60 protein-coding genes and 4 tRNA genes (1 of these 64 running past the window's edge) are annotated in these 54,389 nt (G+C 69.0%); 29 read left to right on the top strand and 35 right to left on the bottom strand.

Annotated features, from left to right (window positions below; all coding sequences use genetic code 11):
- Positions 1–811 carry the 3' end of a sensor domain-containing protein gene (locus tag ABD256_RS36025; protein ID WP_344429396.1) on the top strand. 1,979 nt of this gene lie to the left of the window's left edge, so 811 of the gene's 2,790 nt are visible here — the last part of the coding sequence; the start codon falls outside the window, past its left edge; the stop codon is at positions 809–811.
- 123 nt (positions 812–934) lie between these two features.
- Here the strand turns inward: ABD256_RS36025 and ABD256_RS36020 are convergent, their stop codons facing one another.
- From ABD256_RS36020 to ABD256_RS36005, 4 genes are all read right to left on the bottom strand, one after another.
- Entirely contained in the window at positions 935–1,054 is a 120-nt protein-coding gene (locus tag ABD256_RS36020) for a DUF397 domain-containing protein (protein ID WP_344429456.1), read from the bottom strand.
- Positions 1,055–1,079: 25 nt separating this feature from the next.
- Positions 1,080–1,967, bottom strand: coding sequence for a helix-turn-helix domain-containing protein (locus ABD256_RS36015; RefSeq protein WP_344429394.1), 888 nt, complete (start codon positions 1,965–1,967; stop codon positions 1,080–1,082).
- Positions 1,968–3,389: 1,422 nt separating this feature from the next.
- A complete protein-coding gene (locus tag ABD256_RS36010) occupies positions 3,390–3,800 on the bottom strand; it encodes an acyl-CoA thioesterase (protein ID WP_344429392.1) in 411 nt (136 codons plus the stop codon).
- A complete protein-coding gene (locus ABD256_RS36005) occupies positions 3,794–5,074 on the bottom strand; it encodes a hydroxyacid-oxoacid transhydrogenase (RefSeq protein WP_344429390.1) in 1,281 nt (426 codons plus the stop codon). Before ABD256_RS36005 ends, ABD256_RS36010 begins: the two co-directional genes overlap by 7 nt.
- 232 nt (positions 5,075–5,306) lie before the next feature.
- On the opposite strand from ABD256_RS36005, the gene ABD256_RS36000 reads away from it, so the two are divergent.
- From ABD256_RS36000 to ABD256_RS35940, 13 genes are all read left to right on the top strand, one after another.
- Positions 5,307–6,890: a thiamine pyrophosphate-binding protein gene (locus tag ABD256_RS36000; protein WP_425546578.1), complete on the top strand. Its 1,584-nt coding sequence runs from the start codon at positions 5,307–5,309 to the stop codon at positions 6,888–6,890.
- Between the two features lie 204 nt (positions 6,891–7,094).
- Positions 7,095–7,298 carry a cold-shock protein gene (locus tag ABD256_RS35995; protein ID WP_344429388.1) on the top strand — a complete coding sequence of 68 codons (204 nt, stop codon included), beginning with the start codon at positions 7,095–7,097 and terminating at the stop codon, positions 7,296–7,298.
- A 116-nt stretch (positions 7,299–7,414) separates the two neighbouring features.
- A complete protein-coding gene (locus ABD256_RS35990; RefSeq protein WP_215549358.1) occupies positions 7,415–7,696 on the top strand; it encodes a metal-sensitive transcriptional regulator in 282 nt (93 codons plus the stop codon).
- A 19-nt stretch (positions 7,697–7,715) separates the two neighbouring features.
- Positions 7,716–7,919 carry a heavy-metal-associated domain-containing protein gene (locus ABD256_RS35985; protein WP_344429385.1) on the top strand — a complete coding sequence of 68 codons (204 nt, stop codon included), beginning with the start codon at positions 7,716–7,718 and terminating at the stop codon, positions 7,917–7,919.
- 107 nt (positions 7,920–8,026) lie between these two features.
- Positions 8,027–9,217: an alpha/beta hydrolase family protein gene (locus ABD256_RS35980; RefSeq protein ID WP_344429383.1), complete on the top strand. Its 1,191-nt coding sequence runs from the start codon at positions 8,027–8,029 to the stop codon at positions 9,215–9,217.
- A gap of 109 nt (positions 9,218–9,326) precedes the next feature.
- Positions 9,327–9,698: a VOC family protein gene (locus ABD256_RS35975; protein ID WP_344429381.1), complete on the top strand. Its 372-nt coding sequence runs from the start codon at positions 9,327–9,329 to the stop codon at positions 9,696–9,698.
- A 360-nt stretch (positions 9,699–10,058) separates the two neighbouring features.
- On the top strand, positions 10,059–10,241 hold the full coding sequence (locus ABD256_RS35970; RefSeq protein WP_344429380.1) for a hypothetical protein: 183 nt from the start codon (positions 10,059–10,061) through the stop codon (positions 10,239–10,241).
- Positions 10,242–10,258: 17 nt separating this feature from the next.
- Complete coding sequence (locus ABD256_RS35965) at positions 10,259–11,377, top strand: sensor histidine kinase (RefSeq protein ID WP_344429379.1); 1,119 nt, start codon at positions 10,259–10,261, stop codon at positions 11,375–11,377.
- Positions 11,374–12,015 carry a response regulator gene (locus tag ABD256_RS35960; RefSeq protein WP_344429377.1) on the top strand — a complete coding sequence of 214 codons (642 nt, stop codon included), beginning with the start codon at positions 11,374–11,376 and terminating at the stop codon, positions 12,013–12,015. Before ABD256_RS35965 ends, ABD256_RS35960 begins: the two co-directional genes overlap by 4 nt.
- A 47-nt stretch (positions 12,016–12,062) precedes the next feature.
- On the top strand, positions 12,063–13,454 hold the full coding sequence (locus tag ABD256_RS35955) for a hypothetical protein (protein WP_344429375.1): 1,392 nt from the start codon (positions 12,063–12,065) through the stop codon (positions 13,452–13,454).
- Positions 13,454–14,437 (top strand): glutamate ABC transporter substrate-binding protein, encoded by a 984-nt coding sequence (locus ABD256_RS35950; protein ID WP_344429373.1) that lies wholly within the window; start codon positions 13,454–13,456, stop codon positions 14,435–14,437. The genes ABD256_RS35955 and ABD256_RS35950 overlap by 1 nt, the downstream gene beginning before the upstream one ends.
- A 652-nt stretch (positions 14,438–15,089) precedes the next feature.
- Positions 15,090–15,491: a PASTA domain-containing protein gene (locus ABD256_RS35945; protein WP_344429371.1), complete on the top strand. Its 402-nt coding sequence runs from the start codon at positions 15,090–15,092 to the stop codon at positions 15,489–15,491.
- 90 nt (positions 15,492–15,581) lie between these two features.
- Positions 15,582–18,359, top strand: a complete 2,778-nt coding sequence (locus ABD256_RS35940) for a serine/threonine-protein kinase (RefSeq protein WP_344429370.1) — start codon at positions 15,582–15,584, stop codon at positions 18,357–18,359.
- Positions 18,360–18,431: 72 nt separating this feature from the next.
- Here ABD256_RS35940 and ABD256_RS35935 read toward each other — a convergent pair whose 3' ends face one another.
- The 4 genes from ABD256_RS35935 to ABD256_RS35920 form a co-directional block, all read right to left on the bottom strand.
- Positions 18,432–18,989, bottom strand: a complete 558-nt coding sequence (locus ABD256_RS35935; protein WP_344429368.1) for a PaaI family thioesterase — start codon at positions 18,987–18,989, stop codon at positions 18,432–18,434.
- A 20-nt stretch (positions 18,990–19,009) separates the two neighbouring features.
- The gene (locus tag ABD256_RS35930) at positions 19,010–20,395 is read right to left on the bottom strand and encodes an MFS transporter (RefSeq protein ID WP_344429366.1); all 1,386 of its coding nucleotides are present in this window, start codon (positions 20,393–20,395) and stop codon (positions 19,010–19,012) included.
- Between the two features lie 187 nt (positions 20,396–20,582).
- Entirely contained in the window at positions 20,583–20,762 is a 180-nt protein-coding gene (locus ABD256_RS35925) for a DUF397 domain-containing protein (RefSeq protein WP_344429364.1), read from the bottom strand.
- Positions 20,759–21,628 carry a helix-turn-helix domain-containing protein gene (locus tag ABD256_RS35920; RefSeq protein WP_344429363.1) on the bottom strand — a complete coding sequence of 290 codons (870 nt, stop codon included), beginning with the start codon at positions 21,626–21,628 and terminating at the stop codon, positions 20,759–20,761. The genes ABD256_RS35925 and ABD256_RS35920 overlap by 4 nt, the downstream gene beginning before the upstream one ends.
- Positions 21,629–21,792: 164 nt before the next feature.
- Between ABD256_RS35920 and ABD256_RS35915 the strand changes: the two genes are divergently transcribed.
- Positions 21,793–22,023, top strand: coding sequence for a hypothetical protein (locus tag ABD256_RS35915; RefSeq protein ID WP_344429361.1), 231 nt, complete (start codon positions 21,793–21,795; stop codon positions 22,021–22,023).
- Positions 22,024–22,597: 574 nt separating this feature from the next.
- On the opposite strand, the gene ABD256_RS35910 is transcribed toward ABD256_RS35915, so the two are convergent.
- Positions 22,598–23,134 (bottom strand): hypothetical protein, encoded by a 537-nt coding sequence (locus ABD256_RS35910; protein ID WP_344429359.1) that lies wholly within the window; start codon positions 23,132–23,134, stop codon positions 22,598–22,600.
- 423 nt (positions 23,135–23,557) lie between these two features.
- On the opposite strand from ABD256_RS35910, the gene ABD256_RS35905 reads away from it, so the two are divergent.
- The gene (locus ABD256_RS35905; RefSeq protein ID WP_344429357.1) at positions 23,558–23,908 is read left to right on the top strand and encodes a hypothetical protein; all 351 of its coding nucleotides are present in this window, start codon (positions 23,558–23,560) and stop codon (positions 23,906–23,908) included.
- Positions 23,909–23,973: 65 nt separating this feature from the next.
- Here the strand turns inward: ABD256_RS35905 and ABD256_RS35900 are convergent, their stop codons facing one another.
- The 4 genes from ABD256_RS35900 to ABD256_RS35885 all read right to left on the bottom strand — a co-directional run bounded on the left by ABD256_RS35900 (position 23,974) and on the right by ABD256_RS35885 (position 26,696).
- Positions 23,974–24,435, bottom strand: coding sequence for a hypothetical protein (locus tag ABD256_RS35900; protein WP_344429356.1), 462 nt, complete (start codon positions 24,433–24,435; stop codon positions 23,974–23,976).
- A complete protein-coding gene (locus ABD256_RS35895) occupies positions 24,435–24,992 on the bottom strand; it encodes a SigE family RNA polymerase sigma factor (protein ID WP_344429354.1) in 558 nt (185 codons plus the stop codon). The genes ABD256_RS35900 and ABD256_RS35895 overlap by 1 nt, the downstream gene beginning before the upstream one ends.
- 4 nt (positions 24,993–24,996) lie before the next feature.
- On the bottom strand, positions 24,997–25,308 hold the full coding sequence (locus ABD256_RS35890) for a hypothetical protein (protein ID WP_344429352.1): 312 nt from the start codon (positions 25,306–25,308) through the stop codon (positions 24,997–24,999).
- A 173-nt stretch (positions 25,309–25,481) separates the two neighbouring features.
- Complete coding sequence (locus ABD256_RS35885; RefSeq protein ID WP_344429453.1) at positions 25,482–26,696, bottom strand: L,D-transpeptidase; 1,215 nt, start codon at positions 26,694–26,696, stop codon at positions 25,482–25,484.
- 444 nt (positions 26,697–27,140) lie between these two features.
- Between ABD256_RS35885 and ABD256_RS35880 the strand changes: the two genes are divergently transcribed.
- Positions 27,141–27,344, top strand: coding sequence for a cold-shock protein (locus tag ABD256_RS35880; protein ID WP_027941311.1), 204 nt, complete (start codon positions 27,141–27,143; stop codon positions 27,342–27,344).
- A 90-nt stretch (positions 27,345–27,434) separates the two neighbouring features.
- Here the strand turns inward: ABD256_RS35880 and ABD256_RS35875 are convergent, their stop codons facing one another.
- Complete coding sequence (locus ABD256_RS35875) at positions 27,435–27,887, bottom strand: hypothetical protein (RefSeq protein ID WP_344429342.1); 453 nt, start codon at positions 27,885–27,887, stop codon at positions 27,435–27,437.
- A gap of 466 nt (positions 27,888–28,353) precedes the next feature.
- On the opposite strand from ABD256_RS35875, the gene ABD256_RS35870 reads away from it, so the two are divergent.
- The 4 genes from ABD256_RS35870 to ABD256_RS35855 all read left to right on the top strand — a co-directional run bounded on the left by ABD256_RS35870 (position 28,354) and on the right by ABD256_RS35855 (position 29,595).
- Entirely contained in the window at positions 28,354–28,596 is a 243-nt protein-coding gene (locus ABD256_RS35870; protein ID WP_344429340.1) for a hypothetical protein, read from the top strand.
- A gap of 573 nt (positions 28,597–29,169) precedes the next feature.
- Positions 29,170–29,242 (top strand) — tRNA-Glu (locus ABD256_RS35865).
- A gap of 31 nt (positions 29,243–29,273) precedes the next feature.
- Positions 29,274–29,347 (top strand) — tRNA-Asp (locus ABD256_RS35860).
- Between the two features lie 174 nt (positions 29,348–29,521).
- A tRNA-Phe gene (locus ABD256_RS35855) sits at positions 29,522–29,595 on the top strand.
- 77 nt (positions 29,596–29,672) lie between these two features.
- On the opposite strand, the gene ABD256_RS35850 is transcribed toward ABD256_RS35855, so the two are convergent.
- From ABD256_RS35850 to ABD256_RS35810, 9 genes are all read right to left on the bottom strand, one after another.
- Complete coding sequence (locus ABD256_RS35850) at positions 29,673–31,010, bottom strand: tyrosine-type recombinase/integrase (protein ID WP_344429338.1); 1,338 nt, start codon at positions 31,008–31,010, stop codon at positions 29,673–29,675.
- Between the two features lie 14 nt (positions 31,011–31,024).
- A complete protein-coding gene (locus ABD256_RS35845; RefSeq protein WP_344429336.1) occupies positions 31,025–31,225 on the bottom strand; it encodes an excisionase family DNA-binding protein in 201 nt (66 codons plus the stop codon).
- A 15-nt stretch (positions 31,226–31,240) separates the two neighbouring features.
- On the bottom strand, positions 31,241–31,507 hold the full coding sequence (locus ABD256_RS35840; RefSeq protein WP_344429334.1) for an excisionase family DNA-binding protein: 267 nt from the start codon (positions 31,505–31,507) through the stop codon (positions 31,241–31,243).
- Positions 31,508–33,187: 1,680 nt separating this feature from the next.
- Complete coding sequence (locus ABD256_RS35835) at positions 33,188–33,499, bottom strand: hypothetical protein (protein WP_344429332.1); 312 nt, start codon at positions 33,497–33,499, stop codon at positions 33,188–33,190.
- A gap of 179 nt (positions 33,500–33,678) precedes the next feature.
- Positions 33,679–35,028, bottom strand: a complete 1,350-nt coding sequence (locus tag ABD256_RS35830) for a DUF3987 domain-containing protein (protein WP_344429330.1) — start codon at positions 35,026–35,028, stop codon at positions 33,679–33,681.
- A 68-nt stretch (positions 35,029–35,096) separates the two neighbouring features.
- Entirely contained in the window at positions 35,097–35,309 is a 213-nt protein-coding gene (locus ABD256_RS35825; RefSeq protein ID WP_344429328.1) for a hypothetical protein, read from the bottom strand.
- Positions 35,310–35,525: 216 nt separating this feature from the next.
- Positions 35,526–36,404, bottom strand: coding sequence for a sigma-70 family RNA polymerase sigma factor (locus tag ABD256_RS35820; RefSeq protein ID WP_344429326.1), 879 nt, complete (start codon positions 36,402–36,404; stop codon positions 35,526–35,528).
- Positions 36,405–36,510: 106 nt separating this feature from the next.
- Entirely contained in the window at positions 36,511–36,765 is a 255-nt protein-coding gene (locus ABD256_RS35815) for a hypothetical protein (RefSeq protein WP_344429325.1), read from the bottom strand.
- 2 nt (positions 36,766–36,767) lie between these two features.
- Positions 36,768–37,058 (bottom strand): helix-turn-helix domain-containing protein, encoded by a 291-nt coding sequence (locus ABD256_RS35810; protein WP_344429323.1) that lies wholly within the window; start codon positions 37,056–37,058, stop codon positions 36,768–36,770.
- Between the two features lie 176 nt (positions 37,059–37,234).
- Between ABD256_RS35810 and ABD256_RS35805 the strand changes: the two genes are divergently transcribed.
- Together ABD256_RS35805 and ABD256_RS35800 are read left to right on the top strand one after the other, a co-directional pair.
- Positions 37,235–37,999, top strand: a complete 765-nt coding sequence (locus ABD256_RS35805; RefSeq protein WP_344429321.1) for a GntR family transcriptional regulator — start codon at positions 37,235–37,237, stop codon at positions 37,997–37,999.
- 2 nt (positions 38,000–38,001) lie between these two features.
- The gene (locus ABD256_RS35800; RefSeq protein ID WP_344429319.1) at positions 38,002–38,496 is read left to right on the top strand and encodes an HIT family protein; all 495 of its coding nucleotides are present in this window, start codon (positions 38,002–38,004) and stop codon (positions 38,494–38,496) included.
- 268 nt (positions 38,497–38,764) lie between these two features.
- Here the strand turns inward: ABD256_RS35800 and ABD256_RS35795 are convergent, their stop codons facing one another.
- Positions 38,765–39,154: a hypothetical protein gene (locus tag ABD256_RS35795; protein ID WP_344429317.1), complete on the bottom strand. Its 390-nt coding sequence runs from the start codon at positions 39,152–39,154 to the stop codon at positions 38,765–38,767.
- A gap of 2 nt (positions 39,155–39,156) precedes the next feature.
- Complete coding sequence (locus ABD256_RS35790; protein WP_344429315.1) at positions 39,157–39,357, bottom strand: hypothetical protein; 201 nt, start codon at positions 39,355–39,357, stop codon at positions 39,157–39,159.
- A 401-nt stretch (positions 39,358–39,758) separates the two neighbouring features.
- Here ABD256_RS35790 and ABD256_RS35785 point away from each other — a divergent pair.
- Positions 39,759–39,854 (top strand) — tRNA-Phe (locus ABD256_RS35785).
- Between the two features lie 302 nt (positions 39,855–40,156).
- On the opposite strand, the gene ABD256_RS35780 is transcribed toward ABD256_RS35785, so the two are convergent.
- Genes ABD256_RS35780 through ABD256_RS35770 form a run of 3 tightly spaced genes read right to left on the bottom strand, consistent with a single transcriptional unit; the run spans position 40,157 to position 41,250 of the window.
- A complete protein-coding gene (locus ABD256_RS35780) occupies positions 40,157–40,588 on the bottom strand; it encodes a VapC50 family PIN domain-containing toxin (protein ID WP_344429313.1) in 432 nt (143 codons plus the stop codon).
- Positions 40,570–40,764, bottom strand: a complete 195-nt coding sequence (locus ABD256_RS35775) for a PIN domain-containing protein (RefSeq protein WP_344429311.1) — start codon at positions 40,762–40,764, stop codon at positions 40,570–40,572. The genes ABD256_RS35780 and ABD256_RS35775 overlap by 19 nt, the downstream gene beginning before the upstream one ends.
- A complete protein-coding gene (locus ABD256_RS35770; protein ID WP_344429309.1) occupies positions 40,765–41,250 on the bottom strand; it encodes a helix-turn-helix domain-containing protein in 486 nt (161 codons plus the stop codon).
- A 632-nt stretch (positions 41,251–41,882) separates the two neighbouring features.
- Here ABD256_RS35770 and ABD256_RS35765 point away from each other — a divergent pair.
- Positions 41,883–42,578 (top strand): class I SAM-dependent DNA methyltransferase, encoded by a 696-nt coding sequence (locus ABD256_RS35765; protein ID WP_344429307.1) that lies wholly within the window; start codon positions 41,883–41,885, stop codon positions 42,576–42,578.
- On the opposite strand, the gene ABD256_RS35760 is transcribed toward ABD256_RS35765, so the two are convergent.
- From ABD256_RS35760 to lanKC, 4 genes are all read right to left on the bottom strand, one after another.
- Positions 42,575–44,302 carry an ATP-binding cassette domain-containing protein gene (locus ABD256_RS35760; protein WP_344429305.1) on the bottom strand — a complete coding sequence of 576 codons (1,728 nt, stop codon included), beginning with the start codon at positions 44,300–44,302 and terminating at the stop codon, positions 42,575–42,577. The genes ABD256_RS35765 and ABD256_RS35760 overlap by 4 nt on opposite strands.
- A 34-nt stretch (positions 44,303–44,336) precedes the next feature.
- Entirely contained in the window at positions 44,337–46,007 is a 1,671-nt protein-coding gene (locus ABD256_RS35755) for an ABC transporter ATP-binding protein (RefSeq protein ID WP_344429303.1), read from the bottom strand.
- A gap of 193 nt (positions 46,008–46,200) precedes the next feature.
- On the bottom strand, positions 46,201–46,338 hold the full coding sequence (locus ABD256_RS35750) for a SapB/AmfS family lanthipeptide (protein WP_344429301.1): 138 nt from the start codon (positions 46,336–46,338) through the stop codon (positions 46,201–46,203).
- 34 nt (positions 46,339–46,372) lie between these two features.
- On the bottom strand, positions 46,373–48,955 hold the full coding sequence (lanKC, locus tag ABD256_RS35745) for a class III lanthionine synthetase LanKC (RefSeq protein ID WP_344429451.1): 2,583 nt from the start codon (positions 48,953–48,955) through the stop codon (positions 46,373–46,375).
- 362 nt (positions 48,956–49,317) lie between these two features.
- Here lanKC and ABD256_RS35740 point away from each other — a divergent pair, with 362 nt between their 5' ends.
- Positions 49,318–49,683, top strand: coding sequence for a hypothetical protein (locus ABD256_RS35740; protein WP_344429299.1), 366 nt, complete (start codon positions 49,318–49,320; stop codon positions 49,681–49,683).
- The gene (locus ABD256_RS35735; RefSeq protein ID WP_344429297.1) at positions 49,667–50,083 is read left to right on the top strand and encodes a hypothetical protein; all 417 of its coding nucleotides are present in this window, start codon (positions 49,667–49,669) and stop codon (positions 50,081–50,083) included. Before ABD256_RS35740 ends, ABD256_RS35735 begins: the two co-directional genes overlap by 17 nt.
- 65 nt (positions 50,084–50,148) lie before the next feature.
- Here the strand turns inward: ABD256_RS35735 and ABD256_RS35730 are convergent, their stop codons facing one another.
- The 3 genes from ABD256_RS35730 to ABD256_RS35720 are packed head-to-tail and all read right to left on the bottom strand — an operon-like array spanning position 50,149 to position 52,047.
- Positions 50,149–51,000 carry a M56 family metallopeptidase gene (locus tag ABD256_RS35730; RefSeq protein WP_344429295.1) on the bottom strand — a complete coding sequence of 284 codons (852 nt, stop codon included), beginning with the start codon at positions 50,998–51,000 and terminating at the stop codon, positions 50,149–50,151.
- Positions 50,997–51,347 carry a BlaI/MecI/CopY family transcriptional regulator gene (locus ABD256_RS35725; RefSeq protein ID WP_344429294.1) on the bottom strand — a complete coding sequence of 117 codons (351 nt, stop codon included), beginning with the start codon at positions 51,345–51,347 and terminating at the stop codon, positions 50,997–50,999. The genes ABD256_RS35730 and ABD256_RS35725 overlap by 4 nt, the downstream gene beginning before the upstream one ends.
- Positions 51,348–51,402: 55 nt before the next feature.
- Positions 51,403–52,047 carry a TetR/AcrR family transcriptional regulator gene (locus tag ABD256_RS35720; RefSeq protein WP_344429293.1) on the bottom strand — a complete coding sequence of 215 codons (645 nt, stop codon included), beginning with the start codon at positions 52,045–52,047 and terminating at the stop codon, positions 51,403–51,405.
- Between the two features lie 56 nt (positions 52,048–52,103).
- On the opposite strand from ABD256_RS35720, the gene ABD256_RS35715 reads away from it, so the two are divergent.
- Together ABD256_RS35715 and ABD256_RS35710 are read left to right on the top strand one after the other, a co-directional pair.
- Entirely contained in the window at positions 52,104–53,321 is a 1,218-nt protein-coding gene (locus ABD256_RS35715) for a multidrug effflux MFS transporter (RefSeq protein WP_344429290.1), read from the top strand.
- Between the two features lie 130 nt (positions 53,322–53,451).
- Positions 53,452–54,054, top strand: a complete 603-nt coding sequence (locus ABD256_RS35710; RefSeq protein WP_344429288.1) for a nucleotidyltransferase domain-containing protein — start codon at positions 53,452–53,454, stop codon at positions 54,052–54,054.
- The last annotated feature ends 335 nt before the right edge of the window (positions 54,055–54,389 follow it).

Genomic DNA, 54,389 nt, shown 5'->3' with positions numbered 1-54,389 from the left:
GCTGCGCGAGCGGATGCAGCGCAGGCTCCGGCTGGAGCAGGACCTCCGCGCCGGTGTCCACAATGGACAGCTTTGGCCCGCGTACCAGCCGGTGGTGGACATCGCCACGAAGCGGATCATCGCGGTCGAGGCGCTGCTGCGCTGGGACCACCCCGCGCACGGCCCGGTGTCGCCGACCGAGTTCATCTCGCTCGCCGAGGAAAGCGACCTGATCAACACGATCGGCGCGCACGTGCTCACCACGACCGTGCACGAGGTCTCCGGGTGGCGCGCGAAACACGGCGTCGAACTCGACCTCGAAGTCAACCTTTCGGTGCGCCAGCTCGAAGATCCCGGGCTCGTGCCCGCGGTCAGCGAGGTGCTCCGGATCACCGGCCTGCCCCCGAAGTCGCTGTGCCTCGAAGTCACCGAGAGCGCGCTGATGCGGGATCCCGCCGCGGCCTCCGGGGTCTTGCAGGAGCTGCGCGATCTCGGCGCCAGGCTGGCCATCGACGACTTCGGCACCGGGTACTCGTCACTCGCCCAGCTCCGCAAGCTGCCGCTCGACATGCTGAAGATCGACCAGACCTTCGTCGCCGAACTGGGCACCTCCCCGGATGCCGCCGCGATCGTCGCCAGCATCATCGCGATGGCGCACGCCGTCGACCTGACGGTGATCGCCGAAGGCGTGGAAACCTCGCGGCAGCTCGAAATACTGGCTTCGCTCGAATGCGACCAGGCGCAGGGGTACTACTTCGGGAAACCGGGCTCGGCCGCCGCGCTGCTCCGGCTCATCGGCCCGGACCAGCGCTGGGCGCCGGGATCCTGCTGACCGGGATGCGGCTGGGCGGGATGCTGCTGGCCTGAAGGGAGCCTTCAGGGCAGGGAGTTGAGGAGAGAGCACGGCGCCCCGGTGCTCATCGGATGAACCGGGGGCGCCGCAACGAATCGCGCCTCAGCGAGTGTCCGCGCCCGTTGCCACGACGAAGGCACGCCATGCGCTCGCGGGAACCCGGAGGGCACCCGCGTCACGAGCCTTGGTGTCCCGCACGCCGACCATGACGCCCAGGTTCACCTCCACGCAGCTAGTGCTTTGCTGGCTACGACTGGACTTCTTCCACTGACCGGTAACAGTCACCTTCTCGCTCCATCCTGTCGACCTCCGCGGCGATAAGGGACACCGAGTCGCTCGGGCTCAGCGCCACCTGGAACACCTTATCGGCCGCTTGCCGATATCTGGACACGTAATCGTCGTCGCTCAGGAAGAGACCGCTGATCCGAGTCTCGACCTGGACCACCGGCTGCGCCTCATCCGAATCGATGAGCACGAACGGTGTCTCCAGCCCAGGATGCCAGCCTGCGTCGAACGGAATCACTCGAATATCCACATTGGACATTTCGGCCAACTCCACCAGGTACCGGCACTGGTCGAGTATCACGTTCCGCCCGCCGATCATCTGGCGCAGCGCCGCTTCTCCGATCAGCGCAACAAAATGGACCGGATGCCGTCTGAGAATTACGTCGCGGCGCCCGATCCTGATGGCGACACGAGTTTCGATCTCCGAGACCGGAACGCCGCCCGCAGACATGATCGCCCTGGCGTAGTCGCCGGTCTGCAGCAGACCTGGGATCAACAGAGGAGCCATGTCGGTTATCACTGTCGCCGAGCGCTCGAATTCCAAGACCGCGGCGAGGTGTTGTCGTTGCTCCGGGAGGGTGACGGCGAGCCACAGCGGCCCGGCCGTGCCGCCGCGGGCCATCTCGACCAGTTCGTCGTACCGCGCCCCGCCCACGCCGAGCGTGGTGAGCATCCGGGCGATCTCGGCAACGTCAGCACCTCGCTTGCCGTTTTCGATGCGCGAGACCGTGCCGGGGTCCTTTCCCAACCGGCGGGCGAATTCGCGCAAGCCGAAGCCCGCTTCTTCGCGCAGTTCGCGGAGCGCCGCGCCGAGTGCGCGCGCTTTCGGGGTTGCTCTGTTGCCTGCCATGCAACGAACAATATGGCGGTTGACCTGCCAATTCATCCCTCGATCAGTGACTTGCGGTTCAGTTTCGCACCGGCTGTTTTGGTCACAGACAACAGCGCAACATCCGCAACAGAGGACTGGTCCCATGAGCTGGCGACGCGATATGCACGGCAACATCGAAGATCCCGACGGCACCGGCCCGGTCAACGACGAGTTCCGCCCTGTTGTCGGCGGCGTCCGGCATCGGACCGGCGAAACAGAGATTCCCCCGAACGGCGCAACGATCCGGATGCTGTGCGGATTCCTGTGGAAAGTGCACCGCACGAAGAAGTCACCGCACCTCTACGACTGCCACGCCTGCGAAGAGGAGTTCACCGAAGGCCACCTCCCGGACATGCGAGATGGACCGGAAGCGGGCGAGGGAACTTCCGGGACGCCCAGGTCACCGAAGGCGTCCTTGCGGGCATGTACTGGGCATTCACGGCTCGCGTCCCCTTCTCGTGTCCGCACTGGTGCCCCGAAGGTGCCCTTGAGGGAATCTGACGCCGCGAAGGGCACCTTCAGGGCATCAGCACCCCTCAGGCGAAGCGAACGAGGGACGAGATCGCGGCCTCAGATTCCCCGAAGGTCACCTTCAGGGACCCCCGCGGCTCCACACTCCGCTACCCAACTCACCCCGATCGACACACACATCATCACCGCGACCTCCGGGAACCCGAGCACCCCGAACTCCACCCCTCCGAAGAACCCGCGCCACCCCAACAGAGACCCCACATGCCCCGAAAGGGCCCTTGAGGGAATCTGACGCCGCGAAGGGCACCTTCACGGCATCAGCACCCCCCAGGCAAAGCGAACGAGGGGCAAGATCGCGGCGTCAGATTCCCCGAAGGTCACCTTCAGGGACCCCAGCGGCTCCACGCTCCGCTACCCAACTCCCCGGATCGACGCACACATCATCACCGCGACCTCCGGGAACCCGAACGCCCCGAACTCCACCCCTCCGAAGAACCCGCGCCACCCCAACAGAGACCCCACATGCCCCGAAAGGGCCCTTGAGGGAATCTGACGCCGCGAAGGGCACCTTCACGGCATCAGCACCCCCCAGGCAAAGCGAACGAGGGGCGAGACCGCGGCCTCAGATTCCCCGAAGGTCACCTTCAGGAACCCCGGCGGCTCCACACTCCGCTACCCAACTCACCCCGATCGACGCACACATCATCACCGCGACCTCCGGGAACCCGAGCACCCCGAACTCCACCCCTCCTAAGAACCCGTGCCACCCCAACAGAGACCCCACATGCCCCGAAAGAGCCCTTGAGCGAATCTGACACCGCGAAGGACACCTTCACGGCATCAGCACCCCCCAGGCAAAGCGAACGAGGGGCGAGATCGCGGCGTCAGATTCCCCGAAGGTCACCTTCAGGGCATTCACCCCGGAGCCGATCAGCCCGGCCGCAGGGCTTCCAGCGCTTCGCGGAGCTGCCCGCTGACCTCGACTGGGCGGCGAGAGGCCCGGTCCACGAACACGTGCACGAAATGGCCTTCCGCGATGACCTCGTCGTCCCGGTACATGCCGATCTCGTAGCGCACACTGGTCCGGCCGAGGTGCCCGACCCGCAGCCCCACCGAAAGCGTGTCCGGGAAGGAAACCGAACCGTGGTAGTTGCAGTGCGATTCGACGCACAGGCCGATCGTGTCGCCCTCGTGCATGTCGAGGCCGCCGCGCTCGATCAGCCAGGTGTTGATCACGGTGTCCATCAGTGCGTAGTGCACGACGTTGTTGACGTGCCCGTAGACGTCGTTGTCCTTCCAGCGCAACGGAACCCGCTGCCACTGCGGGTACGCGCTCACCACAGCGCCACCGAGCGGCGGAAGACGCCGGCGAGGTCCTCGGCGCCCGCTTCCCGCGGCGCGGTCGCGAGCAGGCGCTGCTGCTTGAGCGCACCCCGCACCAGTTCGTCCACATCGGACTCCGAATAACCGACGTCGCCGATGCCGTTCGGGATGCCGATGCGCCGCATCAGCGCCTTCAACGCCGCCGGGAGGTAGTCCGCGTCGGCGGGCACGTCCAGCTCCGGCGCCAGCAGGCGGGCGACCCGCAGGTGCCGTTCGGGCGCCGCGTCGAAGGTGAACCGGAACGCTTCCGGCGCGGTCAGCGAAACCGCCATCCCGTGCGGCACCATGGCTTCCTCGCCGGGGTAGCCCGCGGGGTGGAAGTCGCGCACCTGCCCCGCGATCGGGTAGGCGTTGGCGTGCGGGATGTGCACGCCCGCGTTGCCGAAGCCGAGGCCCGCGAACGTCGCGGCCAGCGCCAGATCCTCTCGCGCGCGCACGTTGCCGCCGTCCTCCACGGCCGCGGGCAGCGCTTCGCGCAACAGGTCGAGCGACTTCTCCGCGAACATGTCGGCGAGCGGGTTCGAGCCGCAGTACGGCACCCGCTGTTCGGGGCGCTTGCGGTCGAACTCGGTGTAGGGCTTCGCGGTGTAGCTTTCCGCGGCGTGGCACAGGATGTCCATTCCGCTGGCCGCCGTCACCCCGGCGGGCTGGCTCAGCGACAGCCTCGGGTCGACCACCGCCAGCGTCGGCCGGAGCCTGAGGTGGCTGATCCCGCTCTTCACCCGCAGCGACAGCACGTCCAGCACGCACACCGTGGTGCTCTCGGCGCCGGTGCCGGTGGTCGTCGGCACCGCGACGAACGGCTTCAACGGCTTTTCCGGCGCCCTGCCTCCACCGACCGGCGCGTTGACGTAGTCCATCAGCTCGCCTTCGTTGCTCATCAGCAGGTTCACCGCCTTCGCGGTGTCGATGCTGGAGCCGCCGCCGACCGCGACGAACGCGTCCCACGGGCCGGTGCCGCGCGCGTGGTCGACCGCCTTGCGCATGCTCACGTCGGTCGGTTCCACGTGCACGTCGTCGAAGACCTCGGCCGCGAGGCCGTAGGACACCAGTCCCTCGGCGATCCGCTGCGGCCAGCCGGTCGCGGCCACTCCGGGATCGGTGATGACGAGGACCCGGCGCGCGCCGAGCTGGCTCAGGTCGTAGCCGATTTCGTCGCTCGCGCCGCGGCCGTACTTCAACGCGGGCGCGCCGTAGGTGAACACGGTCTCGCGGTCAGGTGTCACGTCCACGCCCCGAGCTTAGGGGCCGCGCGACCGGAGAAGAAGATCGCGACAATCCGTCATTTCGGTCATTCCGGTGAATGATTACCGAATCCAGTCAACTCTGAGGTGCTTCTCGCTCCGCTAAGTAAGTGACCCTTCACTTGACCGGGTGATCAAGGCGCCCTTAACTTGGCCCATCAGGTATCACCGGGGTTGGACCGTCGCACAGACGGCCGTACGTATTCTCGCCGAGGCCGGCGTGCGTCGCGCGTACACGGTCCCCGGCGAGTCCTTTCTCGAGCTCTTGGACGTCCTGCAGCTCCAGCGTTCGATTTCGCTGATCACCACGCGGCACGAAGCGGGCGCGGCGTTCATGGCCGAGGCCGAGGGCAAGCTGCGCGACGTGCCCGCGCTCGTGCTCGGCAGCAAGGGCCCCGGTATCGCGAACCTCGCGATCGGCGTGCACACGGCGTACCAGGACGAGACGCCGATGATCGTGATCCTCGGCGAGACCGCGTCGAACCTGCTCAAGTACAGCGGCCCGAGCGATCCCGACCTGACCGGCATGTTCTCGTCGTTCGTGAAATGGGCCGGGAAGGCCAGGAGCGCGACCGACGTGCCGAAGCTCCTCGTCGAGGCGATCAACGCGGCCAGGACCGGGCGGCGGGGGCCCGCGGTGCTCGCGGTGCCGAGCGACTTCTGGGTGGCCCCGTTCGACCAGTCGCTCGCCGATCCCGACCTGGCGATGCGCACCGGCACCCTGCACCGCTCCGCCGACGAGGTCGCCGCGCTGCTCGCCGACTCGAAGTACCCGGTGGTGATCGCGGGCGGCAGGGCCCGCTGGGCGCGCGACGAGCTGGTGATGACCGCCGAGCACCTCGGGTTCGCCGTCTACAACGCGTTCCGCAGGCAGGACGCGTTCCCGGAGACGCACGAGCGCTACGCCGGGCACCTCGGCATCGGGATCCCGGCGCGCCAGCTCGACGCGCTCGAACGTGCCGACCTCGTGCTGTGCCTCGGCACCCGGCTCGACGAGGTGACCACCCAGAACTGGCGCTACCCGCTGCCGTCGCAGACGCTGGTGATGGTCGGCACCGGGCCCGCCGACGCGCGGCGCGGCGGGCTGACCTTCCGGGTCGCCTCGGAGGTCGAACCGTTCCTGCGCGAGCTGCGCTCGGTCGCCGCGCCGAGGACGCGCCGCAGCTCGGCGGCGAACGCGGCGGTGCACACGTTCATGACCCCGCCGGACACCCGCGACAGCGTGCTCGTGCACCCCGCCGACGTCGTACGGACCGTGCGCCGCCACGCGCCGGAGGACACCATCGTCACGAACGACGCGAGCGCGTTCGCCGGGTTCGTGCACCGCTACTGGTGCTTCACCGCCGCGCGCTCCCAGCTCGGCCCCGCGAACGGCGCGATGGGGTACGCGGTGCCCGCCGCGGTCGCCGCCAAGCTCGCCGAGCCGGAGCGCACCGTGTTCGCGATGGTCGGCGACGGCGCCGCGCTGATGACCGGGCAGGAGATCGAGACCGCGGTGCGCTACCGGGTGCCGATCATCGTGATCGTGTTCCAGAACGGCGTGTACGGCACGATGGCGATGCACCAGGCCAGGACGCACGGGCGGCTCGCCGGGGTCACCCTGCCCGCGGTCGACTTCGCGGCGTGGGCGCGCGGGCTCGGCGCCGCGGGCTACATGGTCGAAGATCCCCAGGAGCTGGAGCCGACGATCTCGCGCGCGCTGCGGCACCAGCGTCCCGTGCTGATCGACGTGCGCACCGACCCGGACGTGATCACCCCGGAGACCCGGCTGAGCGAGCTGTACCACGGCGATCGCTCCGGGTGAGGCGACACGCACCGCCCGTGGGTTGGCGGGCGCTCCCATCTGTGCTTTACTTCCAGTGGTCTCAAAGTTTTTGTGTTCGTGCTAACCCACGCTCGCAAGACGTAGCGGGCGTAGTGGTTCCCCCGGGAAGCAAACCGCCTCGTGTTGAGCCCGAGGTGCCGAAGTGGCTTCTCGTTTTGTTTGTTACACATGGAGATACTTTTTATGACGCAGGGCACTGTGAAGTGGTTCAACTCCGAGAAGGGGTTCGGCTTCATCACCCCCGACAGCGGTGGCGGCGACGTCTTCGTGCACTACTCGGAGATCCAGGGTAACGGTTTCCGTACCCTCGAGGAGAACGCGCGAGTCGAGTTCGAGATCGGCCAGGGCCAGAAGGGTCCGCAGGCGACCTCGGTCAACGTCATCTGACGAAGACTTCGAGAAGAAGCCGTCGCCCCACCGGGGCGGCGGCTTCTTTCGTGTCCGGGTACCCCTATACCCCCTTGGGGTATAGTCGAAGCTGAAGTGGAGACGAGGAGCGAGCGATGCGCGGATACACCGACGACAAGGACGCCTACGTCAAGCGGCTGCGGCGGATCGAAGGCCAGGTACGCGGGCTCGCCCGGATGATCGAGAACGACGAGTACTGCATCGACGTGCTCACCCAGATCTCGGCCGCCACCAAGGCACTGCGGTCGGTGTCGCTCGCGCTGCTCGACGAGCACCTCAAGCACTGCGTGGCCGAGGCGCTCGAAAGCGGCGGCGACGAAGCCGACGAGAAGGTGCGCGAAGCCAGTGAAGCGATCGCCCGCCTCGTCCGTTCCTGACCAGCAAGGAGTGCCCTCGATGACCGAGTCCAGCTACACCGTCACCGGAATGACCTGCGGCCACTGCGCCGGTGCCGTGCGCGAAGAGGTGGAGGCGCTCGCGGGCGTCGCCAAGGTCGACGTCGACGTCGAGTCCGGTTCCGTCGTGGTGACCAGCGAAGCGCCGCTCGCGGTCGACGACGTGCGCGCCGCCGTGGAGGAAGCAGGCTACGCGCTCGCCTGAGTGCGTTCAGCGGGCTAAACGCACTTGAGGCGATTCGGGAAAACCCCCGCCGGCCTGGGGGCTGACCCGGCTCCCGCGGCATCGGAGCGTGCCTAGCGTCGAGCGTCGTGAAACTCACGTCGCTGACGCTCGCGCTCGCACTGACCACCACCGGAACCGCCTACGCCGACGGGCTCCAGCGGCCCGTGCTGCCGCCGCCGAGCGGTCCCGCGCAGGTCGGCACCGCCTCGCTGCGGCTCGTCGACCCGGCGCGCCACGATCCGTGGAAGCCGGAGAAGCCGTACCGCGAGCTGATGGTGAGCGTCTTCTACCCGGCTCGCGACGCCGAGCGGTACCCCGTCGCGCCGCACATGCTTCCCGGCGCCGCGAAGGCGTACGACGAGTTCGCGGGACCGGGCAACGCGGGCGTGCCGACCGGTCTCGTCGACTGGGCGGCCACGAAGACGCACTCCCACGTCGGCGCGCCGGTGGACCTTCGCGGCGGGCCGCGGCCGGTGGTGCTCTACGGCGCGGGCGCCGGCGATCCGCGCACCTGGAACACGACCGCCGTCGAGGACCTGGCCAGCCGCGGCTACCTGGTGGTGACGGTGGACCACACCTACGAGGCGGCCGGGGTCGAGTTCCCCGGCGGCCGGGTCGAACGGACCGTGCTGCCGGAGCTGATCCCGCCGGAGGGCCCGCCGCCGGCGAGCCTGCTGCGGAACACGCTGACCCGCCGCGTCGGCGACCTGCGCTCGGTACTGGACCGGCTGCCCGAAATCGGCGTGCGCGTGCCGGGCCTGCTCGGCGCGATGGACCTCGGCGAGATCGGGGTCTTCGGCCACTCCGGGGGCGGGTTCGCGGCGCTGCAGACGATGCACGACGACCCGCGCGTCAAGGCCGCAGTGAACATGGACGGCCTGCTGTCCCACACCCCCGAAGACACCGGCGACGAGCTTTCGAGCGTGGCCGCCGACGGTGTCGACCGGCCGTTCCTGCTGCTCGGGCACGAACGGGGCGGGCACCACGCGCGGCCGTCGTGGAACGCGCTGTGGCAGCACTCGACCGGCTGGCGCGGCGATCTTCTGCTCCGCGATTCCAAGCACGCGTCCTTCACCGACGCCGAAGCGATCGAGCCGCAGTTGCACGGCCTGCCGGAACCGGCGTCGGAGCGGATCGGCACCGTCGACCCGGCCGCCGCGCTCGCCGCGAACCACGCCTACGTCGCGTCGTTCTTCGACCGCTTCCTGCGCGGGGTGGACGACCACCTCCTGGACGCCCCTTCCCCCGCCCACCCCGACATCGACTTCGTCTCCTGAAGGTGCCCTTGAGGGAATCTGATGCCCCGGAGGGCACCTTCAGGGCATCGAAAAGTGCGCTCGGAATACCTGACGTGATCTGTCAGGTTTGCCGCATAGCGTTCCACGCATGACATCAACCGCAACGCTCGTCATGGTCACGCTCGACTGCCCCGACCCCCGCGTCCTCGCGGAGTTCTACCACCAGGTGACCGGCTGGGAGATCGCGCACAGCGAGGTCGACTACGCCATGGTTTCCCGGGAAGGCCAGGTCCCGATCGGCTTCCAGCGCGCCGACGAGTTCGCGCCGCCGCGCTGGCCCGGCGCCGAGGTGCCCCAGCAGTTCCACCTCGACTTCGTGGTCGAGGACCTGGACGCCACCGAGAAGAAGCTGCTCGACGCGGGCGCGGGCAAGCCCGAGTTCCAGCCGGGCGGCGACAGGTGGCGCGTGCTCACCGACCCCGCCGGGCACCCGTTCTGCGTGTGCCTGCGCAGCAGCTGATCCGCGTCACTTCCCGGCGTACGGGTACCTTCCGTCCGCGCTGAACCCGCGGCACGCCGATCACACCGTCACCGTGCGCGGAGATGTCCCGGCTGCGCCGCATCCTCGACGGCAGGCCGTACCACTTCGCCGACGTCATCGAGGCCGAGCACCGCGCAACGGGGCCACGCTGATTCCCTGAAGGTGCCCCTCAGGGAATCCAACGCCGTGAGGGGCTCCTTCAGGACATCCGAGCAATCTCACCTCGAAGGCGCCCGCCCCCGCGAACATGCCCCAGCGAAAACCTCCCCCGCCATCTCCACCCCGATCTCCACCGCAGTGTGGTCCCCGGGAAGCGCCCGGGTTCCTACCGTCCCGGTCATGAAGAAGGAAGACCTGATCCGCATGGCCGCGAACAAGGCGCAGGAATCGATGTCGGGAGGCAAGATGCAGGGCAAGACGCTGATCACCCTGGTGATCGTCGGCGTGGTGGTACTGCTGGGGTTCCTCGCCTACCGGCTGATCCTGGTCGAGCTGATCACCAAGCTGAGCGATCACCACTGACCACTCCGCGAGGTGCCATGCGGAAGCTGCCGGACAACATCGCGCCGGCGTGGCTCGTGGTGCACGTACTGGGCACGCTGTTCATCGCCGCGACGCTCGCGACCGCGCGCGAGCATTCGCCGTGGGTATGGGCGGGGTACGGCGTCAGCGCGGCGTGCTGGCTCGCGTTCACCCTGCTCGAACTGAAGCGGACGCGGCTGGGGCTCGCCGCGGTGATGCTCGCGCTGACGACGCTGCTCTCCGGCGCGCTGGTCGGCTGCGCGGACGACTCGTCGGCACTGATCATCAGCATCATCTCGGTCGGCCGGTTCGCTTCGCTCATCACGCCGAGCGTGGCGGCGATCCTCGCAGTCGGCGTCACCGACATGGTGCTGGCGATGTTGCCCGCTTTCCTGGCGCAGCAACCGTTTTCGGACACCCTCATCGACTCCGGCGTGCTGCTCCTCCTGCTGCTGCTCGGCCTCAACCGGCGCCAGTACGAACTGCGCGCCTACCAGGCCGAGGAGCTGCTCACGCAGACCGAGCTCGCGCAGGAGGAACACGCCCGCGCCGCCGCGCTGGACGAGCGCAACCGCATCGCGCGCGAGATCCACGACGTGCTCGCGCACTCACTCGGCGCGCTCGGCGTCCAGCTCGAACTGGCCGAGGCACTGCTTGAGAAGTCCGATGTGGACACTGCGATGAGCACGGTGCGGCGGTCGCGGCGGCTCGCCGCGACCGGGCTCGCCGAGGCGAGGAACGCGGTGACCGCGCTGCGCCGGGACGTGCCTTCGCTGGCAGCCGCGGTGACCGGGCTCGTGGCGGCGCACCGCGCGGACCACGCGACTCCGGTCCGCTTCGACACCACCGGCACCGAGCGCGCGCTGTCCTCGGCCGCGGCCGTCTCGCTCGCCGCGATCGCGCGCGAGGCGCTGACAAACGCGGCCAAACACGCGCCAGGAGAGCCGATCGCGGTCACACTCGACTTCGACGCGAACGCGGTGCGCCTGGAAGTGCGCAACGCCGCCGCGGAAGCCGAACCCGGCGAGGGCTTCGGCTTGACCGGGATGCGCGAACGGCTCGCGCTCGCCGGTGGCACGCTGTCCTCCGGGCGGCGGAATGGCGAATGGATCGTGACGGCGGAGGTTCCGGAGTGATCAGGGTCGTGGTGGTCGACGACCAGCAGGTGATGCGCGAGGGCCTGGTGGCGCTGCTCGGCCTGCTCGACGACATCGAGGTGGTCGGCTCCGCGGGCGACGGCGCGCAGGCACTGGCGCTGCTCGCCCGGCAGCACGCGGACGTGGTGCTGATGGACCTGCGCATGCCGGTGCTCGACGGTGTCGAAGCGACCAAGCGCGTCACGCGCGACCATCCCGGCACCGCCGTGCTCGTGCTCACCACCTACGACGACGACGAGTCCATCGCGGGCGCGCTGCGGGCGGGCGCGCGCGGCTACCTCACCAAGGACGCCGGGCGGCTCGAAATCGCCTCCGCGCTGCGTTCGGCCGCGGCCGGGCAGTCGACCTTCGACGCGGGCGTGTCGGAACGGCTGGTCGCGGCGCTTTCCGGGCAGCGGCGCGCGAAACCGAAGGCGGTGCTGCCGGACGGGCTCACCGCGCGCGAGGCCGAGGTGCTCGGCCGGATCGGTGCCGGGCTGAGCAACGCCGAGATCGCCAGCGAGCTGTTCATCGGCGAGGCCACCGTGAAAACGCACATCAACAACGCCTTCGCGAAGATCGGCGTGCGCAACCGCGCCGAGGCGGTCCGCTACGCCGTGGACCACGACCTGACCTGATCGGATACCTTCGTGCCCTAGTGACTTCAGGGGTGGAGGGCTGTGCGATGACGAGCACCGCGACGCGGACGGGCTCGCCCGGCGGGACGGAATCGCCGCCGGCCGACTCTCGATCGGGCCTCGCCGGGCTGCTCGACCTCCCCGCGGCCGCGGTCCGGGGCATCGCGCGTTCGGCCGCGAAGACGCCGGGGCGGCTGTCGGTCATCGCGGTCGGGCTGGTGCTGCTGTCGCTGCTGACCGGGCTGGTCGGGACCATCGTGATCGGTGACCGCAAGGACACCATCAACGACCTGATCGACCACCGCGAACCCCTCGCCGCCGCGTCGCAGCAGGTGTACCGGTCGCTGTCGGACGCGGACGCGACGGCGGCGAGCGCGTTCCTCTCCATCGGCACCGAGCCGCCGGAGCTGCGGCAGCGCTACGACACCGACATCGCGCAGGCCGGTGCCGCGCTCGCGAAGGCGGCGTCGGACTCGGCCGGGGTCGACGACGCGGCCGCGCAGGTGGCTGTCCTGAGCCAGCAGCTTCCCGTCTACACCGGCGTCGTCGAGACGGCGCGCGCGAACAACCGGCTCGGCTACCCCGCCGGTGGCGCCTATCTGCGCGAGGCGTCGGAGCTGATGCGCTCGAAGATCCTGCCCGCCGCGCAAGATCTTTACCGCATCGACACCGAGCGGCTCGCCGAGGAGCAGGACGACGCGACCGCGGTGCCGTGGTTCACCACGCTGCTGGTGCTCGCGCTCGTCGCGGCGCTCGTGGTCACGCAGGTCTACCTCACGCGCCGCACCAACCGCGTGCTGAACATCGGGCTCGTCGTCGCGACCGGCGCGGTGGTGCTGGCGCTGCTGTGGGGCGCGGTCGCCGTCGTCGTGCAGGGCGTGCTCGTCGGCAACGGCGCCGACGACGGCTCGAAGCAGGTCGACCAGCTCGTGCGGGCCAGGATCGCGGCGCTGCAGGCGCGGACCGACGAGACGCTGACGCTCGTCGCACGCGGCGAAGGCGGCGCGTACGAGAAGGACTTCATGGTCCTCGCGAGCGCGCTCGCGAAGACCGACGGCACCGGCGGCCTGCTCGGCGAAGCCAAGGACATGACGGCGGGGCAGGATTCCGCGGCGCACGTGGAGGCCGCGATCAAGGACGCGAAGGCGTGGTTCGCCGCGCACGGCGAGGTCCGCAAGCGCGACGACACGGGTGACTACAACGGCGCGGTGACGCTGGCGATCGACCCGAAGGCCGAGGGCAGCGCGGCGGCCGCGTTCACCCGCCTCGACGGCAACCTGGTGGCGGCGATCGACGTCGGCAGGCAGGCTTTCCTGGACGCCACCCGTGGCGCCGACCGCGCGCTCACCCTGCTGGCACCGGGATTCGCCGTGCTGGCCGTGGTCGCGGCGGCCGGGGTCACGATGGGCATCCGCGAGCGGCTGAGGGAGTACCGCTGATGAGGACGCTGACGACCCGGGGCACCAGGGTCACCTTCGCCGCGCTGGCCACCGGTATCGCGCTGGTCGCGGCGGGCTGCGGGAGCGCGGGCAAGCCGATCGAACCGGCTCCCGTCGGCGCGGCGGGCAGGCCGCTGCCCGCGAACGCCGAGGTGCCCGCGAAGTCCGCGGGTGGCGGCGGAGCGGCCGACGCGAGCTGCGACACGCGCAGCACCGCGCCCACCGGCACCTCGGTCACCGCCGGCTCCACCATGGCGAAGATCAAGTCGCGCGGCCAGCTCATCGCGGGCGTGGACCAGACCACGTACCTCTTCGGCTTCCGCAACCCGACGACCGGTGAGCTCGAAGGCTTCGACATCGACATGGTCAAGCAGATCGCGAAGGCCATCTTCGGCACCGACCAGGGCACCATCCGCTACCGCGCGATCCCGTCCTCGCAACGGATCCCGGTTCTCAAGAACCACGAGGTCGACGTCGTGGTGCGGACCATGAGCATCACCTGCGACAGGTTGAAGGACATCAACTTCTCGTCGAAGTACTACGTCGCGGGGCAGCGGGTGCTGGTGAACAAGAACTCGCCCGCGAAGAAGCTCGGCGACCTCGGCGGGAAGAAGGTGTGCGCGACGAAGTCGTCGACCTCGCTGCCGCGGATCGCCGCCGAAGCGGCGAAACCGGTGCCGGTCGCGGTGGACAACTGGTCGGACTGCCTGGTGATGCTGCAACAGGGCCAGGTCGACGCGGTGTCGACCGATGACGTGATCCTCGCCGGGATGGCCGCGCAGGACCCGACGCTGCAGGTCGTCGGCGACCGGTTCAGCACCGAGAACTACGGCATTGGCATCCCGAAGGACCAGACCGACATGGTCGGGTTCGTGAACTCGGTGCTCGACACCGTGCGCGCGGGGCCGTGGCGCGACAGCTACAACTCCTGGCTCACCGGCAAGCTGCCACCGGCCGATCCGCCGCAGGGCGAGTACAAGTAACCGCCACCGGCCAGGCGCGGGCTGGTGCTGCCGGGAGGGCTTGGTCCCTGAAGGACGCCTTCAGGGAATCCGACGCCACAATCCCGCCCCTCACCACATACGACACAGCCACGCCCACGCCCTGAAGGCGCCCTTCGCGGCGTCAGATTCCCTCAAGGGCCCCTTCAGGGCACGCAACACCGCGGCCGCCACCGCACGCGACATGACGCCACTGGTGCCCCGAAGGTCAAACTTCGCGGCGTCAGGAGTCTCCGAAGGTCACCTTCGCGGCATCGATGCGCGCGTCCATTCCGGTGCGATGGGTGGCAGAAACGCGAAGCCGCCCGGGGCGCCGCCGGGACTTGGTCCCTGAAGGACGCCTTCGGGGAATCCGACGCCACAATCCCGCCCCTCACCACATACGACACAGCCATGCCCATGCCCATGCCCATGCCCTGAAAGTGCCCCACGGCACCACATTCCCCCAAGAGCACCTTCACGACACGCGACACCGCACTCCTGACGCCACAGCCAGAGCATGGCGCTGCCGATGCCCCGACCTCGGGGCGCGGAGTTCACCGGATCGCGCAAGAGGCGTAACACCGCGGCGCTCTTTCACGAGAAACCACCATCCGGCAGAGTTTCCGGATGGGGAGAGCTGAGGGCAGGCACCGTGAACAGATCTCACGTCCGCGCCACCGCCGGGGCGGTGGCCGTGCTGGCCGTCACGGGCGCGTGCACGGCGCAGGCACCGGCACCGCCGCAGGCCGAGGTGACGGTGACCGTGGCAGGGCCGCCGAGCACCCGCAACGTGGCGCGCGCATCGGCGGCGCCGGTGTCGAAACCACAGCTCATCGAGGTACCGGACGTCGCGGGGATGAACCACCAGCAGGCGCAGGACACCATCCAGGCGGCGGGCCTGCACAACCTCCGCGAGGTGGACGGGAAGGGCCTCGGCAGGCCGCTGCTCGTCGATCGCGACTGGGTGCAGGCTGGCCAGGATCCCCCGGCGGGCGCGAAGGTCGCCGCGGACACCACGATCACGCTGACCGCGACGATGTACAGCGACCACTGACCAGCACCACCCGCGAGCGCGCCGACCCGCGCCGCCCGCGTGGCCTCTAGGATCGCAGGGGTCACCCGCGGCGAGCTGGAGGAGGTAGCCGTGTCGGAGGAGTCGCGCCGTGCCCGTCACCGGGCACCCGACGAGGACCCGGACGAGGCGACCGGCGAGTTCGCGCCGATCGACCGTGCCACCGGCGACCTTTCCGATGGCCCCGGCACCGGGTGGACGCGGTCGCCCGACGTGCTCACCGGGTCCCAGCCCGCGCCGCGCCAGGACCCGCCGACGGTCATCCGGCCCGCGGTGCTGCCGCCAGCGCCCCCGCAGCCGCCCGCGGCGCAGCAACAGCAACCGCCGCCCGCCGCCACGCAGCACCAGCCACCGCCCGCCACGACCGGGAACCAGCCGCACCCGCCAACCGGGAACCGGCCGTACCCCCAGCCCGGCAACCAGCCCCACCCGCGCACCGCCACCGGGAACCAGCCCTACCCGCCGCGCCAGGTGCCCCAGTCGCCCCAGTCGCCCCAGCCGCCGCAGGGATTCCGGCAGCAGCCGTGGCAGCCCCCGCAGCCCACCAGCGTGCTGTCCGCGCCCACCCCGGAGACGCAGAGCATCCAGCCGCCCACCCCGCTGGTCAACGCGGGCCAGGACGTGCCGCTGCCCGACCCCGGCACGGAAAGCGTGCTGCCGGAGCGATCGAGCGACGGCAGGCATACCGGGACCGGCCGCGGCAGCACCGGTACCGGCCACGGCACGGGGTCCGGCACCGGCTCCGGCGCGTTCCCCGGCACCGGCCGCCGGACGTCGTCGCGCACCTCGCGGCGCGGCAGGCTCGGCGCCGGGCTCGTCGACGTCCCGCAGGTGCCCTACCGCGATCCCGCCTCGGCGGTGCTCGAAAACCCGGTGGTGTCCGAGGAAAAGCGCTTCTGCGGCAAGTGCAGCGCCAAGGTCGGTCGCGGCACCGGCACCGAACCCGGCTCGCCCGAAGGCGTCTGCGAAAACTGCGGCACCGCGTTCTCGTACGTGCCGAAGCTGCATCCCGGCGAGCTGGTCGGCGGCCAGTACGAGGTGCTCGGCGCGCTCGCGTACGGCGGCCTCGGCTGGATCTACCTCGCGCAGGACCACAACGTCAGCGACCGCTGGGTCGTCCTCAAAGGACTGATCGACTCCGGTGACGAGACCGCGCTGACCGCCGCGGCGAACGAGGTGCGCTTCCTCGCCGAGGTCGAGCACCCGAACATCGTCAAGATCCACAACTTCGTGCAGCACGCGGACGAGAAGACCGGCAACTCGGTCGGCTACATCGTGATGGAGTACGTCGGCGGCCAGTCGCTGCGCCAGCTCGCGCTCGCCCACCACCGGGCGACCGGGCGCGCGGAGCCGCTGCCGATCGGCCAGGTGATCGCCTACGGGCTGGAGATCCTGCCCGCGCTCGGCTACCTGCACAGCCAGCACCTGCTGTACTGCGATCTCAAGCCGGACAACGTGATCCAGACGCACGAGCAGCTCAAGCTGATCGACCTCGGCGCCGTGCGCCGCATGGACGACTACGAGAGCCCGCTGTTCTTCACCACCGGCTACAGCGCGCCCGAGCTCGCGAAGCGCGGCGCGTCGGTGGCGTCGGACCTCTACACCGTCGGGCGCACGCTCGCCGTGCTGAGCTTCGAGTTCTCCGGCTACACCAGCAAGTACAAGACCACCCTGCCCGGGCCCGAGGACGTGCCGCTGTTCGCGCTCTTCGGCTCCTACTACCGCTTCCTCAAGCGCGCGACGCACACCGACCCGGACCGCAGGTTCATCTCCGCCGAGGACATGGGCGACCAGCTCACCGGGGTGCTGCGCGAGATCATGGCGCTGGGCACCGGGAAACCGAGGCCAGGATCGTCCACTGTGTACGGTCCGGAGACGAACACCTTCGGCGTGGACATGGTGGTGCCGGAGCAGGGCCAGAACGTGCCGCTCCCGGACACCGGCGAGGTCGTCGCCGGGCTGCCGATCCCGCAGGCCGACACCGGCGACGCCGCCGCGGGCGTGCTCGCCACGGTCGTCTCCGCCGATCCGCGCACCGCGATCGAAGCGCTCGCGGGCGCGCCGAGGGAGTCGATCGAGGTCCGGCTGCGGATCGTGCGCGCGCGGATCGAACTCGGCGAGCTGACCGAGGCGAACCGGCAGTTGCAGGCGGCGCAGTACCTCGCCATCAAGGCCGGTTTCCCGCACGACTGGCGGATCGACTGGTACCGCGGGCTGATCGAGCTGACCGGCGGGCGCCCGCGCGTCGCGCACGTCGCCTTCGAGACCGTCTACGACGACCTCCCCGGCGAGATCGCGCCGAAGCTCGCGCTCGCGGTGAGCGCCGAGGGCATCGGCGACTACTTCGGCGCGGCGCGGTTCTACGAACTGGTCTGGCGCACCGATCATTCGTACGTGAGCGCCGCGTTCGGTCTCGCGCGCGTCTACCTCGCGCAGGGCGCGCGGGCGGGCGCGATCGAGGTGCTGGAGTCGGTGCCGAAGTCGTCGACGCACTACACCGCCGCGCAGGTGGCCGCGATCAAGATCAAGACGCGCACCGGCCATGACGCGAACGCGGTGTCCGAAGCGGATCTCGTGGACGCCTCCGGCAGGCTCGAACGGCTCACCCTCGACGCGGAGCGGCGCACCCGCCTGTCCGCCGAGGTGCTCGAAGCCGCGCACGCCTGGGTCGGGAAAGCTGGCTCGGGGCCGCGCCAGGGCAGGGTGCTCGGCTGCGCACTGTCCGAACGCGACCTCCGCTTCGGGCTGGAGCGCTGCTACCGCATGCTCGCCAGGCTCGCGGGCAGCGTGGAGCAACGCGTCGAACTCGTCGACAAGGCGAACGCGATCCGCCCGCGCACCCTCACCTGACCCGGCCCGCGCGCCGTGTTTCGGGCGCACGGTGCCGTCATGGTGGCCATCAGGGGCGAAAGCCCCGGCGCGTCAGGGGTTCACGCGGTTCGAGTCGCGCATCTTCTTCCACGCGTTGGGATCGCCGTGCGTGGTGAAGTGGTCGAACTCGACCGTGACGAACAGTGCTCGCGCCCGTACCGCGACCGGCCCGTCCTCGGCGTCGAGCCTGCCCTCCGCGCTGACGTAGATCTTGCGGCCGTCCATGCCGTCGAGCGTCGCGGTGATGAACAGCGTCGACCCGACCGGCACCGGTCGCCGGAAGTCCGTTTCGAGCCGTCCGGTCACCGCGGGAAGGCGCAGGAGGTTCCCCGCCACCGAGCCGAGCGCCTCGTCGAACGCGCAGGCCAGCAGCCCGCCGTGGGCGAGCCCCGGCGCGCCCTGGTGCGCCTCGGTGACGGTGAACTGCGACTTGACCGTCAGGCCGTCGCCGACCGTCGACTCCATGTGCAGGCCGCCGTCCTGCTCGTCACCGCAGCCGAAGCACTCCGAGAAGTGCACGCCGAGCTTCGTCCCTGGTCCCGGCGCGTCCGGGTGCGCGGCCACCGGTTCGGTGCCCTCCGGCGGCCACGCCTCGCCTGAGTTCTTCATCCCGCAACGGTAACCGGCGCTCAGCCGGTGGCAGGGACCGCCTTGGCCCGCTTGCGCTGCGCGATCCGCGAGTTCACGATGCCGCGCAGCGAAACACCCGCGGTTTCGGGCAGGAGCAGGATCGGCACCGCGGCCACCGCGGCGGCGCCCATCAGGTAGTAGGCCGGCCACAGCGTGTTGCCCGTGCCGTCGACGAGGCTGCTCACGACGTACGGCGCGGTCCCGCCGAACGCGGCGGTGGAAACGCTGTAGCCGATGGAAAAACCGCCGTACCGTTCCTGCGTCGGGAACATCGCGGGCAGCGTCGAGGCCACCACGGACAGGATCAGCACGAGCGGCACGGCGATCATCACGACACCGAGCGTCAGCTGGAGCGCGTTCTTGTCGTCACCGGCGGCGCGCATGATGCTGAACGCGGGGATCGGCAGCGCAAGGAACGACAGCACGCAGGTGATCAGGATCGGCTTGCGGCCGATCCGGTCGGACAGGCTGCCCACCGGCACGATCAGCAGCAGCACGCCGACCATGGTGGCGAGCATGATCAGCAGCGGGGTGTTCCCGCCGAACCCGACCACGTCCTTCAGGTAGGTCTCCAGATACGTGATCACCATGTAGTCGGCGATGTTGAGCAGCACCACGATCCCGATCAGGTGCAGGATCGACGACCAGTGCTTGGTCAGCAGCGTCTTGAGCGGCGCCTTCTCGACCTTCTGCTTCTTCGTCAGCTCGACGAACAGCGGGGTGTCTTCGAGCTTGGTCCGCAGGTACAGCCCGACCAGGCCGAGCGGCCCCGCGATCAGGAACGGCAGGCGCCAGCCCCAGTCGAGCATGGCCGCCTCTCCGAAAAGGACGGTGAAGAGCGTGACGAAGCCCGCGCCCATCGCGAATCCGAGCACGGTGCCGAATTCGAGCCAGCTCCCCCAGAACCCGCGCTTGCGGTCCGGCGCGTACTCGGCGATGAACGTCGCCGCGCCGCCGTACTCGCCACCGGCGGAAAAGCCCTGGATGGCGCGCAGCAGCACCAGGATCACCGCGGCGGCGGGCCCGATGGTGGCGTAGGAGGGCATCAGTCCGATGAGGAACGTGGTGCCGGACATCAGCATGATCGTCAGCGCCAGCACCTTCTGGCGGCCGATGCGGTCGCCGAGCGGGCCGAACACGAAGCTGCCGAACGGCCGCACCACGAAGGTGATGGCGAGCACCGCGAACGTCGCCAGCGCCCCTTCGGACGTGCTGGCCGCGTTGAAGAACACCTGCCCGAGGATCGCGGGCATGAAGCCGAAGACCCCGAAGTCGTACCACTCGATGCAGTTGCCCATCGCGGATCCCGCGACGGCCTTCCTGATCTGCTCGGGTGGCGCCTCCTTGGGCGCTTCCGTCTCCCCGAGCACCGCTTCTTCGGCCATCGCCGCCCTCCCAGTCCGTGCGCACACGCCCTTCGCAGTGCCTCGACCGTAGGGGAACTGTCTGTTTTGTCCAGTCCGCTGACCGCTTCCGGCCAGCCCGACTCACTCGAATGGGCTACGTTACCGCTGGTCGGAGCGGGAGTCGGAAATTCTCAACTTTTTGCGCTGGCGGCGGGTCGCGGCCGAGCTAGTTCGAGGCGCGGGCGAGGAAAGTGGCCCAGGCGGCCGAGGAGACCTGGAGCGTGCCGCTCACCGGGGCCTTGGAGTCACGGACGCCGACGACCTCGCCCGTGATGCGGATTTCAACACAGTTGTCGTTGGCGGGGCTACTGTGGCTGGTCTTGAACCAGCCGGTATCGCGGGTCATGTTGCTCGTCCCTTCACCAGATCCGCAACGAGCCTACGGGACTCGTCCGGACTCAGGGCCAATCCTTCGAGCTTGCCGAACACCCGCATCAGCGGGCCAGTGTCCTCCGGCTCGTCGAAGTAGGTGGAGGGTCCGTAGACGACCGGCAGGAAGCCGACCGGGCGCAACAACTCGCCGAAGTGCAACAGGATCAGACCGCCCGAGCGGGCCGGGTTTTGCGGTTCGGTAGCGGACAGCACTTGCACGGTGACATTGGGGTGTTCATCGATGACCCGCAGGATGTGTTCGAGCTGACGGGTCATGATCCCCGTGCCGCCGATGGGCGTGCGCAGTGCGTCGTCGGTGATGATGAACCGAATCGCCTTGGGCTGCTCCGCTTCCATGACCAGCTTCTGGCGTTCCAGCCGGAAGGTGATCCGGTTGCGGCGCTCTTCCCAGGACGACTGCCACCAGACACCGTCGGCCATCATCATCTGGGCTTCGATGTACTCCGGGATTTGAAGCAGCGCCGGGATTTCACCCACTTCGTAGCGCCAGATCTCGGACGCCATCGACTCCAGATCGGTGAACCGTTCGTAGGCGCCGGGCAACAGGTCCGTGTAGGGGCGCCTGCTCGCACGTTTGCGCGCCTCGACGCCAAGGGCGAGGAGTTCCCGCTTCTGCTTCGGTGTCGCACCAAAGAAGTCGAGCAGTTGCTCCAGCTCGTCGGCGGTGATCGTGCCTTTGCCGTCGATCACCCGGATCAGCTGGATCCGGTTCCGGCCCGTGGCAGCGGCGGCCTCGTCCAGCGTCTTGCCGGACTCGGCGCGCAGCCGCCGCAACGCCTCACCGAGGAACAGACGCGGAACGGTCGGCACTCCAGCCATCAGATCCTCCCGGAGGTTCACCCGTTTGCACTCATGGAAAGCATTACAGAACTCTTAGCATTGGGTACTGTACACAACACTGTCGGTGTTCAGCCGCACGGCCAGCGTAGTGATCGGCCACCCCGGCGCGGGCACCGCGACACGGCGAAACCACGGAGGAAGTCATGGGCCACACGATGGGGATGTCCGCGTGGGCACGGATCGAGGACAGCACCGAGATCACGTTCCTGACCTGCCACGACGGCTGCACCGAATTCACCTTCGACCGGGAGGCCGCGGGACTGGTCCTCGACACCAGCGAACGCGGCCTGCACAAACTGGCGGAGGTGGTGAACGCGGCCGTCGCCGACCGCCGCGCGAAAGCCGAGGCGGAATCAGCGGAGAAGAACCGCTGACCACCGCAGCACTACCACCCGGGACCAGGTCGCGAATACCGATGCAGCAGCGCGGGCGAGGGCCGCAAGAGCCGATTGGCGACAAAGAAGTTCACGCCTGTCAACGCAGCGATGAGAACAGGAGACAGCATGTACAAGACTATGGGTAACGTGAAGTGCAACTGCGGTTGAGGAGGATGATTTCCCGAATCCAATACCGCAACCGGATAGAGAATGATAAAACTCGAGAAAGCGCCTAGCGATCCTGCGAAGGCAGTGGAAAGTGCTGAGCGGCAGTTGTAAGCAGTTTTACACTTCAGCCACCCAGTTGAAACGCAGGATCGCGAAAAGAGGACAACTGCACCCGAAACGAGGAGGCAAAACGCGGCGAAGCCGCCCAGACTGGCCGTGACGGCCGTAGAGCCAGCATAAGAGGTCGGCAATTGGCAGCCGACGATCGGGATGATTACCGCGAGGACCACCCCCAAGACCATGGTTACCACCCCCAAGCGGGGCAATATGCCGCGTATCCTGGCGACAATCTCCAGCGGAATCCAACGGTACTCAGGAGCGGACGTATACGGCGGTTGCGTCATTACCTGACTTCCCAGGCCGACTTCTCGGACATGCCGCCGGTGTCCGTGCTGGCCCACCGGCCGCCAAGCTCCTTGATCTTGTCCACGATCGCGTTCTGCTGGGCGGAGACAGTGTTCACGAGGGATTCCACCCCGCCGACGGCAGTGAAGATCGCGTTAATGGCGGCACCGATGGCCCCGACCAGCACAACAAGGGCGGCAGGTATCCCTACGACGGAGGCGGCGCCGAGAATCGCGGCCAGCACGGCGATGGCCAGCGCAGAGAGTGTCGCCCTTACCATGAGCCAAAAAGCTTCTATGCCATTTGCCAGATCGTTCATGGAATTGCGCATCTGAATACCAAGGTCTTTTATTGCATTCAGGCCGTCAACCTGGGTCGGCACGCTGGACTTGTACGTTTCCGCCGCACGGCCCTCCCATTCGACCTGCGTGGCGAGCGCTCGCATAGTGGCGGTGTTCGCCGCCGCGACCACGTTCGCGTGCAGGCCGCGAGGGTCGACCGCCTGCTTCCAGCCGCCCCACCTGTGTCCATCCATCTGCGCAGCCCCCTCGGCCTTGCCGGTTCGACCAGTTGGCTTGGCCGCCCAGCCGAAATCGACGCAGACACGGCACGCTTCCCTCCCCGGCGACGGCCTCAGTCTTCATGATGGAGCGTAGTCGGCCGGTGTCTTTAAGTAAATGCGTCGCAGACGATGCTCCCTTGACCTCTCACCGGCGGAGAAGCATGCCGAGGGGGTCGCGCTTCATCGATCAACGCCAGGGTCGGAAAATTTCAACTTTTTGGTCTCGGTCAGCACCTGCCGCGCGGAGGGATGTCACACTGCGGCACCTGGTTACCTGATCATGCCCCTGCTGGCGCATCGCGCGCCGTCAGGTATCGACAACGCGTAACCAAGTCGAGGTGGTTTTGTCGCGCCGGCACGGGCAAGATGGTGCGGCCGGACGAGGAGGAGGCGGGCGTGGAGAAGGTGCCGACGAAGGCGAAGGCAACGGCAACGGCGATGGCGACGGCGACGGCCGACGACGAATACGACACCGTCCTGCCCGGCCTTGCCGAGGCAGTGACCCTGCTGAGCGAGGTCACCCAGCGGATGACCCCGGTGTCACCGGTGCTCGACGCCGTGCTGCGCGGCGACGTCGCGATGGACGCCACCACGCTGGAGATCGTGCGGCAGGCGAAGCGCTCGATCGCGGCCACGCCGGACGCCAAGGCGACGAGCACCGAGGAGCGGCTGCGCGCGGCGCGGCACCACTACCGGGCCGTCGACGACACCGAACTCCAGCCCCCAGGCTCCCGGCGGGCCGACTGACGCCACGACCGCGGAGCCATGGCCGCATTTCCTCCACAGTGGACTGTCCCTTGTGGAGGAAATGACTAGCGCCCCGGCGTGCGCGGGCGCGTCTCCGGTGGTGCCACCATCGACGGTGTCGAGGCCGCTGGTGGAGCGGGCGGGTGCTCAGCGGTCGACGTCCGCACCGGTCCGCGCTTTCCCTGCTGTGACGGCGAGCTTTCCGGCCTTGCCGTTCGCGACGGGTCCACCGGCGCGGGCGGCGCCGGCTTGGGCTCGCTCGACGGGGGAGGCGCCGTGACGGACGACGTGACCACGTTCGGCCCCGCGGGCTGCACCGGCGGGGCGGGGGTGCGCGACGGTGCCAGCAGCGCGACCGCCGCGATCGCGCCCGCGGTGGCCACCGACGTCGCGGCGACCGCGAATCCCTTGCGCCGCCGCCGGATCCGGCCACCACGGCCGATGATCTCCTCGGCGGAGAACCCCATCGGCGGGCCGTCGGCCGCCCCGGCGGTGCCGAGCAGTTCCTTCAGGTCCTCGTCGGGCATCAGGTCACCTCCCTTCCGGTCCCGGACAGCACGCCGCCGAAATACGGCCCCAAACGCTTGCGCAGGGTGTCGAGCCCCCGCGCGCTCTGGCTCTTCACCGTCCCGGTGGAGCAGCCGAGCGCCGCGGCGGTCTCTTCGACACTCAGATCGTTCCAGTACCGGAGCACCAGCACGGCCCGCTGTTTCGGCGGGACCGAGCCGAGCGCGTGCAGCACCAGCATCCGTTGCTCGGTACCGGTATCGCCGTCGCCGGGCAGTTCCGGCGGCACGTCCGTGAGCCGCTCACGACGGCGCCACGGCCGCCGGTGCTCGGCGAGGAACGTGCGCAGCACGACCTTGCGCGCGTAGGCGTCGAGCATGTCGCGCCGCGACAGCCGCGGCCACGCGAGGTACAGCTTGAGCAGGGATTGCTGGGTGATGTCCTCCGCGTGGTGCCAGTCGCCGCACAGCAGGTAGGCGGTGGCGCGAAGGGTGTGCGCGCGCTCGCCGAAGTACCGGGCGAACTCACCGTCCCACGGCGAGCCCCGCCCGGTACCCGGGAGGTGCTGGTCGGTCACCAGGTCAGTTGCCACCGAAGATGGCAGGGAGGTGCAGGTCGCCGGTCGGACCGGCGGGCACCTTGCCCGGCACCGCGGCAGGGCGCCGCTGGGCCGGGGCGGTGGTGGGCCTCTTGTCCGCCGGCGCCGGGCGCGTGACGGTCGGCTTGGCCTCCGGCGGCGCGGGCGCGGGCTGCGCCGGCGCGCCCGGCGCCGAGGTGGGCACCGGTGCCTGCGGCGTCGAAGGCTGCGGGGTCGCGCTCGCCACGGCCGTCCCGGCCGCGATACCGCCCGCCAGCAGCAGTGCGCCGGCCCACAAGGTGATTCGAGTGCGCAAGGAGTCTCCTAGGTCCGTGGCACCGCCGTCGTTCGGCGGCGCCTCTGCCGTTAGACATGCGCGCGGGGCCGAGGTGGGTTGCATCGATCTTCACGGGTTTCCGCCCGCCTCTCCGGACAGACGGACGGCCAGGAAGCCGTCAGTGGCTTCCTGGCCGTCCGGTGTGCTCATGCTCAGCTGTTGAGCGCCGACTTCTTGGACCAGTCCTCCCAGGAGTAGGTCCAGTCCGAGTAGTCGCCGTCCTTCGCCGAGAGCTGCTGGGTGCTGCCCTCGATCTCCACCGGGTCGCCGGGGAGCACGCCGTCGAAGTACTCCTTGGCGTTCTTCGGCGACAGGTTCAGGCAGCCGTGCGAGATGTTCTTCTTGCCCTGCGCCCAGATCGACGCGGCGAGGCCGTGGATGAACTCGCCGTTGTTGGAGATCCGGACCGCCCACGGCACGTTGACGTCGGTGTAGTTGTAGCGCGGGTTGCTCATCGAGTACGTCGGGTGCTTGGACATCACGACGTGGGTCCCGCTGTGCGTCACGCGGCCGGGATCGGAGTCGAGCCCGTAGCTCACCGGGTAGTCGGCGATCTGCTGGCCGTCCCTGACCACCTGCATGCGGTGGGACTGGGTGTTGCCCTTGACGATCTGCGAGCGGCCGATCTTGAACCCGGCCGCGACGTCCTGCTTGCCGTACACGCCCTCGCCGATCTTCACGCCGTAGAGCTTGGCGTTGACCTTCACCTGGGTGCCCGGCTTGAAGTACTCCTTCGGCCGCCAGTGCACGGAGGTGTCCCCTTCGACCCACGCCCACGAGCCCTCGGCCTTCGGCGTGGTCTCCACCGAAAGCGCCTTCTCGACCGCGGCCTTGTCGGTGACCTTGCTCCCGAAGGTGAGCGCGATCGGCATCGCGATGCCGTACTCCTGCCCGTCGCCGACGTTGAGCGAGCCCTGCATCTGGCGCTTCGGCACCACCGTGGTGAACGCGCCGGAAAGCTGCGCGGGCTTGCCGTCGGTGCCGACCGCGGTGCCCGCCCAGGTGTAGGTCTTGCCGTAGCCGAGCGGCTCGGTGGTGGCCCAGCTCTTCTTGTCCGGCGAAGGCTCGCCGCCGACCTGCTTGCCGTCCTGGTTGGTCAGCGTGACCGACTGGATGGTGCCGTCCGCGACGGTGACCTTCACCGGATCACCCGGCGCGACGCTCTGCGCGCCGCCGGCAGGCAGTGCGGTGATCTTCGCAGCCGCGGCGGGTGTCTCCTGCCCGCCCGCGTGCTGATCCTGGTTCGCGGCCGGCGCTGCCTCCGGCGCGCTCGAACCGCTGGAGCAGGCGCTCATGCCGATCGCGATGCTCAGTCCCAGACCGAGGAATGCGGTGGCCGCCCGCCGACGGCGCCTGCTGTCGTTCATTGTCACCCGTATGCCCCTTTACTCCCCTTGTCCCCACAGAATGACGCCCGGCCAGGCCCGGAAGTTGACCGGATGAAACGTGACAAAGATCACGATCATCGGGGTTGAGGTCGCTCGTCGTGCTTCCACCGCCTAGGCGTCGCGGTGCGGTCAAGAGCGTAACGGGTGGGTCCGACAGGACCTCGGCGCGGCATGCAACGTTTCGGTGACCGGCGTCCGGCCATCAGGGGGAACGGGGGTTTCTGTGGGGTTCAGATTTCGCCAGATCCCGGTAAGCTTCGTGCCAGGCCGTCGTTTTGCGTGTTCGTGGCTTCACACTCGCGGAACTTCTGACGCGAGCCAGGGAGCCGACCCGCTCTTTGCTCGACTCGTTGGAACCGCCCGGGACGGCCCGGCGTTCGCCACGGCGGTCGCCGATGCGGATCTGTAACGAGGAGTAAAGCGGTGGCGCAAGGCACTGTGAAGTGGTTCAACGCCGAGAAGGGCTTCGGCTTCATCGCCCAGGACGGCGGCGAGGGCGACGTGTTCGTGCACTACTCGGAGATCGATGGGCGCGGATTCCGCACCCTCGAAGAGAACCAGCGCGTGGAGTTCGAGGTCGGTCAGGGCCAGAAGGGGCCGCAGGCCCAGAAGGTCCGTGTCATCTGAGGTCCCACGCGGACGAAATCAAGCTCGTGTCTCGGGCCCGGCGCCAAGCGCCGGGCCCGTTTCATGTCGCGGGAAGGTCGCCGGCCACCGTCAGAGCCGGCCGGCGACCGGCTGCTCCGGCCACGCGTGGTCGAAGTGGAACTTGTCGGTGAAGTCGTCGTCCATGACGGGGGCCGCGGGCCGGGCGGGCGGGGCCTGACGACGCTGCTGCGACGCGGCCTGGCCCTCCCAGGACAGGCGCTCGAGGATCCACTCCTGCGCGAGCGCCTGCGGTGAGGTGCCGCGCTCGTGGGCGATGTCCTTGAGCTGCTCGCTGGCGATGAGGTTCATCCGAAGCTGGTAGACCTGCGCCTCGCCGAAGCGCTTGCCGGTGCCGGTGCTCTCCGGGTCGGAGTCGGGCGCGAGCGCGGCGAGGTAGCTGGTGAGTTCATGGTCTTCGACAGCGGTCTCCGCTTCCTTCGCGGCGGAGTTCCGGTGCTTGCCCGGATTCACGGCCTTGAGGTTCGTGCGGGTGCTGAAACGTCCAAGTGAGGGAAGAGGCACCCCGTCACGATAACGGTTCGGTCTCGAGCACCAAGCGTCTGTGGCGTGAGACACACGGCGTGTCGTCAAAACTCGCGAAACGCTAGGCCGTACGGCTGATTATCGCCTACCCGGCCCACATGCCACCTCACGCAGAGCAATTAACCGGCGTTCCCGGAATTGCGAGTGCGGACATGGAGAGGCCCCCGCGCCAGGGGGAGGAACGCGGGGGCCGGAGGGGATCTCCACAGGCGCTGACCGGGGGTGTGTCAGCACGATGATTGTTACACGAGTTCGGCGGAACGGCGAGTGGTCGTGACAAAAATTCCGACAGAGGTGTCACGTTCTCGTTGCCATCGGTTCATCCCACCGCTACGCCGTTCGGCACCCTGCGTGTCCACAGGTTCACTCTGCGGGGGGCTGTGTGGGGCCTCTCGCGCTCAGTAGCCTCGCGGCCAAAGTTGTTGTTGAGCCGTACGGAGGAGCTATGAGCGGGTCTGTGGAAGTGCGGCAGTTCCTCCTGCGGCACGAAGGCGGCGAGATGGCCGGTGGCGGCGTCCCCGCCCAGCGGAGCGGCAATGGCGACAGCCAGCGCGTGTCGGACGATCAAGTGCGGCGGGCGCGCCTGGCCGTCGCCCGGGGCGCCACCGATGTGGAGGACTGCTCGCGGCTGCTCGACATGCTGGGCCTGACCCCCGACGACGACGGGCAGGCCCCGGTCCAGCGCTGACCAGAAACGCACGTGGGGACGGGTGCACCCCCTGGTCGCACCCGTCCCCACGCACGAAAAACATACTGAGGCCAGGGGCCCCGGGCAAACATCCATCCCGCGTGACCTTCAGTACGTCGGAAGTTCTTTCGCCGATCAACGTCGGCGGAAGTCGGCTGTAACGCCGTTTTTCTTGATCGTTCCCGCCTGGGATCCGCGCCCGCGCGTCGGCTCCACCCCCTTCGCGGGGTGTCGATCTTCCGCGGTACGAGCCACATTCCCGCGCCCTTCGCCCGCGTTCCACGGCAGTCACCCTCGCCGACACCGCTGCGGCCCCCGAGCGAGCGGGTACCCGTCCGCTCACGGTGCGCGACCACCCGTTCGGCCGCACCCGGGCGAGCCGCGCGGCCCGCCCGTTCGCGAGCTGTTCATTCGACACCCCGCGGCCCCGATGACATCATCGATGCAGCTCAAGGAGCCGTGATCGGCTTAGCCCACCCCGGTTTCCACGGGTGGTCATCGCGTGCCGTATGCTTGGCTTCGCTCCCAGGGGGACCTGAGAGCGCGGTCGGTCGGTTCGCCGAAACTGATCGGGCTCCCATCGTCCAGCGGCCTAGGACTCCGCCCTTTCAAGGCGGCAACGCGGGTTCGAATCCCGTTGGGAGTACGCAGTACAGTTAGACCAGGCACAACAGTAAGGCCCTGTGGCGCAGTTGGTTAGCGCGTCGCCCTGTCACGGCGAAGGTCGCGGGTTCGAGTCCCGTCAGGGTCGCTCGTTTTGGTGTAGTCGTGTCCGCTTGACACCGGACCATCAGCACTCGCCGAAACTCCCGGGGGGCCGAGCCCCCCGGACCCCCACGGTGCGAGCTCGTTGCGTTCCGACGTGGTCCGGTCATCGGAAACCAGCACCGGATCTCGTGGTGACCTCCGAGTGTTCCGGTGGGACGGCCAGGTAGCTCAGTTGGTACGAGCGTCCGCCTGAAAAGCGGAAGGTCGCCGGTTCGATCCCGGCCCTGGCCACAGTCACTACCTGCGAAAACAGCCCCCACCGGCTTCGGTGGGGGCTGTTTCGTGTCTCGGCCGTCTCAGTTCCCGTCTCAGTTCCCGTCTTCCGGGGCCTTCCAGAAGAACGCGTTGAGCTGCTGCGCCAGGCTCTCCAGCATGGTCGCGGTGACGTGCTGGTAGCGCTTCGCCTGGCTCGAATTCGACCAGCCCATGATCTCCATGACGATCGGCAACGGCACGCCGAGCAGCAGCAGCACCGTGGCCGCCGTGTGGCGCGCGTCGTGAAGCCGCCCCTCGCGCACCCCGGCCTCCTCCAGCAGGCCTTTCCACTCGTCCAGGTCGCGGCGCGGGTCGATCGGCCGGCCGTTGGGCTGGGTGAACATCCACCCGCCCTCTTCCCACTCGGAACCAGCGTGCTCCCGCTCCTTCGCTTGCTCCTGCTCGTGGCGCATGAGCAGGTCGAACAGCTGGTCCGGAACCACGAAGCCGCGGCGGCCAGCCTTCGACTTCACGTCCACCTCGACCAGGCCGCCGCCGTGTCGCTGCGGACACCATCGGGCATGGCTCGTGCAGTCGGCCGGGCACGGCGATGGACAGGGCTTGCGGTGGTGCCGTTTGCAGTCCTCCTTGCAGCGGTTCGTCTTGTGGTACTTCGCGCCGCACTTGTGCGGGTTGTCGCACCCGTGTTTCCACGTCTGCCGCTGCAGCTGCTTACGAACGCGCAGACGCTTCGTCTTGCGGTTCAGCCGCTCCCACTTGAGTCCGATCGTCTCCCCCTGCCGGGTGCCCAGCACCAGGCCGAGCACGAACCGGACGCCGTTGCGCCGGGCGAGCGCTGTCGCCAGCAGTTGGGCGATTTCCTCTTCGTCGTACGGCTCGACCTCTTCCTCTTCAATCCGTGGTGCGGTGGCCAGCTCGACAGCATTCCGTCGCATCACCTCGCGCTTAGCAGCTACGCCGAACGCGGTCCGGGCCGTCCTGTGCACCTGATGGGCAGTTCCGGGTTTTGCCCCGGCATCCAGCATTTTCGCGTACAGCTTCTCGAAGTGGTGCGGCTCGATCTTGTCCATCCAGTGGTTGCCGACACCGGGGACCAGGTGCCGGTACACCGCAGTCCGGTAGCCCGCCAGCGTCTTGTACCGGCATTTCAGCGGCGCGATTTCCTCGACCCAGTGCGTCAGCCAGTCCCCGACCCGCCAGCGCTTTTTCCCGGCCTTGGGCGCGGTTCCGTTGTCCCGCTGGGTTTCCAGCTCACGGACAGCGTCGATGGCCTCGGTTTCGGTCTTTTTTTCGACGTGTCGGCGGTCGGGTGAGCCGTCTTCCTTGACGCCCATGGTCACGCGGCCGTGCCATTTTCCGTCTGCGCCGAGGTAGATGGAGCTGGCGCCGTTGGGTGCGCGTGTGCCCTCGGGTCGTTTCTTACGTGGCATGGCTCCTCCTAATCTCAAGCCGATTTGGCGACGGAAAGCTGTTCGATGTACGTGATCAGGGCGGTCTTGGGCACGAGGCGACGGCGGCCGACACGAACGGTGGCGACCTGTCCAGCCTTAATCAGCGCGAACATGGTGGTTCGGCCGATGGACAGCTGCTCCGCTGCGGCTTCGACGCTCAGGAGTTCGCGCGGCTTATGCGTGATGGTGTCCACTGTGGTCTCCAGGTGTCAGGCTTCGGGCAGGTTGTCGATCCATTCGATGAACCGAGCGCGGGGGATCTCCCAACCGTTCGCGGTGCGGATCGCGGGAATGGTGCCGTCCTCGACGTATTCGCGGGTGAGATCGACGGACAGGCTGATCAGGTAGGCGGCCTGTTCGACGGTGTAGGTGGTCTTGCACGGGTCGATCGTCGGGATGGGGCCGGTGTAGGGCGCGTCCTCGTGAGGTGCGGCGGTGTCGGTCTGGTGCGGAAAGCGGATCAGCTGTGCGTCCATTGGGGGTTCCTTTCGGGATGGGCAGGCTGGGGCCCGGGTGCGAGGTGCTGGCGGGTTAGTTAGCGGGGTCGCGTGCTCGCGCAGCTGCGCGACGGCGGGGTTTCGCGGGCCCGCGCGGGCGGGCTAACTCGGCTAACCCGACTAACTTCCTGCTGGTCGCGGGCCGGTTCCGGGCGGCTAACCCGTGAGTTAGATTTCTAACTCGGTTCGGCGGGGCTAACTCGGGTGCTAACCCGCTGCCGGGCGGTGTGGTCGGCGGGGAGGGAGGCTGGCAGGAGGGGGAGAAGGGCCTGGTTTCGGCTGGCCGGCCAGCTGGCGGCCGGGAGACTCCCCGGTCCGGTTTCCCTCCCTCCCGCTGGTCAGCGGGGGGAGGCACCGCGGGGAGTCGGGCGGGGAAAACTCCCCCGGGCCCGCCTACCTCCCTGCCAGCTTCCCCTGCCGGGGACGGCCCGGCGGTGACGGGCGCGGCGGGTGCCGATCGGTGGCCGGGTGCGGTGAGGGAGGGAATGGGGCCCGTCCCCTCCGTACCCGCCGTTTCGGGGGTCTGGCGGGCCGGAGCCCGGTCGTTCCCTCGTTCCCTTCGTTCCCTTTTGGGCCTGTTCCCGCAGGTCAGGCCGAGGGAAAGGGGCAAGGGAACGGGCAAGGGCATATTCCCTTTACCTTCGGTCGTTCCCTCCCGGATTCCCTTCCGATTCCCTCCCTCGCTCACTTCCTCGGCGGCCAGTGAGTGGATGGCACGGTGCTGCCGCACGGCCCGGTTTCCCGGGCGCTGGCGGCCTGGTCGGCGCCGATCCACTGACCCACTGGGATGGGCTTCGCGCTGGTCGCGGCCAGTGGATCGGGTCAGTGGATGGCTCAGTGGGGATCCACTGCCCCGGCCCGGATCCACTGGCCGGGCCACTGGCGCGGACGCGTCGACGGCGGGTGAACAGGTGGGTGAATCGGTGGGTGAGTCGTGGGTGAACGGGTGGGTGAACGGCGCGCGGGGAGGTGGAAATGCTCCTCGGTGTTCACCTCCCCTGTTCACCCACGCTGACCTGCGGTGACGGCAGGAAAGGTGAGAAAGGTGAGCGGGTGAACGCCCCGCCTGGACGGGCCCGTAGACCCGGTTTTCGCGGTCCGGTCGGTGGGTGGGGCGCGTCGTCGACGCGGGGGCGCCTGCGGTGGTGATCCGGTCGTCAGCGGACGCGCTGGTCATGGGCGGAGCTCCTTCCTGGTCGTTGCTCGGTGGTCCGGCCGGGCGCGGGCCGGAATGAGTTCGGCGGCCGGGCGCGCGTACCCCGGATTTCGGGGGTTTCGGGCCCCTCGCGGGGGTCGACTCATCCGGCTCATTCGCTTCATTCGCCTCATTTCCGCAGGTCACGGGCTGGATGAGGCAACTCATCCCGGAATGCAAAACTCATTCGGTCCGGGCCGAACTCATCCGCCAACTCATCCCGAACTCATTCGCTGGCAGGAGGGGGAGGGGCCCCGAAGTGAGTTGGGCGGCCGGTGTCCGCGACCCCGGATTTCGGGGGTTTCGGGCCCCTCGCGGGGGTCGACTCATCCGGCTCACTCGCCTCACTCCAACTCACTTCCCGCAGGTCAGAGGCCATCCGGGGCCCAACTCACCCCGAGTGCAATAACTCACCCGGTGTCGGCCGAACTCACCCGCCAGCTCACCCCGGAACTCACTCGACCTCACCCCCGGTTTCCGGTGTCGGCGGGCCCGGCCGGCCACGGCGTGACCGGTGGCCGGGCCGCTGGCGACGGGCGCATGGTCCAGCTCGACGCGCGTCGCGTCCGGCGCCGCCGACGCGGCGGGGTGGCCGGGCGCGAACCGAGCAGGTTCGACAGGTGCGCGTCGATCACGCGCATGACGAACTCCAGCAGCCACGCGGCGCCGAGCAGCGGCAGCCGGACCAGCTGGACGGCGACGAACAACGCGAGTGCCGCGGTGAACCGCACCAGCGCGAGCGTGCCGAACTTGGACAGGACTTCGAACGCGGACATGGGGATCTACCTCCTGGAGGGGTGCGCGGTTAGCGCGGTAGCGCGGTAATGCGCTGACCTGCGGTTTTCGGGGTGGGTGGTGGTGCATTACCGCGCACGGTGCGCGGTAATGCAGGTCGGGGGTGCGGTGTTTGTGCTGGTCAGCGCATTACGGCGCTACCGCGCTTACCGCGCAGGGGTCAGAGGCCGCGCGGGAGTTCTGCGGTGACGACCTCGGTCGCGCGGCCTTTGCCGCTCGCGGACGGGCGTTTGCCGACCGTGACGCGTCCGGCGTCGATCAGCCCGGTCAGGATGCGTTTGACCTCCTCGGCTTTGTCCTTGTGCTTGTGGCAGTAGTCGGTGCGGATCTCGTCACGGGTCCGGCCCGCCGGACCGGAGTGCGCGATCCAAGCGAGCAGCTTGGTGACTTCCTGGTCGTTGGTCAGCGCGGTGCGGGCGCTGGCGATGGAGTAGCGGACCAGCGCGGCAGCCGCGGTGAGGTGGCCGGTGTCGATCGCGTCGGTGCGGTCGAGCGCGGCGTGGATCGCGGCGATCCGCAGGCAGTACGGGGCGGCGCGGGAGATGAACTGCTCTACCTGCGGGGCGTCGCCGTGGTCGCTGCCGAACTCGACGTAGAGCCGTCGCCACAGGGCTTGTCCGGCCTGGGTGAACCCGAGCGAGCCGAGCTGCCCGCCGGTATCGAGGCGTTCGGCCATCTCGGCACCGATGCCCTTCACGATCGCGTCGGGCGCGCCCTGCCCGCCGGGCAGGAACTGGGTGCGGGAGACCATGATCGGAAGGAACCGGTTGTAGGTGCCCCCGGCCAGGTCCGACGCGCGGACCTTGTCGCGGAACTCCTTCGGGGTGATGTGCCCGATGATCCCGACGTGCGATTCCGGCGCGATGCGCGCGGTGACGGCCATGGTCGAGAGGTCTCCGCCTTCCCACGCGCCGCGCAGCGTGGCGGACAGGCTGTTGCCGTCGCGTTTCATCCGCTCCATCACCCCGGCCCACTCGCCTTCGAACACCAGCAGCCGCCGGTCTCCCGGCGGGAGCCGTCCCCCCGCGCGGCGCGGCGCGTCCTCCGCATCCGTCTCGGTTTGGGCGTTGGGGTCGTCGGTGAACATCGCGGCCAGGCCCTCACCGGAGGTCAGCCCGGATCGCAGGTTGCTGACCATGAAGTCCGGTGCGGCGGCGAGCGCGACCCGTTTCGCGCTGGACCATCCGGCCCCTTTGCGGCCGGAGTTGGTGCGGCCCACGATCAGCGGCCACACCAGCAGCGGGTGCAGGTCGTCCCCGGCCCGCACGTGCGGGCTCTGTCCCAAGTGGACCCCGGCCACCGCGATGAGCGACACGAGCAGGTTCACCGGGTCGCCCTCGGTGTAGTCGGCCACGGAGTCCACCACGGTCCCGAGGTAGCAGCCGAACGCGGCCGGATCGAGCGCGGGCAACTCGGCACGGGCCCGCGCGATCTCCGCCACCGCGGCCGCCTCGTCAGCGGCCAGGTCGGTATCGGCGGGAACGGGGGTGCCGGTATCGGGGTGAGTCACGAGTGAACTCCCTTGCAGAGGTTGAGCAAAATCCCAGAGCGCGCGACCGTCCGCGCTGCACGATGCGGCTAGTTACCGCCACCACCGCGCGGCACCGGTACCCCGGCCGGGACCGGACCGACATCGGCATAGATCGCGTAGCCGAGGAACTCGGCGGTGCCATCGGCGCGGGCCAGGAACACCGGCAGGAAGTAGCGGCCGTGTCCGTCGGTGAGCAGACGACCGGTCACCCCGCCGTCGCCGGACTGGGATCGGTCGCGGGGGTTCGGGGACGGGTTCATGGGCGGGGTCTCCGTTCACGGATCGAGGTCGAGGGACCGGCCCCGGGCGGGGTCGATCGGGTCCGGGTCCGATCGAGCGGACTCGTGCAGCTCAGCCGCGCGAATCGAGCCCGATCGGTCCCGGACTGGTCCACGGGTCGGGACCAGCGGCGGACCGGTGGCGGGATAGGTCCGGGACCGGGGTGGGCGGTGTGCGGACCAGCTGGCCCAGCGCGGTCACGCGGCACACGCCGTCGGGGCGGGCTGGGTGGTCGAGCTGGCGCGCTGCTCGGGCACGACCGCGGTGGCCGCGGTACGGGGCGCGGGCTGCGAGCTGGCCAGGTAGGCGGCCAGGTCGTCGGCGGTGACGAACAGCTGCCTGCCGATCCAGTACGTCGGGAAACGGTGCTCGCGGCTGGCGCCCCACAGGGTCCGGTACGGCACGCTGACGCGGGCGGCAGCCTCCTTCAGCGTGAACAGCGCGGCACCGGCTGGCGGCTGACGGCGTCGGCCGGGTGCCAGGTCCGCGAGTTCCGGCCGCAGCTGCCTCACACCCCTGACACAGCTGGCCTTCGCGGTTTCGGCGAGGCGCCCGGTCAGCGCGCCTACCGTCTCGTAGGGCAGCCCCTCCAGGTGGTGCAGCTCGATGTCTCGCCGCCGAACCGGGGGAAGGCCGTCGAGAGCGGCAGCCAGCTCCGGGGACAGCTCAAGCTCACACTCCTGCTCGTCCTGGCCCCGCAGAACGCGGTCAGCTTCGACGTCGGCGGCCCGCTGCTGCTTGCCCCGCTCCCACAGGTGACGACGCATCACGATCTTGGCCTGCCCGTAGAGCCACGCCCGGAAGCAGCCACCCTCACGCGGCTCGTAGTCCGTGAGGTCGGTCAGCAGCCACGTGAACAGCTCCTGCACCAGGTCCTCGGCGTCGCCGGGGTCCGGGGCGTGCGACCGCATCCACAGGAACATGCGCCGGTAGTAGAGCCGGTACAGCTCGCCGAACGCCTGCGGGTCTCCGGTCTGGGCCGACAACACCAAGGTCTGCACTTCGGTGTCGTCGAGGTCTTCCTGTCGCTTCACCGACACCGGCAGCGGGTGCCACGTGCTCAGCGTGCGAGTCATGATCAGTCCCTTTCGGACAGAGTCGTACCGGGAGCAGGCATGGCGGTGCCCCGGAACGAATGCGAGAAAATTCGGGAATATGGCGCGGAATGCGCTCAGAAACGGGTCAGGCGGCCGACACGGTGGCGCTGGCGTCGAACTCGTCGTGCATGGCGTGGCGGACCTGGTCGATCACCCGGGCCATCCGCATCGCCACCAGGCCATGCGGACCGGCGAACAGCCCCCGCAACTCCTCGTGAGTCCGGTCCAGCCAGTCCAGCCGGTCCACCGGCGTCGACGACGCGGGCGGCATCTCAGCCAGCAGCCCCGACAGCTCAGCCGGAACGAACAAGCGATCAGCCGGAACGATGACGTTCTCCATGATCACGCCACCTCTTCCGCACCGTGGCCGGCCACGTCCGTCCCGGTCTCGGGGTTGTCGGCCTGCTCTGCCGACGCGTCGCCCTCGAAGAACTCGCGGGCGGCGGCCTCCGTGCACTCCCCCAGCCAGATGTTCACCGAGAACCCGGGGATGCGAAGCACACCCCGGCCGGTGCCGATCTTCAGCGCTTCCAGCTCCCCGGCCTCGATCGCCCGGTAGATCGTGGACCGGTGAATGTCCAGCAGATCCGCCAGCTCCTTGACCCGGAACACCCGGTTATCCTCAACCTGCATCGTGGCTCCCAAAGGTTTCGATGTAGGCCCCGGCCGGTGCTCCAACACCGCCGGGGCCGCTTGCGTTTGGTGCGCTCTGTGCGACATCAGCGACGCTAGACTAGACCGACTTGTCCGTCAAGCTTGACCGACAAGCTGGCGCGTAGCCTTGGCTGGCAAGGAGGTAAGGACAAGCCATGGCTAAGGAATCGATCGCGCACCAGATCACCGCAGACCTCCGCGACAAGATCGAGGACGGAACCTACGGCCCTGGTGCACTGCTGCCATCTGAGCCGGAACTGGCGCAGAAGTACGCCGTGAGTCGTCAGACCGCGCGGTCTGCGCTGAAAGCCCTAGAGCACGAGGGGCTTGTCGTCGTGCACTCGACGCGGGGGCGAACCGTACGTAATCGTCCGCCGCTACGACGGATATCTTCTGACCGGCGACACACTTCACGCCGCCAGTCAGGTAAGCCTGAGTTTGATACAGAGGCCATCGCGCAGGGGCAAGTAGCATCGCGGAAAATACTCATGGTGGGCCACGGGGAAACTCCCAAGGACGTGGCGAAAATTCTTGGCATTGAGCCTCACCAAGAAACGGTGATCCGGAAACGTCTGCAGTTGTTAGACGGGGTACCTGCCGTGATATCTACAAGTTATTACCCGCTGCGGGTAGCCGAGGGTACCCGGCTGGAGTCATCTGACGCCTTGTCCGAGGGTCCCGATAACCTCATTGAGCAATTGGGGTACCGGTTTGCACATGGCATGGATTTGCTTCAGGCGCGAATGCCAACTAGGGACGAAGTGCAGTTGTTAGAGCTGGACCCCGGCGTGCCGGTTGTTCGTATGCTACATATCGACTACGACGTTAACGGGGAAACACTACAAGTCGCGGACGACCTATATGCCGCAGATCGACATGAGTTCGCATTCGAGTGGTCCGAACCAGAGTGGAGCGACTAATCATGAATGAGTGGCCGCATAACTGGACGAAGCTAATTCACGGCATTGACTGCGAAATGTGCGAGAACGAGCGACTCGATGTTGATCGCTTTGGTATACGCATTCATGCCGGAACCTACGCCGACGCCTATTTGCAACGCGCCGACGTGCAACGTGGATACACGGTGGTTATCTGGCACGGTCGTCACGTGACCGAGCCAACCGAGTTAGCCGATGTCGAGGCTTCCGGCTACTGGATTGAGGTGCTGGCAGTCGCTCGGGCGCTTATCACTAACTACGAGCCGCTCAAGATGAACTATGAAACCTTGGGAAACTCGCTACCTCACTTGCATACTCACCTGATTCCCCGTTTCACGAATGACCCTCGGCCAGGTCAGCCGTTCCCCCTGTCTGCACAGCAACCGGATGCAAAGATAGAAGAATCTCGACTCTGGTCGGATGCTCAGTTACTACGCCGAAATCTTGGAATGCCAGAACTTTCTCGACCAGCAACCTAAGAGTGGACCTGCTCCTGGTCGGGCCGAGCAGCGGCAGCCCGGACCAGCTGGATGGCGACGAACAGCCGCGAGTGCCGCGGTGAACCGCGCCAGCGCGAGCGTGCCGAACATGGGGTGGCGGTTGCATTACCGCGCACGGTGCGCGGTAATGCAGGTCGGGGGTGCGGTGTTTGTGCTGGTCAGCGCATTACGGCGCTACCGCGCTTACCGCGCAGGGGTCAGAAGCCGCGCAGGTTCGCTGGCGGCCTTCCAGCCGGTGAAAAGTGGCTTACGATCCACTGTCTGGGCCGGGTATATCGCCAGGTGGCTCCAGGGGGATGTCCGTAGCCTTGACGAGTCGAACCTGCCGGGCAGGCTTGTCGTCGTTCTCGTGATCAGTGCTACTGGTCTCGGTGTGGAGGTCCTGGAGCTTCCCGACTTCCTCAGCGAAGCGTGAGAGGTCATGCTCCGGCGTGCCGACGTGGGCGCCGAGCACGTTGTCCCAGGGGACGTAGAAATCCCAGCCTGTCGCGGTACCGACGAGCCAGTCGATGAGTGTGAGCCGCACTCCGTGCTCGTCTACGTACTGGACTTGGCCGACCCAATATCGCAGGCCCGATACCGGCTCGCGCAGCGCTAAACCAACCCAGTAGCCAGCGGCAAGACCCTTCACACTCACTGCTACTCGTCCGAGCCGTCGTCTGACTCGACTGTGAGCCCGCGGTCTGCCAGGAGCGCCGCTACGGCTCGCTTCAGCCACCGCACGTCGTCGCGTGTCTCGACCACGGTCGTGATGAGCGCGGTCGTGTCTTCCTCGGTGCGCGCGGCCCGGGACTCCAGGCCGCGCACTCGGGCTTCAAGGTCGGCGAAGGTTGTCACCATGAGCGGGACTCTACCCGGCCCGCGACGGCCTAATACGGGCGTCGTGTGCACCCTTCCGAGGGGTGTGCGGTACTGCGCTGACCTGCGGTTTTGGGTGGGTCGGTGGTGCATTACCGCGCACGGTGCGCGGTAATGCAGGTCAGGGGTGCGGTGTTTGCGCTGGTCAGCGAGTTACCGCGCTACCGCGCTTACCGCGCAGGGGTCAGAGGCCGCGCGGAAGTTCTGCGGTGACGACCTCGGTCGCGCGGCCCTTGCCGCTCGCGGACGGGCGCTTGCCGACCGTGACGCGGCCAGCGTCGATCAGCCCGGCCAGGAGGCGTTGGTGCGCTACTCCCCCGTCTCATTCCCCGTCTCAGTCCGACGCCGTTCGGACTGGCTGCTGGTGTTGCACAGGTCGGTTCGACCAGGCGGTTCGAGCCGGTACGAACCACCCCGAACGACCAAGCGGAGACCTGAAAAGCGGAAGGTCGCCGGTTCGATCCCGGCCCTGGCCACCATCACTTGACCAGCACAAACAGCCCCCACTGACATCCGGTAGGGGCTTTTTCCACGTTCGAGAGTGCTGCACTCGTAGTTGCAGTCGCCGAGATCAGGATTTCCACAGGTAGCTGTTGAGCCGGTCGGCGATGTCCCGGTGGAGCCTCCGGTTATGTGCCGGTAGCGGCGAAATGGTCGGCATCAGCTCGGAAGGCGCCCTCGGTGCGGCGGCGGAGCCGACAGACGTCCTCGACGAGCTGTCCTTCGATGAATGGTGACCAGACCCCACCGCTCTGCATAACCAGCCGGGGAGGCGCCGGGATCAGTCGATCTCACGTCTCTGGTGGATCAGCCATGGCGAGGGTTCCGACTGGTTGAGTATCTGCGCTTTGGCTTCCTCGGCGAACTGGGGAGCGATCACAGAGAACCGGTCGAGCAGTTCGACAGGCCGCACTGGTGGCCTGTTGCGGGCATGCGCCATGTCAACCACGCACGTCAGAGTGGCGATGCGGTTGAGTTCAAGCTGGTTGAGCAGGAAGTCGTCAGGGGAGACAGCGTCGATGTCGTAGGGAGCGAGCGCGGCCGACGGGAAGTCCTTGAGGTTGGTGGTGACGATGACCGCCGCGTCGGCGCGGACCGCCGCGGCCAGCACGTGCCGGTCCTTCGGGTCGTTGGTCATGGCCGGGATCAGTGGCTCATGTCCAGTAACCAGCGCGTCGGGAAAGGTCGCTCGCATCATGGCGACGCGACGCACCGCGCCGCCTGCTCCTCGGTGAGTTTGATCCACTTGACGAGGTTGCGCCGAACCTCGTCAAGCAACTCTTCGGACCACAACGGCCGGAAGGTTTCTGCCTCCGCCAGGCGCAGGAGCAGATCCGCGGTGTTGAGCGGAATCAGGACGTTGGCGTCGAGGACGGCGGGGAACGGCACTCAACGAGTTTGGATGACCTGATCGGCGCTGTCATCCGGGTCTTCGTGCTCGGCGGCGTCGGCGGTCATCTGGTCGAGCAGTGCCCGGCGATGACGACGGGCGTTGTCCCTGTACGCAAGCAGGTCGGCCAGCCGGACCCGGCGGTGTCGTCCCGGCTTCTCGAACGGGATCTCGCCCTCCTCGAGAAGACGAACCAGCGTCGGGCGGCTGACGTTGAGCATGTCGGCAGCCTGCTGTGTGGTCAGAACCGCGTGCAGCGGCGCGACATTGATCGCCAAGCCGTTGGACAAGGCCACCACAACTTCCCGCAACACCTGGTAGACCTCGTCAGGCAGCGGCACGGATTCGCCGTACGGGCTGGTGAGGGTCGCATGCTGCCCGCTCGGTGCGATGTCCTCAAGAACCTTCATCAGCCTGGCCAGAGCAGGGCTGTTGGCCTCACCAGCGTCAGGTAGCACCGTGTGCGACTCAAGCGCGGACGTCATCGCAGCTTCACTCCCTCCGTTTGCCCGATGTAGGACTTGCCCGGGTCTCGTGCAGGTCCCACGCGAGACCAGCACGAGACCACACATGAGCCACGCTAAACGAAAGAAACGAAAATCGCGATGAGTTGCCCAGCGGATGCGACCCAGCTAACGCTGGCCAGCGTCAAAGCGGCTGGGTGAGCTGGCCGCTCTTACCCTCGGTTGCAGTCCGCGTTGCAGTTCAGAGACGTACAGACCTTGTCACACGTGTCAGATGTCGCTGTTTGCGCAGCTCAGAGGCAACCAGTCGGCCTATGGACGGGCAACCCGAGATCTGAAAAGCGGAAGGTCGCCGGTTCGATCCGGGCCCTGACCACTCGAGTTGTGTACGCGGGTCTGACGACCCAAGAGCCTGCTGCTGACCTGACCCCAGCACCATGTCGTCGTCCGCGTCACCTAGGACAATCCCCCGCCACTCCCTGGGGGGCGTCCCCAGCCCAGCTTACCGGCAGTTTGGGGGTGGGTGGGGTGTGGCGGCGGGTTGTCCACAGGAGGGTCGCAAGTGTGGACAACTTTCGTGGCAGGGGCGCGGGGAAGGGGTGCGCGCGGAAACTCGGTCGGTGTTTTCGGGCGGGGTGGCCATAATCGGCGGTATGCGCTTTGACGACTTCGATCAGCGGGGGTACCCCGAGGTGGACGTCCGCACCGGGTACGGCGCGTGGGCGGCGACCTACGACGGGTCCGTGCTCGACGCCATGGACATCGCGCTCCTCGATCGGCTCAAGGAACCACGATGGTCCACAGTGGACATCGCGGCGGATCTCGGTTGCGGTACCGGGCGCACGGGGGCGTGGCTTCGCGCCAACGGTGTGTCCACAGTGCACGGTGTGGACCTGACGCCGGAGATGCTCGACGGGGCGAGGAAGCGCGGCGCGCACGCGAAGCTGGTCGAGGCGGACGTGACGGCGACCGGATTGCCGTCGGGGCACTACCAGCTCATCACGGCATCCCTGATCGACGAGCACCTCGACGATCTCGCGCCGCTCTACCGCGAGGCGGCGCGGCTCGCGGCGCCGGGCGGCACGTTCGTCCTGGTCGGCTACCACCCGCAGTTCATGATGGTGTCCGGGATGCCGACCCACTACACCGACGGCGACGGCGAATCGGTGACCATCTCGACGAACCTGCACCTGGTCAGCGCGCACGTCAGCGCGGCGCTCGCCGCGGGCTGGCGGCTCGCCGAGATGCGCGAGGCCCTCATCGACGACCACTGGGCCGAGGCCAAGCCCAAGTGGGAACGGTTCCGCGGCCAGCCGATCTCGGTCGCCTACGTCTGGCGCACCGGCTAGGCCGACGACGCGTTCGGCACGGGGCCGATCCACGCGTCCATCATCGCGCGGTAGCGGGGCGATTCTTCGAGCAGCTCGTCGTGCCTGCCGAGCAGCGTCGCGGCACCGTCCATGACCAGCACCTGGTCGGCGCGCAGCGCCGAAGACAGCCGGTGCGCGATCACCACCAGCACACCGCCTTCGCTCGCGCACCGCTCGGCGAACGCCCGCTCCACCCTGCCTTCGGTCGCGGGGTCCACATGCGACATCGCTTCGTCGAGGATGACCACCGACGCCGGGCTCGCGTAAACCCTGGCCAGCGCAATCAGCTGCGCTTCCCCCGCCGAGAGCGCGCCGTGGCCAAGTTCCGCGCCCAGCCCGCCGAGCCGCTGGACCAGTTCGTCCGCGTGCACCGCGCGGCACACGGCGAGCAGGTCCTCATCGGACAGTCCGGTGGCGAACAACGCCAGGTTTTCCCGCACCGTTCCGGCGAAAACGTAGGACTCCTGCGGGCTCAGCGCGACCATCCGGTGCAGCGCGGCCGGGCGCACCGCGTCCACCCGCGCCCCGCCCAGCAGCACCCGGCCGCCCTGCGGGGAAAGCAGCCCGGTGAGCAACCCGGCCAGCGTCGACTTCCCGATCCCGCTCGGGCCGACCACCGCGAGGTACTCGCCCGGCGTGAGATCGAGATCGAGCCCGCGCACCACCGGCTCGGCGTGCGCGCCCCAGCCGAAGGTGAGGTCCCGCACGGTGATCGTGCTGTTCGCCGGTTCCGCGCCACCGTCCCGCGACGGCGGCACCTCACTGGTCTCACCGAGCCTGCGCAACGCGACGAGCAGGCGCAGCACGACCGTGCTCGCGGTCGCGGCGAGCCCGTGCAACGCGGGCTGCAGGGTGTTCGCCAGGTACACGAGCGCGCCGACCGCGGCACCCGCGGTCATCGCACCCGCCGCGACCATGCCCGGTGCCGTGGCCAGCACCAGCAGCAACGGCACGAACCCGCCGACCGCGATCACCACCGTGCGCAACGCGGACGCCCTCGCCAGCCGCATCGCCGCCGACGCCTGCACGCCGACCCGTTCGTAGAGCGCCATCCCGGCGATCGCCTCGCCGCCGCACGCCACCACGTCCCGCATCCCGGCGAGCGCGGCGCCCGCGGTCCCGGCCAGGGCTTCGTCGGCCAGCGCGACCGCGCGCTGCCGCGTCGCGAGCGCGGGGAGGAGGAACGCGAACATCGTCACGGACAGCACCACGGGCACGACGACGAGCCAGGCGAGCGAACCGGCGACGGTGAACAGGCCGGCCATCGCGGCGGCCGTGGTCACGAGCATGCCGCGCGCCTGCACCAGCAGGCCCGCGGTCGCGTCGCGCACCACTTCGACGTGCTGGGTGATCCTGGCGACCCCGCTCGCGTCGGGCCGGTTGCGCGGCGGGTTCGCGTCGTGCAGCACACCCCGCACCACCGCGCGGACCAGCGTGTCCCGGATCGGCTCGACGATCGTACCGAGCCGGTGCCAGACGAGCCGCGAACCGACCGCGCCGAGCACCGCGACCCCCGCGAACGCCAGCAACCACGCGATACCGGCTCCCGCCCTGCCCACGCCGAACCCCTTGTCCACGGACAGTTCCACGAGCCTGCCGGAGAAGAACGCGGGCGCGCCTTCGAGCACCGAACACGCCAGCAACGCGACACCAGCGCGCCACCTGCCCACCAGCGCGGCCCCGTACAGCCGCTCGATGCTCATGCCACCTCCGCGGGGAAAAGCACGTCGCCGGCGCTCACGGCGCCTCCTCGTCGGTGAAGATCGCGCGGTAACCGGGCTCGGCCCACAGCGTGTCGTGCGGGCCGACGGCGCGTAGCCTGCCGTGGTCGAGCCAGGCGACCATGCCGGCGCGCCGCGCGACGGCGACCCGGTGGGTCACCACGATCCTGGTCCTGCCCGGCAGAGTGTCCGAAATGGACGTGTCCACAAGGGACTCCGTCACGGTGTCGAGGCTGGCCGTCGCGTCGTCGAGCACGAGCACGCGCGGGCCGCGCGCGAGCGCCCTCGCCAGTCCGACGCGCTGCGCTTCCCCGCCGGAGAGCGGGGTTTCGGTCAACGGCGTGTGGTACCCCGCCGGCAGCCGGACGACGAGATCGTGCACCTGCGCGGCCCGGCAGGCGGCGCGCACCGCGGCCGGGCCGGACCAGGCGCCGTAGCCGACCGCGTCGGAGACGGTCTCGCCCAGCAGCGACGGCCGTTCGAAGGCGTACCCGAACGCGGCGCGCAGTTCCTCCGGGCGCACGCCCGCGATGGGCACGCCGTCGAGCAGGACTTCGCCCTCGTCCGGTTCGACGAGCCCGCCGAGCACCTCGGCGAGCGCCGACTTGCCCGCGCCGGACCGGCCGACGACGGCGAGCGTGGTGCCGGCGAGCACGGTCAGGTCGACGTGCTCGAGCGCGCCGCGCAGGCCGACATCGCGCAGTTCGATCGTGCCGGGGCCGGGCGGCAGGGAGCGCGTGCCGTCATGGGGAAGCGGCGAATCGAGCACCTCGGCCAGCCGCGTCGCGCCGGAACGGGCCTTGGTGAGCGTGGTGAGCAACGGGATCTGGCTGACCATCGTCATGCCGAGTGCGACGTAGCCGAGCGCCGCGAGCAGGTCGCCGACGCTCAGCCTGCCGCCGAGCACCCCGAACCCCGCGGCGACGAGCACGGTCACCTCCACCGCGGGCAGCAGCAGCGCGGCACGCCACACCATGCGTGCCTGCGTGCGCCACATGCCGCCGCCGGCGGCGCCGAGGCGTGGCAGCGGTTCGAGCACGCGGGCGGCCTCGCGGTCGGCGGTGCCGGACGCCGCGATCGTCCGCAGGCCCGCGGTCGCATCGAGCAGGCGGGCCGAGATCTCGCCCGAAACCTGCTGGTAGGTGAGCACATCGTCGGCGGTGAGCCGCAGGTGGGAGCGCGCGAGCAGCAGCGCGAGCGGCACGCTGCCCGCGAACACGAGCGCCAGCCGCCAGTCGAGCACGGCCAGCAGGGTGATCGCGCCGCACGAGATGACCGACGCGGACGCGAGCTGCACGATGATCGACACCACCGCCCCCGCGGCGACCGCGTCACCGGTGAGCCTGCTGATCGCGTCGCCGTGGACGAAGCCCGATCTCGTGCCGAGCGCGAGGAAGTGCCGTGCCACCGCGCGCCGCAGCCACGCGGTGGCGGAACTGGTGGCGCGGACGGTGAGGATGCCGCCCGCGACGTCGGCGCCGATCTGCACGACGCCGAGGGTGAGCAGCCACAGGATCGCGGGCCAGCTCCTGGCACCGGCGATCGAGGCGTCGACCGCGGTGGCGAGCGCGGACGGCAGCAGCAAGCCGGAACCCGCGGCGAGCAACGCGCTCAGCACGATGAGCGGCATCCGCCCGCGCTGGAGCGCGGTCACCTCGCTCAGCAGCCGATCACCCGGTGCGCGCATCTCACCCCTTTGGACTCGGTGTGCCACCCGGTGCGGATAGGACACAATGGAAAGCGCGGGAGCGGCGCACTTGGCCTGTGCCGCTCCCGCGCAGTCGTTACCGCTATGGCGTTTCATCAAGCGGTCGAGCCGCTTGCCGTGGAACACGTGGCCTCTCTACAGACGCCACCACGCGCGCCACGGTGAAACGGTCCTAGTGGCAGGTGAGCAGGCTGATGGTGCTGTTGTTGCAGGAGGCCAGCAGGCTCAGGTTGCTGCCGCCACCGCCGCCGTGCCCGCCGTCGACGTTCTCGGGGGCTTCCATCGCCTGCAGGTCGAGAACCATGTCCATGGTTATGCCTTTCGCTAGGGTGTAATTCCGCCGGTCACAAGCGACCGGGGTTCGTGGGACGGTACGAGCCGCCGAAGAACGGCAAGGCGGGCACACCGTCGAGGGTGGCGGCGAGCGCGAGGAGCACGCCCGCACCGCCGGTGTTGAGGTCCATCGAGAGCCGGAGGAGCTGGTTCCCCGGGAACGCGATGCCCTCGGCATAGGTGATCGCGTACCAGCTGAACCGGGACAGGTGCAGCGCGACCGCGCGTTCGGTCGCCTCGTCGCGGTCGCGGCGGGCGGCGAGCGCGGTCATCAGGCCCGCCCTGCCGAACATGAGGCCGGGGTGGATGACGAACTCGCCACGGCACGCCTGCCGCAGCTTCGGCAGCTCGGCGACGCTGGCCGCGTCCGGCCGGTACTCGGCGAGTTCCTCGGCGACCAGCGCCACCCCCGCGCTGCCGATGCCGACGTAGGGCAGCGTGCGTGATTCACCGTCGCGGACCTGCAGTGACCCGTCGTCGGTCACCGCGCATTCGTCGAGGTCGCGGCGGAGCGCGTGGTCCGCGAGCGCGAGCCACGACTCTTCGCCGGTACATTCGTAGAGCCGCACGAACAGCAGCGCCGGGCCGGACCAGCCGCTGAGCAGGCCCGCCCTGCCGAACTTGCCTGCCGGTTCGGCCGACGGCAGCGCCTCGGCCAGCCGGTTGCCGATGCCGAGGGCGCGTTCGATGAACCCGGTGTCGCCGCGGGTGCCCGCGAAGTGCAGGAAGTTCAGGCCGATCCCGGCGAGACCGGTGTCGAGGCTGTGCTCCTTCGTCTGCTCCACCATGGTCGCCGCGCCGTCGAGCAGCGCGTCCGCTTCACGGGCGTAGCCGAAGTTCTCGAGCACGTACGCGATGCCGTGCGCGCCGTCGTAGAAACCGGGACGCGCGGGCGGCTCCCGGCGCACGTAGTCGAGCAGCCAGCGCTCGTGCTCGGCGTTGCGGCCTTCCCCCGTCGCGTCGAGCGCGTGCAGCACACCCGCCGCGCCGAACGCGAAGCACGCGCCGCCGACGCGGAACTGCTCGATGTCACCGGGGAACAGCCGGTCCTGACGTTCCGGCGTGGCGCTCGCGAGGATCGCCTGCGCGATGTTCTTGCGGACGAGCTGCCAGTCCGGCGCCGGGTCGTCGAGCGCGGTGGCGGCGGTGGCCCCTGCCCCGCCCCGCGGCGCGAGATCGCGCCGGATCTCCTCGACGTAGCCCTCCGGCAGGTCGAACCGCTTGGCAGCGAAGTCCACCAGGCTGTGCAGCTTGTCCGGTTCGAGTTCGAGGATCGTGTTCAGCGGCAGGAAGATCCAGAGCTTCAGCGCGGCGACCGCGTGCGCGTCGATCTCGAAGTCGGTGCGGTCGGCCGGGGCGCGGAAGCCCGGCGCGCCCAGTGCGGGCCGGTCGCCGCTGCCCGCTTCGAACGCCATCTCGAAGTCGATGATCGACACCGTGTCGACCTCGTCGGTGGTTTCGGTCGCTTCGGCCGTCTCGACGAGGATGTTCAGCGGGTGCAGGTCACCGAACACGATCCCGCGCTCGTGCACCTCGCCGATCATCCGCTCGACCTTCGCGACGAGCGCCATCGCACGGGCCCGGTAGCCGGACAGGTCGGCGTGCTCGGCGTCGCGCCTGGTCAACGGGTAGTTCCTGGCCAGCCACGCGCCCAGCGACTTCCCGCTGACCTGCTCCATCGCCACGAAGTGGTGCTCCCAGACTCCGAAGAGGTCGTACACCTCGGGGACCCCGGTGATCCCGTGGAGCCGTTCGAGCACGCCGTGCTCGCGGTGCAGCCGCGCGACCGCGTCCGCCCCTACCCGGTCGAGCCCCGCGTGCGGTCTCGCCTCCTTGAGCACCAGCTTCTTGCCGTCGGCGAGCCGCTCCGCGAGGTAGACCCCGCCACCGTTGGAGAAGTGCATCGACGAGGTCACCCGGTACGGGAACTGCCGCGGGTCGCCGCCCTTGCGTGCCGCGAGGTGCGGGACGAGGCATTCGGGCAGCGGCTCCCAGTCGGGCACGACGAACCGGGGTTCGCGCTCGTCGGGCACTTTGGTGCCGTCCGGCTTGGTGACCGCCAGTACCCTGGCCCCGTCCGCCTCCACCCACTGCTCGACGAATCCCCCGTACCGGACGTAGAGCGGGCCGTCGCCATAGCGAAGATCGCTGAGAATATAGGGTCCGGGCTGCCCGGCCAGCGCAGATGAAAGATCGACAAGAACATGTTCCAGTTCTTTGTTGTCCGCTGGATAAATAGTGACCAGCTTGCCGCTCGCCTCACGCGGGGCATATTTCGAATTACGCGCCAGCAAGATCGATCTGGATCTGAGGTGCTTGAAGGAATAATCGTTGCGGACGCAGTATCGGTAGACGATCTCCAGCACCTCCTCGGCGTTGCCGAGGCTGGCACTCACGTGAATTTTCCACCCCTGCAAGGGAAGATCATTGCTCGGCAGGTGCAGCGACCGCCAGATGCCGCGGTCCGAAGAAACCCAACCACCCTCCGGCACTGGCAGACTGCCGGCGAAATCATCGTCCGGTGCACCCGATTCGCGCTGTTCATCGAAGAACAGGCGGTCCGCGAAGCAAAAAGCCTCGTAGCGGAGATCCATCGGGGTCCCTTCCGTCACTCGATCGCAGGCACCCTTTCCGGTGCGAGAACCATTCCCGCACAACTGGCGGTCCAAGGCCAATCCGCCATATCGGGGTTTCGGCTGGGCTGTTCGAGGTAGGCATTTAGGCGGCCAACCAGCCAGTAGGCAAACTCTGGGTGAGAACAAGGTCCAGACCAACCACCCTGTTGACCTGTAACAGAATCCGCGAACGAGATAAGGCCAGGTGACACCCGCGAGAGTAAACGTGGCAAAACCGCGGAGGCGGTGAGTTTGTTTCTTTCCAAGGTACTCCGGGGCGAGCCGGTGTGACCCGTTCGGGCCCGGTTTCCTATACTACGAATAGTAGTATTGGAGGACCGGTGATCACAGGATTCGGCGTGGCCGTGGCCGCGTGCTCCGCCGCGGTGGCGGTGTGGAGCTTCGTGCTCGCCGCACGCGGGCGCGAACCCCGGCGCCCACTGCTGTACGCGCTCGGATTCGTCGAGCTGCTGCTGGTGGCGCAGCTTGTGGTCGGCGTCGTGCTGCTCGTCGGCGGCGAACGGCCCGGCAGCATGGCGACCTACCTGGCGTACCTGATCGGCTCGCTCGTCGTGCTGCCCGTCGGCACGGTGTGGGCGCTGGCCGAGCGGAGCAGGTCGAGCACGGTGGTGCTCGGGATCGCCTGCGTCGCCATCCCGGTCATGGTCCTGCGGCTGAGCGAGGTGTGGCATGGCGCGAGTGCGTGACGAGAAGGCGGCCGAAGGCAGGAAGACCGCGACCGGGCCGGGGCGGATCCTCGTCGCCGTCTACGCGATCTTCGCGCTCGCCGCGACCTCGCGGGCGGCGGTGCAGCTCAGCACCAAGTACCACGAGGCGCCGCTCGCGTACCTGCTTTCGGCGTTCGCGGCGGTGGTGTACCTGGTCGCGACGGTCGCGCTCGCCCGATCCGGCCGGACCTCGTGGCTGGTCGCGCTGGTCGCGTGCGGCGTGGAGTTCGCCGGGGTGCTCACCGTCGGCACGCTCAGCGTCTTCGACTCCGCCGCGTTCCCGCACGCCACCGTGTGGTCCGGGTACGGCCAGGGCTACCTCTTCGTCCCGCTGGTGCTGCCGGTGATCGGCCTCTACTGGCTGCGCCGCACCCGCTGACCCCGGCACTCCGCCGCCTTCCGCCCCGGGAGGCCGCCGACGACGTTTAGCCCGCTAAACGCACTTCAGGAGGGCCAGACGAAAAGGGTCAAGGGGGTGAGCAGCGCGGCGAGCGCGGTCGCCACGGCCAGCAGGCGGACACCGAGCGCCGCGGCCGGGCGCGGGTGCCGCAGCCGTTCGATCCGCGCGAGCGTGCCGACCGAGCCCGCGGCGAGCCCACCGGCCGGGGCCGCCGAGGTGCCGAACTTCTCCAGCGCCGAAGCCAGCACCCCGCGGCCGTGCCGCCTGGCCGCGGACTCGTCGGCGCACATCTCCACCAGCAGCCCGATCGCGGTGAGCGCCCGGCGCGGGACGAACAGCCGCCACGCCTGGAACGGTTCGAGCACGAGGTGGTGCCGCTGCCGCAGGTGCGCGCGTTCGTGCGCGAGCACCGCGCGCAGCTCGTCGCCGGTGAGCAGTTCGCGCGCGCCCGCGCTGATCACGATCCGGGGGCGCCTGCCAGGCAGGCAGTAGGCGACCGCGGCCGAATGGTCGAGGACCAGCGCGTCGCCGTCGGTGCGCGCGACGAGCGCGAGCAGCCCGCGGTGCCGCGCGCGCACCCGCGCGGTGCCTGCCAGCAACCGGACCAGGCTCACCACGAGCCAGACGGTCAGCGCGGTCGCGGCGAGGATCACCGGGTTCGGCACGTGCCCCTCGTCGATCACGCGCGCGAGGCCGGGCAGGACCCCGAGGTGGTAGGGCTCGAGCCCGAGTTCGAACAGCAGCCCGATCGCGGAGACCACGCCGGCGCAGAGCACGAGCTGCCACAGCACGAGCGCGGTGCGCGGGCTCGCGTGCGTCCACCGGCCCCTCGGCAGCCACCACATCACCGACACGGCCATGCCGAACGTGACGAAGTGGTGAAGTGCGTAGATCATCGCGGGTTTTCGAGTGCCCGCCGCAGCGCTTCGGCTTCGTCGGTGCTCACCGAGTTCGCGAACCGGACGAGCGCGGGCCCCCGGTCGCCGGTGAGGGCGAGCGCTTCGAGCATGAGCTCGGCGATGTAGTCCTCCCGCGCCGCGGCCGGGGCGTACCGCCACGCCCTGCCGTCCCGCTCCCGTCGCACGAGCCCCTTGTCCGTGAGCCTGGTCAGCACCGTCATCACGGTGGTGTAGGCGAGACCGCGCTCGACGAGGTCGGCGTGCACGGTGCGGACGGTGGCGGGTTCGGCGCGATCCCACAGCGCGTCCATCACCGCGCGTTCGAGCTCGCCAAGCCTGCCCACGAAAGCTCCCTCGTCCGCCTTGCCCCAGCCCGTTGATGCTACCGGACGTAGTAGGTCACGGGTGTTCCCGCTGGGCCGCCCGCCACGCGTCGTGCATGTCCTCCCAGGTGCCCGGCCTGGTGATCAGCGGGGTCGCGTTGGGGGCGCGGAGGCCGTCGAGCACCACGCCCATCAGCCGCTCGCGCACTCCGGGCGGCGCGATCACCTTCGCGGCCCGCTGGCTCCGCAGCTCGCCGAGCAGGAACACGATGTCGTGGGCGTTGATGTCGGCGCGCAGGCCGCCCTCCTTCTGCGTCCGCTCGACGAGCACCTGCACCGCCTCCCGCGCCCGCTTGCTGCGCGCGAGCATCTCCTCGGTCGGCCGGAAGGCACCGGAAATCCCGGGAACCCCGATTCCCGTGTCGGTGCACGCGTGCACGAACCCCAGGAAACCGGCCCAGGCGTCCGGCACGTCGAGCGCGCGCACCGCCTCCCGTTCGGTCCGTTCCATCGTGTCGCGCATGATCGCGCGCATCAGGTCGTCCTTGCTCGGGTAGCGCCGGTAGAGCGCGCTCATGCCGACCCCGGCCCGCTCGGCGATCGCGGACACCGGCGCGTCGACCCCCAGCTCGGCGAACACTTCCCGCGCGGCGACGAGAATGCGCTCGTCGTTGCGGTAGGCGTCGCTCCGGCGCGCTCGCGTCTGCGGTTCGGGAGACATGGGCCACAGCATACGAGGGTGGAACGGAATGCTCCGTTCCCCCTAAGGTTGACGCCATGAGCGCCACTGGGGCCACCACGTACCGGCCGACCGCGGGCCGCATCGCCATCCTCGGCGGGCTGTCGGCCTGCGCACCCATGTCCGTCGACATGTACCTGCCGTCGATGCCGCAGATCGCCGTCGACCTGCACACCGGCGCCTCCGAAGTCCAGCTCACGCTGACCACGAGCATCCTCGGTCTCGCGTTCGGGCAGCTGGTGCTCGGCTCGCTTTCCGACGCGTTCGGCAGGCGGCGGCCGCTGCTCATCGGGCTCGCCGTCTACACGGTGCTGTCCTTGGCGTGCCTCATCGCACCGAACGCGGCCGTGCTGATCGCGCTCCGGTTCGCGCAGGGGTTCGCCGGCGCCGCCGGGCCGGTACTGGCCAGGGCCATCGTGCGCGACCTGACCTCCGGCGCGGCGATGGCGCGGCTGGTGAGCATGCTGATGCTGGTGACGAGCCTCGCGCCGGTGCTCGCCCCGTCGATCGGCGCGCAGTTGCTCGCCTTCGGCTCGTGGCGCGGGGTTTTCGTGGCACTCGCCGTCTTCGGCGCCGTGCTGCTCGTCGCGTGCGCGCTGTGGCTGCCCGAGACACTGCACGCCGAAGCACGGCACACCGGTGGGCTGTCGACGAGCCTTCGCGCCTATCGGACGCTGTTCGCCGACCGCACCTTCCTCGGCTACGCGCTCACTTCGGGCCTCGTCTTCGCGGGCTATTTCGGCTACCTTTCCGGCTCCGCGTTCGTGCTCGAACAGGGACACGGACTGTCCACACAGGAATTCAGCATCGTGTTCGGCGTCAACGCCATCGGGTTGCTGGCCGCGGGGCAGACCAACGCGTGGCTGGTCCGCCGCTACCCGCCGCGGCGCCTGCTGATCATCGGCGTCCTCGCCGGGGCCGTCGCTGTGGTCGCCCTCACCGCCGCCGCGCTCGCCGGGCTCGGCCTGCCCGCACTGCTCCCGCCGATGTTCGTCGCCGTCGCCGCGATGGGACTGGTCGCGCCCAACTGCACCGCACTCGGCATGGCGGACCACCCGTCGATCGCGGGCAGCGCTTCGGCACTGCTCGGGGTGCTGCAGTTCGTCGCGGGCGGGATCGCCGGACCCCTCGTCGGCCTCGGCAGCGCGGGCGGCGCCTCCGACCTGTCCATGGCGCTCGTGATGCTGGCTGGCGGCGTCGGGGCTCTGTTGTTCATCCCGCGGCAGAATGTGCGCCGACGGGGGCGCGGCTCCTGAGGTGATCCGCCGGTCGGCCGCGCTGGCGCCCCCGGCATCACGAATTCAGCGGGCCTCGCCGCACTCGGGTCACGTAGTGCGGTTAGCGGGCTAAATGTCGTTGTGGTGGGTTCGCGAGTAGAACTGGGGGATGCTGGATGCGGGGTGGCGGGTGACGGTCGTCCGGGAGATCCGGGCCGCGCTTCGGGAGCTTTGCCCACGGTCGAGAGTGGCGCTGCGAGGATCGCTGGCGGCGGGGACTGCGGACGAGTACAGCGACATCGACCTGGCGTGGACCGTGCCCGCCGACGAGTTCGCGGCCTGCCTCGACGCGGTCGCGGGCAAGCTGGACGCGGTGCACCCCCTGCTCTCCGCGCGCAGCGATCCCGAATCCGCGCGCCGGGGGCAGCGGCTGCTTTTCTTCCACTTCCGCGACCTGCCCCTGTTCTGGCGCCTGGACCTCGAGGTGCGGGCGGCCCCGACCGGCGACGTCCTGGACGAGCCGGGCTCCGGCGGCTGGTCACCGGCGGCGAGCGCGCTCGCCAACGCGGTCGCCGCGGCCAAGGCGGTGCACCGTCAGCGCCACGAGGTCGCGCGCGGCCTGCTCGACCGCGGGTTCGCCAGGGTCGGCTCGGCGGACCGCGCCACCGGCGACTGGTTCGCCGACATCCGCCGCCTCGCCGCGGCCGCGGTCGCCGCGGAAAGCGCGGTGACGCCGTTCGCCGAACGGGTCACCGCCCTGCTCGACGACTGACCACACCCCCAGCACCCGGGTCCGGGCCCCAGCGCCCCCACGACATTCAACCCGCGAACTGCACGCCACCCCCCTCCTCGCCCACCAGCGCCCGCCCGCGACGTTTAGCCCGCGAACTGCACTCCAGCCCACCCGCCGCTCCCCGTGCCCGCCGAGCGCATTTACCCCGCGAACTGCACCAGCCGCCCCCACCTCAGCCCGCTCGCCGCCCGCCCGCGACGTTTAGCCCGCTAAACGCACTCCGCGACCCACCCCCACCCCCACTTCGCGCGCCTACGAAAGGTCCACTCGCCCGCCTACCCCCGAGTGCCGCGAGGCCCCCGCCGCAGGCGCGG

Origin of the sequence: Amycolatopsis minnesotensis (assembly GCF_039529815.1) — a bacterium.
Taxonomy (GTDB): Bacteria; Actinomycetota; Actinomycetes; order Mycobacteriales; family Pseudonocardiaceae; genus Amycolatopsis; species Amycolatopsis minnesotensis.
Note: the sequence above shows the minus strand (reverse complement) of the source record. Positions and strands in the feature narration are given on the sequence as shown.

Excerpts from the sequence above, each read along its gene's own strand:
- ABD256_RS36015 (WP_344429394.1), bottom strand. The coding sequence starts at position 1,967 with ATGGCAGGCAACAGAGCAACCCCGAAAGCGCGCGCACTCGGCGCGGCG.
- ABD256_RS35995 (WP_344429388.1), top strand. The coding sequence starts at position 7,095 with ATGACGCAGGGCACTGTGAAGTGGTTCAACTCCGAGAAGGGGTTCGGC.
- ABD256_RS35990 (WP_215549358.1), top strand. The coding sequence starts at position 7,415 with ATGCGCGGATACACCGACGACAAGGACGCCTACGTCAAGCGGCTGCGG.
- ABD256_RS35985 (WP_344429385.1), top strand. The coding sequence starts at position 7,716 with ATGACCGAGTCCAGCTACACCGTCACCGGAATGACCTGCGGCCACTGC.
- ABD256_RS35975 (WP_344429381.1), top strand. The coding sequence starts at position 9,327 with ATGACATCAACCGCAACGCTCGTCATGGTCACGCTCGACTGCCCCGAC.
- ABD256_RS35970 (WP_344429380.1), top strand. The coding sequence starts at position 10,059 with ATGAAGAAGGAAGACCTGATCCGCATGGCCGCGAACAAGGCGCAGGAA.
- ABD256_RS35965 (WP_344429379.1), top strand. The coding sequence starts at position 10,259 with ATGCGGAAGCTGCCGGACAACATCGCGCCGGCGTGGCTCGTGGTGCAC.
- ABD256_RS35955 (WP_344429375.1), top strand. The coding sequence starts at position 12,063 with ATGACGAGCACCGCGACGCGGACGGGCTCGCCCGGCGGGACGGAATCG.
- ABD256_RS35950 (WP_344429373.1), top strand. The coding sequence starts at position 13,454 with ATGAGGACGCTGACGACCCGGGGCACCAGGGTCACCTTCGCCGCGCTG.
- ABD256_RS35935 (WP_344429368.1), bottom strand. The coding sequence starts at position 18,989 with ATGAAGAACTCAGGCGAGGCGTGGCCGCCGGAGGGCACCGAACCGGTG.
- ABD256_RS35930 (WP_344429366.1), bottom strand. The coding sequence starts at position 20,395 with ATGGCCGAAGAAGCGGTGCTCGGGGAGACGGAAGCGCCCAAGGAGGCG.
- ABD256_RS35925 (WP_344429364.1), bottom strand. The coding sequence starts at position 20,762 with ATGACCCGCGATACCGGCTGGTTCAAGACCAGCCACAGTAGCCCCGCC.
- ABD256_RS35920 (WP_344429363.1), bottom strand. The coding sequence starts at position 21,628 with ATGGCTGGAGTGCCGACCGTTCCGCGTCTGTTCCTCGGTGAGGCGTTG.
- ABD256_RS35915 (WP_344429361.1), top strand. The coding sequence starts at position 21,793 with ATGGGCCACACGATGGGGATGTCCGCGTGGGCACGGATCGAGGACAGC.
- ABD256_RS35910 (WP_344429359.1), bottom strand. The coding sequence starts at position 23,134 with ATGGATGGACACAGGTGGGGCGGCTGGAAGCAGGCGGTCGACCCTCGC.
- ABD256_RS35900 (WP_344429356.1), bottom strand. The coding sequence starts at position 24,435 with ATGCCCGACGAGGACCTGAAGGAACTGCTCGGCACCGCCGGGGCGGCC.
- ABD256_RS35885 (WP_344429453.1), bottom strand. The coding sequence starts at position 26,696 with ATGAACGACAGCAGGCGCCGTCGGCGGGCGGCCACCGCATTCCTCGGT.
- ABD256_RS35870 (WP_344429340.1), top strand. The coding sequence starts at position 28,354 with ATGAGCGGGTCTGTGGAAGTGCGGCAGTTCCTCCTGCGGCACGAAGGC.
- ABD256_RS35850 (WP_344429338.1), bottom strand. The coding sequence starts at position 31,010 with ATGCCACGTAAGAAACGACCCGAGGGCACACGCGCACCCAACGGCGCC.
- ABD256_RS35840 (WP_344429334.1), bottom strand. The coding sequence starts at position 31,507 with ATGGACGCACAGCTGATCCGCTTTCCGCACCAGACCGACACCGCCGCA.
- ABD256_RS35835 (WP_344429332.1), bottom strand. The coding sequence starts at position 33,499 with ATGTCCGCGTTCGAAGTCCTGTCCAAGTTCGGCACGCTCGCGCTGGTG.
- ABD256_RS35825 (WP_344429328.1), bottom strand. The coding sequence starts at position 35,309 with ATGAACCCGTCCCCGAACCCCCGCGACCGATCCCAGTCCGGCGACGGC.
- ABD256_RS35820 (WP_344429326.1), bottom strand. The coding sequence starts at position 36,404 with ATGACTCGCACGCTGAGCACGTGGCACCCGCTGCCGGTGTCGGTGAAG.
- ABD256_RS35815 (WP_344429325.1), bottom strand. The coding sequence starts at position 36,765 with ATGGAGAACGTCATCGTTCCGGCTGATCGCTTGTTCGTTCCGGCTGAG.
- ABD256_RS35810 (WP_344429323.1), bottom strand. The coding sequence starts at position 37,058 with ATGCAGGTTGAGGATAACCGGGTGTTCCGGGTCAAGGAGCTGGCGGAT.
- ABD256_RS35805 (WP_344429321.1), top strand. The coding sequence starts at position 37,235 with ATGGCTAAGGAATCGATCGCGCACCAGATCACCGCAGACCTCCGCGAC.
- ABD256_RS35800 (WP_344429319.1), top strand. The coding sequence starts at position 38,002 with ATGAATGAGTGGCCGCATAACTGGACGAAGCTAATTCACGGCATTGAC.
- ABD256_RS35790 (WP_344429315.1), bottom strand. The coding sequence starts at position 39,357 with ATGGTGACAACCTTCGCCGACCTTGAAGCCCGAGTGCGCGGCCTGGAG.
- ABD256_RS35770 (WP_344429309.1), bottom strand. The coding sequence starts at position 41,250 with ATGACGTCCGCGCTTGAGTCGCACACGGTGCTACCTGACGCTGGTGAG.
- ABD256_RS35765 (WP_344429307.1), top strand. The coding sequence starts at position 41,883 with ATGCGCTTTGACGACTTCGATCAGCGGGGGTACCCCGAGGTGGACGTC.
- ABD256_RS35760 (WP_344429305.1), bottom strand. The coding sequence starts at position 44,302 with ATGAGCATCGAGCGGCTGTACGGGGCCGCGCTGGTGGGCAGGTGGCGC.
- ABD256_RS35755 (WP_344429303.1), bottom strand. The coding sequence starts at position 46,007 with ATGCGCGCACCGGGTGATCGGCTGCTGAGCGAGGTGACCGCGCTCCAG.
- ABD256_RS35750 (WP_344429301.1), bottom strand. The coding sequence starts at position 46,338 with ATGGACATGGTTCTCGACCTGCAGGCGATGGAAGCCCCCGAGAACGTC.
- lanKC (WP_344429451.1), bottom strand. The coding sequence starts at position 48,955 with ATGGATCTCCGCTACGAGGCTTTTTGCTTCGCGGACCGCCTGTTCTTC.
- ABD256_RS35735 (WP_344429297.1), top strand. The coding sequence starts at position 49,667 with ATGGCGCGAGTGCGTGACGAGAAGGCGGCCGAAGGCAGGAAGACCGCG.
- ABD256_RS35730 (WP_344429295.1), bottom strand. The coding sequence starts at position 51,000 with ATGATCTACGCACTTCACCACTTCGTCACGTTCGGCATGGCCGTGTCG.
- ABD256_RS35720 (WP_344429293.1), bottom strand. The coding sequence starts at position 52,047 with ATGTCTCCCGAACCGCAGACGCGAGCGCGCCGGAGCGACGCCTACCGC.
- ABD256_RS35715 (WP_344429290.1), top strand. The coding sequence starts at position 52,104 with ATGAGCGCCACTGGGGCCACCACGTACCGGCCGACCGCGGGCCGCATC.
- ABD256_RS35710 (WP_344429288.1), top strand. The coding sequence starts at position 53,452 with ATGCTGGATGCGGGGTGGCGGGTGACGGTCGTCCGGGAGATCCGGGCC.